The organism is Rhodopseudomonas telluris, assembly GCF_042432815.1.
GTDB classification, from domain to species: domain Bacteria; phylum Pseudomonadota; class Alphaproteobacteria; order Rhizobiales; family Xanthobacteraceae; genus Rhodopseudomonas; species Rhodopseudomonas telluris.
This window is the reverse complement of sequence record NZ_JBHLWM010000005.1, coordinates 680,113-735,397: the sequence shown is the minus strand read 5'-3', so window position 1 is coordinate 735,397 and position 55,285 is coordinate 680,113. Positions and strand designations below refer to the sequence as shown.

General features: G+C 66.1%; 54 protein-coding genes (2 of these 54 running past the window's edge). 26 read left to right on the top strand and 28 right to left on the bottom strand.

Going from position 1 to position 55,285, the window contains the following annotated elements:
- The 4 genes in view from ACFFJ6_RS14940 to phnG are tightly spaced (at most 2 nt apart) and all read right to left on the bottom strand, a layout consistent with a single transcriptional unit that may run on beyond the window.
- Window positions 1-659, bottom strand: partial view of an alpha-D-ribose 1-methylphosphonate 5-phosphate C-P-lyase PhnJ gene (locus ACFFJ6_RS14940; protein WP_378389028.1) — the 5' portion only. 223 nt of this gene lie to the left of the window's left edge; the window shows 659 of its 882 coding nt (coding positions 1-659); it begins with the start codon at window positions 657-659; its stop codon lies beyond the left edge, outside the window.
- Window positions 656-1,762: a carbon-phosphorus lyase complex subunit gene (locus ACFFJ6_RS14935; protein WP_378389026.1), complete on the bottom strand. Its 1,107-nt coding sequence runs from the start codon at window positions 1,760-1,762 to the stop codon at window positions 656-658. Before ACFFJ6_RS14935 ends, ACFFJ6_RS14940 begins: the two co-directional genes overlap by 4 nt.
- Complete coding sequence (gene phnH / locus ACFFJ6_RS14930; protein WP_378389024.1) at window positions 1,762-2,370, bottom strand: phosphonate C-P lyase system protein PhnH; 609 nt, start codon at window positions 2,368-2,370, stop codon at window positions 1,762-1,764. The genes ACFFJ6_RS14935 and phnH overlap by 1 nt, the downstream gene beginning before the upstream one ends.
- Window positions 2,371-2,372: 2 nt before the next feature.
- Window positions 2,373-2,831 carry a phosphonate C-P lyase system protein PhnG gene (gene phnG / locus ACFFJ6_RS14925; RefSeq protein WP_378389022.1) on the bottom strand — a complete coding sequence of 153 codons (459 nt, stop codon included), beginning with the start codon at window positions 2,829-2,831 and terminating at the stop codon, window positions 2,373-2,375.
- Between the two features lie 123 nt (window positions 2,832-2,954).
- Here phnG and phnF point away from each other — a divergent pair, with 123 nt between their 5' ends.
- Window positions 2,955-3,683 (top strand): phosphonate metabolism transcriptional regulator PhnF, encoded by a 729-nt coding sequence (gene phnF / locus ACFFJ6_RS14920; protein WP_378389020.1) that lies wholly within the window; start codon window positions 2,955-2,957, stop codon window positions 3,681-3,683.
- Window positions 3,684-3,914: 231 nt separating this feature from the next.
- Here the strand turns inward: phnF and phnE (ACFFJ6_RS14915) are convergent, their stop codons facing one another.
- From phnE (ACFFJ6_RS14915) to phnC, 4 genes are all read right to left on the bottom strand, one after another.
- A complete protein-coding gene (phnE, locus tag ACFFJ6_RS14915; protein WP_378389018.1) occupies window positions 3,915-4,763 on the bottom strand; it encodes a phosphonate ABC transporter, permease protein PhnE in 849 nt (282 codons plus the stop codon).
- Entirely contained in the window at window positions 4,760-5,638 is an 879-nt protein-coding gene (gene phnE, locus ACFFJ6_RS14910) for a phosphonate ABC transporter, permease protein PhnE (RefSeq protein ID WP_378389016.1), read from the bottom strand. The genes phnE (ACFFJ6_RS14915) and phnE (ACFFJ6_RS14910) overlap by 4 nt, the downstream gene beginning before the upstream one ends.
- Before the next feature lie 73 nt (window positions 5,639-5,711).
- Entirely contained in the window at window positions 5,712-6,653 is a 942-nt protein-coding gene (gene phnD, locus ACFFJ6_RS14905) for a phosphonate ABC transporter substrate-binding protein (protein ID WP_378389014.1), read from the bottom strand.
- Between the two features lie 76 nt (window positions 6,654-6,729).
- Window positions 6,730-7,542 carry a phosphonate ABC transporter ATP-binding protein gene (phnC, locus tag ACFFJ6_RS14900; protein ID WP_378389012.1) on the bottom strand — a complete coding sequence of 271 codons (813 nt, stop codon included), beginning with the start codon at window positions 7,540-7,542 and terminating at the stop codon, window positions 6,730-6,732.
- A 172-nt stretch (window positions 7,543-7,714) separates the two neighbouring features.
- Between phnC and ACFFJ6_RS14895 the strand changes: the two genes are divergently transcribed.
- The 3 genes from ACFFJ6_RS14895 to ACFFJ6_RS14885 are packed head-to-tail and all read left to right on the top strand — an operon-like array spanning window position 7,715 to window position 10,289.
- Window positions 7,715-8,347: a transferase hexapeptide repeat family protein gene (locus tag ACFFJ6_RS14895; protein WP_378389706.1), complete on the top strand. Its 633-nt coding sequence runs from the start codon at window positions 7,715-7,717 to the stop codon at window positions 8,345-8,347.
- A gap of 22 nt (window positions 8,348-8,369) precedes the next feature.
- On the top strand, window positions 8,370-9,563 hold the full coding sequence (locus tag ACFFJ6_RS14890; protein WP_378389010.1) for an alpha-D-ribose 1-methylphosphonate 5-triphosphate diphosphatase: 1,194 nt from the start codon (window positions 8,370-8,372) through the stop codon (window positions 9,561-9,563).
- Between the two features lie 21 nt (window positions 9,564-9,584).
- Window positions 9,585-10,289 (top strand): DUF1045 domain-containing protein, encoded by a 705-nt coding sequence (locus ACFFJ6_RS14885; protein WP_378389008.1) that lies wholly within the window; start codon window positions 9,585-9,587, stop codon window positions 10,287-10,289.
- A 204-nt stretch (window positions 10,290-10,493) separates the two neighbouring features.
- Here the strand turns inward: ACFFJ6_RS14885 and ACFFJ6_RS14880 are convergent, their stop codons facing one another.
- A complete protein-coding gene (locus ACFFJ6_RS14880; RefSeq protein WP_378389006.1) occupies window positions 10,494-12,050 on the bottom strand; it encodes an acyl-CoA synthetase in 1,557 nt (518 codons plus the stop codon).
- Window positions 12,051-12,082: 32 nt separating this feature from the next.
- Window positions 12,083-12,799, bottom strand: coding sequence for a TetR/AcrR family transcriptional regulator (locus tag ACFFJ6_RS14875; RefSeq protein ID WP_378389004.1), 717 nt, complete (start codon window positions 12,797-12,799; stop codon window positions 12,083-12,085).
- Between the two features lie 99 nt (window positions 12,800-12,898).
- Here ACFFJ6_RS14875 and ACFFJ6_RS14870 point away from each other — a divergent pair, with 99 nt between their 5' ends.
- Genes ACFFJ6_RS14870 through ACFFJ6_RS14845 form a run of 6 tightly spaced genes read left to right on the top strand, consistent with a single transcriptional unit; the run spans window position 12,899 to window position 17,772 of the window.
- Window positions 12,899-14,083, top strand: a complete 1,185-nt coding sequence (locus ACFFJ6_RS14870; protein ID WP_378389002.1) for a lipid-transfer protein — start codon at window positions 12,899-12,901, stop codon at window positions 14,081-14,083.
- A gap of 8 nt (window positions 14,084-14,091) precedes the next feature.
- A complete protein-coding gene (locus tag ACFFJ6_RS14865; RefSeq protein ID WP_378389000.1) occupies window positions 14,092-14,538 on the top strand; it encodes a MaoC family dehydratase N-terminal domain-containing protein in 447 nt (148 codons plus the stop codon).
- Window positions 14,539-14,543: 5 nt separating this feature from the next.
- Entirely contained in the window at window positions 14,544-14,957 is a 414-nt protein-coding gene (locus ACFFJ6_RS14860; protein ID WP_378388998.1) for a MaoC family dehydratase, read from the top strand.
- A 22-nt stretch (window positions 14,958-14,979) separates the two neighbouring features.
- Entirely contained in the window at window positions 14,980-15,807 is an 828-nt protein-coding gene (locus ACFFJ6_RS14855; RefSeq protein WP_378388996.1) for an SDR family NAD(P)-dependent oxidoreductase, read from the top strand.
- A 9-nt stretch (window positions 15,808-15,816) separates the two neighbouring features.
- Window positions 15,817-16,962, top strand: a complete 1,146-nt coding sequence (locus tag ACFFJ6_RS14850; protein WP_378388994.1) for an acyl-CoA dehydrogenase family protein — start codon at window positions 15,817-15,819, stop codon at window positions 16,960-16,962.
- A gap of 33 nt (window positions 16,963-16,995) precedes the next feature.
- Window positions 16,996-17,772, top strand: coding sequence for an enoyl-CoA hydratase-related protein (locus ACFFJ6_RS14845; protein ID WP_378388992.1), 777 nt, complete (start codon window positions 16,996-16,998; stop codon window positions 17,770-17,772).
- 213 nt (window positions 17,773-17,985) lie between these two features.
- Here the strand turns inward: ACFFJ6_RS14845 and ACFFJ6_RS14840 are convergent, their stop codons facing one another.
- Window positions 17,986-19,512, bottom strand: coding sequence for an acyl-CoA synthetase (locus ACFFJ6_RS14840; RefSeq protein ID WP_378388990.1), 1,527 nt, complete (start codon window positions 19,510-19,512; stop codon window positions 17,986-17,988).
- 322 nt (window positions 19,513-19,834) lie between these two features.
- Here ACFFJ6_RS14840 and ACFFJ6_RS14835 point away from each other — a divergent pair, with 322 nt between their 5' ends.
- Window positions 19,835-20,278, top strand: a complete 444-nt coding sequence (locus ACFFJ6_RS14835; RefSeq protein WP_378388988.1) for a hypothetical protein — start codon at window positions 19,835-19,837, stop codon at window positions 20,276-20,278.
- Window positions 20,279-20,388: 110 nt separating this feature from the next.
- On the opposite strand, the gene ACFFJ6_RS14830 is transcribed toward ACFFJ6_RS14835, so the two are convergent.
- A complete protein-coding gene (locus tag ACFFJ6_RS14830; protein WP_378388986.1) occupies window positions 20,389-20,613 on the bottom strand; it encodes a hypothetical protein in 225 nt (74 codons plus the stop codon).
- A gap of 163 nt (window positions 20,614-20,776) precedes the next feature.
- On the opposite strand from ACFFJ6_RS14830, the gene ACFFJ6_RS14825 reads away from it, so the two are divergent.
- Window positions 20,777-21,520: a Crp/Fnr family transcriptional regulator gene (locus tag ACFFJ6_RS14825; RefSeq protein ID WP_378388984.1), complete on the top strand. Its 744-nt coding sequence runs from the start codon at window positions 20,777-20,779 to the stop codon at window positions 21,518-21,520.
- 21 nt (window positions 21,521-21,541) lie between these two features.
- Here ACFFJ6_RS14825 and ACFFJ6_RS14820 read toward each other — a convergent pair whose 3' ends face one another.
- Window positions 21,542-22,753: a GTP-binding protein gene (locus tag ACFFJ6_RS14820; RefSeq protein WP_378388981.1), complete on the bottom strand. Its 1,212-nt coding sequence runs from the start codon at window positions 22,751-22,753 to the stop codon at window positions 21,542-21,544.
- 323 nt (window positions 22,754-23,076) lie between these two features.
- Here ACFFJ6_RS14820 and ilvD point away from each other — a divergent pair, with 323 nt between their 5' ends.
- Window positions 23,077-24,933 carry a dihydroxy-acid dehydratase gene (gene ilvD, locus ACFFJ6_RS14815; RefSeq protein ID WP_378388979.1) on the top strand — a complete coding sequence of 619 codons (1,857 nt, stop codon included), beginning with the start codon at window positions 23,077-23,079 and terminating at the stop codon, window positions 24,931-24,933.
- A gap of 500 nt (window positions 24,934-25,433) precedes the next feature.
- On the opposite strand, the gene ACFFJ6_RS14810 is transcribed toward ilvD, so the two are convergent.
- Window positions 25,434-26,237 (bottom strand): gamma-glutamyl-gamma-aminobutyrate hydrolase family protein, encoded by an 804-nt coding sequence (locus ACFFJ6_RS14810; RefSeq protein ID WP_378388977.1) that lies wholly within the window; start codon window positions 26,235-26,237, stop codon window positions 25,434-25,436.
- 247 nt (window positions 26,238-26,484) lie between these two features.
- Here ACFFJ6_RS14810 and ACFFJ6_RS14805 point away from each other — a divergent pair, with 247 nt between their 5' ends.
- Both ACFFJ6_RS14805 and ACFFJ6_RS14800 read left to right on the top strand, forming a co-directional pair.
- The gene (locus tag ACFFJ6_RS14805; RefSeq protein WP_378388975.1) at window positions 26,485-28,296 is read left to right on the top strand and encodes a chloride channel protein; all 1,812 of its coding nucleotides are present in this window, start codon (window positions 26,485-26,487) and stop codon (window positions 28,294-28,296) included.
- A gap of 147 nt (window positions 28,297-28,443) precedes the next feature.
- The gene (locus ACFFJ6_RS14800; protein WP_378388973.1) at window positions 28,444-28,914 is read left to right on the top strand and encodes a hypothetical protein; all 471 of its coding nucleotides are present in this window, start codon (window positions 28,444-28,446) and stop codon (window positions 28,912-28,914) included.
- Between the two features lie 274 nt (window positions 28,915-29,188).
- Here the strand turns inward: ACFFJ6_RS14800 and atzF are convergent, their stop codons facing one another.
- The 11 genes from atzF to ACFFJ6_RS14745 all read right to left on the bottom strand — a co-directional run bounded on the left by atzF (window position 29,189) and on the right by ACFFJ6_RS14745 (window position 40,690).
- A complete protein-coding gene (gene atzF / locus ACFFJ6_RS14795) occupies window positions 29,189-30,988 on the bottom strand; it encodes an allophanate hydrolase (RefSeq protein ID WP_378388971.1) in 1,800 nt (599 codons plus the stop codon).
- A 12-nt stretch (window positions 30,989-31,000) separates the two neighbouring features.
- On the bottom strand, window positions 31,001-31,726 hold the full coding sequence (locus ACFFJ6_RS14790) for a GntR family transcriptional regulator (RefSeq protein ID WP_378388969.1): 726 nt from the start codon (window positions 31,724-31,726) through the stop codon (window positions 31,001-31,003).
- Window positions 31,723-32,118 carry an oxalurate catabolism protein HpxZ gene (gene hpxZ / locus ACFFJ6_RS14785; protein WP_378388967.1) on the bottom strand — a complete coding sequence of 132 codons (396 nt, stop codon included), beginning with the start codon at window positions 32,116-32,118 and terminating at the stop codon, window positions 31,723-31,725. The genes ACFFJ6_RS14790 and hpxZ overlap by 4 nt, the downstream gene beginning before the upstream one ends.
- Before the next feature lies 1 nt (window position 32,119).
- Window positions 32,120-33,523 (bottom strand): AtzE family amidohydrolase, encoded by a 1,404-nt coding sequence (locus ACFFJ6_RS14780; RefSeq protein WP_378389704.1) that lies wholly within the window; start codon window positions 33,521-33,523, stop codon window positions 32,120-32,122.
- A gap of 1 nt (window position 33,524) precedes the next feature.
- Complete coding sequence (locus tag ACFFJ6_RS14775; RefSeq protein WP_378388965.1) at window positions 33,525-33,704, bottom strand: DUF4089 domain-containing protein; 180 nt, start codon at window positions 33,702-33,704, stop codon at window positions 33,525-33,527.
- A 154-nt stretch (window positions 33,705-33,858) separates the two neighbouring features.
- Window positions 33,859-35,685 carry a dipeptide ABC transporter ATP-binding protein gene (locus ACFFJ6_RS14770; RefSeq protein ID WP_378388963.1) on the bottom strand — a complete coding sequence of 609 codons (1,827 nt, stop codon included), beginning with the start codon at window positions 35,683-35,685 and terminating at the stop codon, window positions 33,859-33,861.
- A 2-nt stretch (window positions 35,686-35,687) separates the two neighbouring features.
- On the bottom strand, window positions 35,688-36,599 hold the full coding sequence (locus ACFFJ6_RS14765; protein ID WP_378388961.1) for an ABC transporter permease: 912 nt from the start codon (window positions 36,597-36,599) through the stop codon (window positions 35,688-35,690).
- Window positions 36,600-36,609: 10 nt separating this feature from the next.
- Entirely contained in the window at window positions 36,610-37,623 is a 1,014-nt protein-coding gene (locus ACFFJ6_RS14760) for an ABC transporter permease (protein WP_378388959.1), read from the bottom strand.
- Window positions 37,624-37,780: 157 nt separating this feature from the next.
- Window positions 37,781-39,400 carry an ABC transporter substrate-binding protein gene (locus ACFFJ6_RS14755; RefSeq protein ID WP_378388957.1) on the bottom strand — a complete coding sequence of 540 codons (1,620 nt, stop codon included), beginning with the start codon at window positions 39,398-39,400 and terminating at the stop codon, window positions 37,781-37,783.
- Window positions 39,401-39,694: 294 nt separating this feature from the next.
- Window positions 39,695-40,159, bottom strand: a complete 465-nt coding sequence (locus ACFFJ6_RS14750) for a hypothetical protein (RefSeq protein WP_378388955.1) — start codon at window positions 40,157-40,159, stop codon at window positions 39,695-39,697.
- Window positions 40,160-40,423: 264 nt separating this feature from the next.
- On the bottom strand, window positions 40,424-40,690 hold the full coding sequence (locus ACFFJ6_RS14745) for a hypothetical protein (RefSeq protein WP_378388953.1): 267 nt from the start codon (window positions 40,688-40,690) through the stop codon (window positions 40,424-40,426).
- A 325-nt stretch (window positions 40,691-41,015) separates the two neighbouring features.
- Between ACFFJ6_RS14745 and ACFFJ6_RS14740 the strand changes: the two genes are divergently transcribed.
- From ACFFJ6_RS14740 to ACFFJ6_RS14690, 11 genes are all read left to right on the top strand, one after another.
- On the top strand, window positions 41,016-42,023 hold the full coding sequence (locus ACFFJ6_RS14740; RefSeq protein WP_378388952.1) for an ABC transporter substrate-binding protein: 1,008 nt from the start codon (window positions 41,016-41,018) through the stop codon (window positions 42,021-42,023).
- A gap of 46 nt (window positions 42,024-42,069) precedes the next feature.
- Window positions 42,070-42,885 carry an ABC transporter permease subunit gene (locus tag ACFFJ6_RS14735; RefSeq protein WP_378388950.1) on the top strand — a complete coding sequence of 272 codons (816 nt, stop codon included), beginning with the start codon at window positions 42,070-42,072 and terminating at the stop codon, window positions 42,883-42,885.
- A 2-nt stretch (window positions 42,886-42,887) separates the two neighbouring features.
- Complete coding sequence (locus ACFFJ6_RS14730) at window positions 42,888-43,673, top strand: ABC transporter permease (protein ID WP_378388948.1); 786 nt, start codon at window positions 42,888-42,890, stop codon at window positions 43,671-43,673.
- A complete protein-coding gene (locus tag ACFFJ6_RS14725) occupies window positions 43,670-44,731 on the top strand; it encodes an ABC transporter ATP-binding protein (RefSeq protein WP_378388946.1) in 1,062 nt (353 codons plus the stop codon). Before ACFFJ6_RS14730 ends, ACFFJ6_RS14725 begins: the two co-directional genes overlap by 4 nt.
- A 22-nt stretch (window positions 44,732-44,753) precedes the next feature.
- The gene (locus ACFFJ6_RS14720; RefSeq protein WP_378388944.1) at window positions 44,754-45,590 is read left to right on the top strand and encodes a phosphodiesterase; all 837 of its coding nucleotides are present in this window, start codon (window positions 44,754-44,756) and stop codon (window positions 45,588-45,590) included.
- A gap of 126 nt (window positions 45,591-45,716) precedes the next feature.
- A complete protein-coding gene (locus tag ACFFJ6_RS14715; protein WP_378388942.1) occupies window positions 45,717-46,091 on the top strand; it encodes a response regulator in 375 nt (124 codons plus the stop codon).
- 147 nt (window positions 46,092-46,238) lie between these two features.
- Complete coding sequence (locus ACFFJ6_RS14710; RefSeq protein ID WP_378388940.1) at window positions 46,239-47,072, top strand: alpha/beta fold hydrolase; 834 nt, start codon at window positions 46,239-46,241, stop codon at window positions 47,070-47,072.
- 111 nt (window positions 47,073-47,183) lie between these two features.
- Window positions 47,184-48,836 carry a phosphoglucomutase (alpha-D-glucose-1,6-bisphosphate-dependent) gene (gene pgm / locus ACFFJ6_RS14705; RefSeq protein ID WP_378388938.1) on the top strand — a complete coding sequence of 551 codons (1,653 nt, stop codon included), beginning with the start codon at window positions 47,184-47,186 and terminating at the stop codon, window positions 48,834-48,836.
- 175 nt (window positions 48,837-49,011) lie between these two features.
- Window positions 49,012-49,704: an NnrU family protein gene (locus ACFFJ6_RS14700; protein WP_378388936.1), complete on the top strand. Its 693-nt coding sequence runs from the start codon at window positions 49,012-49,014 to the stop codon at window positions 49,702-49,704.
- A gap of 205 nt (window positions 49,705-49,909) precedes the next feature.
- Complete coding sequence (locus tag ACFFJ6_RS14695; protein WP_378388934.1) at window positions 49,910-51,130, top strand: NnrS family protein; 1,221 nt, start codon at window positions 49,910-49,912, stop codon at window positions 51,128-51,130.
- A gap of 36 nt (window positions 51,131-51,166) precedes the next feature.
- Window positions 51,167-51,415, top strand: coding sequence for a DUF2249 domain-containing protein (locus ACFFJ6_RS14690; RefSeq protein WP_378388932.1), 249 nt, complete (start codon window positions 51,167-51,169; stop codon window positions 51,413-51,415).
- Between the two features lie 203 nt (window positions 51,416-51,618).
- Here ACFFJ6_RS14690 and ACFFJ6_RS14685 read toward each other — a convergent pair whose 3' ends face one another.
- From ACFFJ6_RS14685 to ACFFJ6_RS14675, 3 genes are all read right to left on the bottom strand, one after another.
- On the bottom strand, window positions 51,619-52,803 hold the full coding sequence (locus ACFFJ6_RS14685) for a CaiB/BaiF CoA transferase family protein (protein WP_378388930.1): 1,185 nt from the start codon (window positions 52,801-52,803) through the stop codon (window positions 51,619-51,621).
- A 120-nt stretch (window positions 52,804-52,923) separates the two neighbouring features.
- Window positions 52,924-53,595 (bottom strand): response regulator transcription factor, encoded by a 672-nt coding sequence (locus ACFFJ6_RS14680; protein WP_378388928.1) that lies wholly within the window; start codon window positions 53,593-53,595, stop codon window positions 52,924-52,926.
- A gap of 17 nt (window positions 53,596-53,612) precedes the next feature.
- Window positions 53,613-55,285 carry the 3' portion of a GAF domain-containing protein gene (locus ACFFJ6_RS14675; protein WP_378388925.1) on the bottom strand. Its footprint extends 655 nt past the window's final position, so 1,673 of the gene's 2,328 nt are visible here — the last part of the coding sequence; the start codon falls outside the window, past its right edge — the gene reads right to left on this strand; its stop codon occupies window positions 53,613-53,615.

Here is a 55,285-nt window from a genome sequence, read left to right as displayed (position 1 = left end):
TGCGTGTAGGGCGGGATCGCGTAGATCCGCTTCTCGCGGCCGGCGCCGAACAATTGCAGCGCCGCGCAATCGTCCATCTTAGGGTTGTCGAATTTCGGCGTCGGCGACGGGTCCATCACGTAGCGGCCATTGACCTTGACCGGGTAGGCATAGGCGGTCGCGATGTGGCCGAACTTGGCGATGTCCTCGTACAGCTTGACGTGCATCAGCCCGTATTCGGCGAGCGCATGCATCCGCCGCGTCTCGGTCTCGCGCGGCTCGAGGAAGCGCAGCGGCTCCGGGATCGGCACCTGATACACCAGAACCTGGCCTTCGTGCAGCGGCGCTTCGGGGATGCGATGCCGCGTCTGGATCACGGTGGCGTCGGCCGTGCTGGTGGTGGTGGCGACGCCCGCGGTCTTGGCGAAGAACTTGCGGATCGAGATCGCGTTGGTGGTGTCGTCGCTGCCCTGGTCGATCACCTTCAGCACGTCGTCGCGGCCGAGGATCGCCGCGGTCACCTGCACGCCGCCGGTGCCCCAGCCATAGGGCATCGGCATCTCGCGGCTGGCGAACGGCACCTGATAGCCGGGGATCGCGATCGCCTTGAGGATCGCGCGGCGGATCATCCGCTTGGTCTGCTCGTCGAGATAAGCGAAGTTGTAGTCCGGCGCGTTCATTCCGCAGCCTCCGGCAATGCTTCAGTGCGCTCAGCGGCATCGGCAAAATCCTGCCGCAGCCGGCGGATCAGTCCGAGTTCGGACTGGAAATCGACGTAGTGCGGCAGCTTCAGATGTTCGACGAAGCCGGTGGCCTGCACGTTGTCGGAATGCGACAGCACGAATTCCTCGTCCTGCGCGGGCGCGAGCGCTTCCTCGCCGAGTTCGCGCGCGCGCAGCGCACGATCGACCAGCGCCATCGCCATGGTCTTGCGCTCGCTCTGGCCGAAGGCGAGGCCGTAGCCGCGGGTGAAGCAGGGCGGCTCGGTGGCCGAGCCCTTGAACTGATTGACCATCTGGCACTCGGTCAGCGCGATGCTGCCGAGCGGCACGGCGAAGCCGGCGTCCTCCGCAACGAATTCGAGCTCGACCTCTCCGAAGCGGATCTCGCCGGCGAACGGATGGGTGCGGCCATAGCCGCGCTGCGTCGAATAGCCGAGCGCGAGCAGGAAGCCCTCGTCGCCGCGCGCAAGATTCTGCAGCCGCAGATCGCGATCAGCCGGAAAGCTGAGCGGCTCGCGGGTCAGATCGCCGACCGGCGCGTCGGGCCCCGGCTTCGATGTCGGCTCGATCAGACCATCGCGGCCGAGAATGTCGGTGACGCGCGGCATCGCTTCCGTCGGTGCCGGTGCGCTCGCCGGCTGCTCCGGCTCGCCGCCGGCGGCGAGTTGCGGATCGAGCAGGCGATGCGTGTAGTCGAAGGTCGGGCCAAGGATCTGGCCGCCCGGGACATCCTTGAAGGTCGACGACACGCGGCGCCGCACCGCCATCACGCCGGTGTCGAGCGGCTCGGTGGCGCCGAAGCGCGGCAGCGTGGCGCGGAAGGCGCGCAGCAGGAAGATCGCCTCGATCATATCGCCGCGCGCCTGCTTGATCGCCAGCGCGGCCAGCTCGCGATCATACAGTGAGCCTTCGGCCATCACCCGGTCGACGCCGAGCGCGAGCTGTTCGGAGATCTGCGCCAGCGTCACTTCGGGCACCGCGCGATCGCCGCGGCGCTCGTGGGCCAGCAGCCGGTGCGCATTGTCGATGGCGCGCTCGCCACCTTTGACGGCGACATACATCAGTTGCCTCCCTGTGCGACGAGCCGCGTGGTGCGCGGCAGCGCGACGATCGCATCGCCGACCGCGAGGATCAGATCGATGCCGCGCGGAAACAGCGGCGTCAGCGCGTCGCGCTGCGCCAGCAGTCCGGCCGATAGCGGCGCGCGCAGCATCGCCGTGCCACGAATGCCGGGGCCGCTGAGCTCGAACGCGAGCCCGTCATCGAGGCTGCCGAGCTGCAGAATCAATGTGGTCGAGCGATCCGGATAGTCGTTGCTGCCGAGCGCAAATTGCTCGAGGACGGGCATCGTGTCCGGATCGGCGATCAGCGCGAAGGCCGCGGCGTTCGGTTCGTCGACTTGCGGCGCCGAGGTGTGGAAGCGCAGCCATTGCGTCACTACTCCGCCGCGCGTCGCTTCATCGAGCCAGAGCGGAGTGTCGTGGTCGAACAGCGTCAGGGCGATTGCGGCGGTCGCCTCGGTGAGCGGAGCGGGGACTTGCTGCAAGCCAGTCTCCAGCCGCTGCACCGTGCCGGGTCGCGCCATCGCCTGCATCACGGCGCGAAAGGTGGTCTGCGCCGAGGTGACCTTGTCGGCGAAGCCGGCGGAGAGTTCGAACGCCATGCTCATCGTCAGCCCTCGCCTCGCACCATCGTGTAGAAATCGACCTTGGTGGCAGCCGTCCGCTCGGCCTTGCGCCGGCGCTCCGCGGCCTGCTCGGCACGCAGCGGCGCCAGCACGTTGCTCTCGACCGCCGCCGCAGTGTCGCGACGCTGGATCAACGCGTCGCACAGCGCGATCAGCTGCGCCTTCTTCTTGTCACGACCCAGCGTGTAGCCGAATCCGCATTCGCCGCTGGCGAGCCGCACGGCCGCGCGCGTCACCGTTGCTTCGCCGAGGTTGAACGGCGCGCCGTCGCCGCCGACGCGGCCGCGCACCATCACCAGGCCGTTCTCCGGCTCGCGCAGAGCTTCGCTCGCCGGCAGGTCGATCTCGGCGAGCCGGGCTGCGATCTCGTCGGCGCTGGCGTGAACCAGCACGGCCATCGCGGCCTGCCGGGTCTGCGTGCTGGTTTCGAAGGGCGTCGCCATGTTGCCTCTAGCCTGCCTCAAGTTGTCTGTGATATTAGACAACTTCATACCGGCGCGCCATGACCTTTTGATGACGAGGCCGTGAAATGCTAAACCGCACGCACAGTCAGAGCGAAGGACCAGATGTCGACACTGCAGGCGGATTCCGGCGTCGCGTTGTGGCGCAAGGTGGCGGACTCGATCGAGCGTGAGATTGTCCGCGGCGACTATCCGGCCGGTGAGAAGCTGCCGGGCGAGGTCGAACTCGCGGAGTCGCACCGGGTCAATCGCCACACCGTGCGCCGCGCTCTGGCGTCGCTCGCGGAGCGCGGACTTGTGCGGGCGGAGCGAGGCAGCGGCACCTATGTGGAGCCGGGGCGCATCGCCTATCCGTTGCGCTCGCGCACGCGCTTCTCCGAGATCGTCGGCGCCGGCGGCCGCGAGCCGCGCGGTCAATTGCTGGCGGCAAACCGCGAGGAGGCGACGCGCGAGCTGGCGCGCGAACTCGATCTTCCCGTTGGCTCGCCGCTGATCCGCATCGACAGCTTGCGGCTCGCAGACCGCGCGCCGATCTGCGTCGGCAGCACCTGGCTGTCGGCCGAACGCTTTCCCGATGCCGAGGAACTGTATCGCCGCTTCGGCTCGATGACCAAGCTGCTGGCCCAGCACGACATTCGCGATTATCGCCGCGCCTCGACGCGGATCACCGCCGCGATCGCCGATGCCGGCGACGCTGCGCGGCTCGACCTCGGCATCGGCCGGCCGGTGCTGATCGTCGAGGGCCTCGACGTCGACGGCAAAGGCCGCCCGCTATTGGCGATCCGCGCCCGCTTCGCGGCGGAGCGCGTGCAGTTCGTGGTGGAGACGGAGTAGCTAAAGTTACTTGTGCCGCCGCTGCGCTCTCACAGTAGCCGTTAGTACCGCATCGCCCCACCCTCAGCGTCATCGCCCGCGCAGGCGGGCGACCCAGCATTCCAGAGCGGCGGCTTTGAATCGCGAGCGCTCTGCAAATACTGGATCCTCCGCTTTCGCGGGGGATGACGGGAGTAGGCGGGGAGGCGGATGTGGCCAGCCTGAGGCATCAGTGCGCAGGAGGTCGTCACCCTACGCGATCGCCCGTTTGCCGATGATCGCGAAGCGCAGCCGCGTCGAGATCCAATCGATCGCTGCGACGGCGACCAGGATCATCAGGATCAGGAACGACACCTTCTGCCATTCCAGCACGCGGATCTGTTCGGCGAGTTGCAGGCCGATGCCGCCGGCGCCGACGATGCCGATGATGGTGGCCGAGCGCGTGTTCGACTCGATGAAGTACAGCACCTGACCGGCGATCACCGGCAGCACTTGCGGCATCAGGCCGAAGCGGATTTCGTGCAGCGGCGAGCCGCCGGAGGCGCGGACACCCTCGACCTGCTTGCGGTCGGCGGTCTCGATCGCCTCGGAGAACAGCTTGCCGAACGCGCCGAAGTCCGACACCGCGATCGCCAGCACGCCGGCGAACGGGCCGAGCCCGACGACGTTGATCCAGACCAGCGCCCAGATCAGCGTGTCGATGCCGCGCACGCCGTCGAGGAAGCGGCGGACCGGAAATCGGATCAACTGCGTCCGGATGATGTTGCGCGCGGCGAGCAGGCTGACCGGCAGCGCCATCAGCGCCGCCAGCGTGGTGCCGAGCAGCGCGATCGACAGCGTCTCGCCCATCGCCGACAAATAAGCAGGCAGCGACGAGCCCGGGTCCGGCGGGATCATCAGCAGCGCGAACCAGCCGAGCTGGCTCAGTCCGGCGAGGATGCGCTGCGGCGAGAAGTCCAGTTCGACCAGCCCGTAGATGAACAGCGCCAGCGCCGCCAGCGCGATCGCGGGAACGCCGAGTCGCGCCGCGGCGGGGCGTTCGAACAGATGCGGGTGACGCGCCTTCAGGTCGGCGAGGTCGGTCTGAGTCTGCGCGGTCATGCCCGGCCTCCGGTCAGGCGGCCGCGAATCCAGCCCGTCGAGATGTCGATGACGAATACGGTGACGATGATCAGCAGCAGGATGGCGCTGACGTCCGAATAATAGAACTTGCGGATCGACACGATCAGTTCCTGGCCGATGCCGCCGGCGCCGACGAAGCCCATCACCGACGCGCCGCGCACGTTGATCTCGAACCGCAGCAGCGCGTAGCTGGCGAAGCCGGACATCACCTGCGGCAGCACGGCGAAGCGCATGCAGGCGATCCAGCCGGCGCCGGTGGAGCGCACGCCCTCGACCGGCTTCATATCGACGTTCTCGACGATCTCCGAAAACAGCTTGCCGAGCGCGCCGGTGGAATGGATCGCGATCGCCAGCACGCCGGCCATCGGGCCGAGCCCGAAGGCGATCACGAACACCAGCGCGAACACGATGTCCGGCACGGTGCGGCAGATCTCGAGAAACCGCCGGATCACGAACAGCAGCCAGGGCTGCGGCGCGGTGTTGCGGGCGGCGAAGAAGTTCAGCAGCACCGCCAGCACCGCGCCGGCGAGCGTACCGACGTAGCTGATCAGCAGGGTCTCGCCGAGCAGCCCGAGCCATTTACGCCAGCCCCAAAACCATTCGGCCGGATCGGTCCACACCCGCGCGCCGCTGTCGAGCCGGAAGATGCGGTCGAAATAGCTGAAGAAGTTGCCGATCTTGGCGATGAACGTGCCGAGATCAACTTCGGCCCCGACGGCGGCCACGGCGAGCGCGGCGATCGCGATGCTGAAGCCGAGCGCCGTCCGCCAGCGGCGTCGCGCGATCGAATTGTTGTAGGCCGCGTTCAACGCGTCGAGCTGAGACTCGGGAAGCAGCGATACGGCCAGGGCCATGCGGGGAGGGCTCTCGATGCGCAAAAAACAGGGCCGGATCCCGAAGGATCCGGCCCGTGGGACGAGATGAAACTCAGGACGCCTTCTTCTTACGCAGGGCGTCGACGAACTTGATCAGCTCGATGGTGCTGTCCCAATCCTTGGTGGTGGCGGCGTGGAAGCCCTGCTTCTGACCGTCCGACAGGCGGTCGAACGCGGCCTTGTCCTTGGTCGGCGCGTCCATGAAGGCCTTGGCGATCGCCGTCTTGAGGTCTTCCGGCAGATCGGCGTTGTAGGCATAGGGGCCGTTGATGATCGGCGCCGACTTGTGGATGATGCGGAAGTCGTCCTTCTTCATTGCGCTGCCGTCGGCGTTCTTCAGCATGCCCTTGTGCAGCATCTGCGCCAGTGTGGAGTCGTTGTCGTTGGTCCACTGGTTGGCGGCGACGTCCACGGTGCCCTGCGCCAGCGCCAGGATGGCGTTCTCGTGGCTGCCGGTGAACACCACCTTGCCGAAGTAAGCGTCGGCATCCGAGATGCCCATCTTGTCGAGCTCGAAGCGCGGCACGTTGTTGCCGGAAGTTGAGTTCGGATCGACCAGGCCGAGGTTCTTGCCCTTGAGTTCGTCGATCGACTTGTAGGGGCTCGCCGCCTTGACGAAAAACACCGAGTAGTAGCCGGTCGAGCCGTCGTGATTGATGTCGTTGGCGAAGGCTTCGGTCTTGACGCCGGTGAGCCGGGCGCGGGCGAACGAGGCGGAGCCGTAGCTGGCGATCTGGATGTTGCCGGCGCGCTGGCCTTCAATCACCGCGGCGTAGTCGTTGGCAATACGCAGGTTCACCTTTACGCCGAGTTCCTTCGACAGATAGGCGACGAACGGCGTCCAGCGCTCGGTGACGCCCGAGGCGTTTTCGGCGGGCACGACCGCGAAGGTCAGCTCCGGATATTTCGCCTTGTAGTCCTGCGCCAACGCGGTGGACGCCGTGAACGCCAGCGTGGCGGCGGCGAGCAGAATGGATCGGCGATTGATGGTCATCGTGACATCCCTGTGAGTTGATACGTGTCTTTGGCCCGCGGTCGCCGCGGGCTTCCGTTCGGGCGCGCGTGCGGCGTTAGGCCGCGACGGTGCCGAGTTCGGGAACGAGGCCCTTCGCCGGGACATGGACCGGCGCGGTGCCCATCACCTCGTTGGCTTCGAGGTCGTAGAGTTCGCGGGCGATGCTGTCGGTCAGCGCCGCCGGCACGTCGTCGAACACGATGCGGCCGTTGGCCATGCCGATCAGCCGATCGCAATAGCTGCGGGCGAGATCGAGCGAGTGTAGATTGCACAGCACGGTGATGCCGAAATGCTTGTTGATGCGCAGCAGGGCGTCCATCACGACCTTGGTGTTGCGCGGGTCGAGCGATGCGATCGGCTCGTCGGCGAGGATCAGGTCGGGCTCCTGCACCAGCGCGCGGGCGATCGCGACGCGCTGCTGCTGGCCGCCGGAGAGCTGATCGGCGCGCTGCGCGGCGAGCGGCGCGATATCGAACTGATCGAGCGCCGACATCGCCAGCGCGCGGTCCTTCTCGGGCCAGGCCTGGGCGAGGGAGCGCCAGGCGGGCACATGGGACAGCCGGCCCATCAGGACGTTTGTCATGACGTCGAGCCGGCCGACGAGGTTGAACTGCTGGAAGATCATCGCCGAGCGGGCGCGCCACTGGCGCAGTTCGCGGCCCTGCAGGGCGGTCACGTCGGTACCCTCGAACAGGATGCGGCCGCCGGTCGGGTCGGCCAGGCGGTTGAGCATGCGCAGCAGCGTCGACTTGCCGGCGCCGGAGCGGCCGATCACGCCGACGAAGCTGCCGCGCTCGACCGAGAACGATGCGTTGTCCACGGCAGCCTTGCTGCCGAAGCAACAGGTGAGTCCTTCAACGACCAGCATGCGCCGCTCCCGAGAAATTGTTGCTCTATCGCTAACGCTGGTATTTTGCAGGCATATGACAGTCGGGTAGTTCGCGACTTGTACACAGTCCGCGTGTGTCATGCCCGCGTCACGACGCCGTCATCGAGTGCGCAGAAGAACCTCTGCCCCGATGAAATAAATGACGGAACTCATGGTCGCAAAATCGCTCTCGGTCGAACCCACCGTCGATCCTTCCGCCCGCCTGCACGACACCAAGCTCGGCGCCTATTGCGAAGTCGGTGCGCGCACCATCCTGCACGAAGTCGCGATGGACGATTACTCCTACGTCGTCAACGACTCGCAGATCACCTACACGACCATCGGCAAATTCTGCTCGATCGCGGCGATGACCCGGATCAATCCGGGCAACCATCCGATGCAGCGCCCGACGCAGGCGCATTTCACCTATCGGGCCAGCGCGTACTTCCCCGGCGAGCAGGACGATGCCGAGTTCTTCGACTGGCGCCGCGCGCATCACGTGCGGATCGGCCACGATGTCTGGATCGGCCACGGCGCGATCGTGCTGCCGGGCCGGAGCATCGGCACTGGCGCGGTGATTGCAGCCGGCGCGATCGTTACGCGTGAAGTGCCGGCCTACACCATCGTTGCGGGCAATCCCGCGCGCGTGATCAAGCGCAGGTTCTCCGAAGAGGTCGCGGACCGTTTGGTGAATCTGGCATGGTGGGACTGGGACCACGACACGCTGCGCCGCGCGCTGCCGGATTTCCGCAAGCTGCCGGTCGAGGCGTTTCTCGACCAATACGAAGCCACTGTGCCCGCCTGACGTGCCGCAACGGGAGAACGAGATGACCGATATCCTGATCGAAGGCGGCCGGGTGCTGCTGCAGGACGACCTGGCCGAGACGTCGCTGGCGGTGGTCGGCGGTGCGATCGATGGCGCTGGCGCGAGCAATGGTCATGCCGCCATGCGGATCGACGCGGGCGGGCTGCTGGTGCTGCCGGGCATCGTCGATCTGCACGGCGACGCCTTCGAGCGGCAGATGATGCCGCGGCCCGGCGTAGACTTCCCGATCGACGTCGCGCTGGCGGACAGCGACCGCCAGGCGATCGCCAACGGCATCACCACGATGTTTCATGCCGTCACCTGGTCGTGGGAGCCGGGTCTGCGTAGCGCCGCCAATGCGCGTCGCATGCTGGATGCGATCGACCTGACCCGCCCGCGGCTCGCCGTCGACACCCGCATTCACCTCCGCCATGAGACCTTCAACCTCGACGCCGTCGACGAGATCGCGCAGTGGATCGGCGAGCGCCGCGTCGATCTGTTCGCCTTCAACGACCACATGGATTCGACGTTGCGCGATCTGTCGCGGCCGCACCGCCGCAGCCGGATGGTCGAGCGCACCGGCCTGTCGGGTGAGGAGTTCGATCGCCTCGTCGAGCGCGTCGCCTCGCGCACCGCGGAGGCGCCGGCCGCCATCGCGCGGCTCGCGGCCTGCGCCCGCGACGCCGGCCTGCCGATGCTGTCGCACGACGACGATACGCCGCAGATGCGCCAGGACTATCGCGCGCTCGGCGTCCGCATCGCCGAATTCCCCACCACCGAGGAGACCGCCCGCGACGCCGCTGCGGCCGGCGATTTCATCGTGTTCGGCGCGCCGAACGTGGTGCGCGGCGGCAGCCACACCGGCTGGACCAAGGCGGCCGACATGATCGCCAAGGGTCTGTGTTCGGTGCTGGCGTCGGACTATTACTATCCGGCGCCGCTGCTCGCGGCGTTCCGGCTGGTGCATGACGGCATCCTGCCGCTGCCGCAGGCCTGGAAGCTGATCTCGGAGGGGCCGGCACGCGCCGCGGGTCTGTCCGATCGCGGTGGGCTCGGCGCCGGCAAGCGCGCCGACATCCTGATCGTCGATGATCGTGTCGCGCTGCGGCCGCGGCTGGTCGCCGCGATCGCGGGCGGACGCCTCGTGCATATCGACGAGCCGGAGCGCTTCGTGATGTCGCACAAGGTGCGGCCGACGGCGGTTGCGGCGGCCTGAGACCCGGATATTCTGCTGACGATGTCGAATTTTCCCCGTTACGCCATCTATTATCTGCCGCCGCCCGGCAGCGCGCTCGATCGCTTCGGGGCGGCACTGCTCGGCTACGACGCGGTCTCGGGGGAGGACGTGCCGTTTCCCCCCGGCATGCTTGATGCGGTTCCAGATTGGGCCGACGTCACGGCCGATCCACGCAAATACGGCTTCCACGCCACGCTGAAGGCGCCGACGGCGCTGGCGCCCGGGCTCACAGAAGCCGACTTGCTGTGGGCCTGCGCGACCTTCGCAGAGACGCCGCGCGCGATGCCGGTGATCACGCCGGCCGTGCAGGCGATCGGCAGCTTCATCGCGTTGATGCCTGCGTCCGCATCGGACGATCTCGCGCAACTCGCCGCGGACTGCGTGCGCAGCTTCGACAGCTTCCGGGCGCCGCTCTCGGCCGCGGATCGCGCGCGCCGAAACCCCGCCACGCTCACGCCGCGGCAGGTGCAGTATCTCGATCAGTGGGGCTATCCTTACGTCATGGAGGAATTCCGCTTCCACATGACGCTGACGGGATCGCTGCCGCCTGGTCGGCAGGACGATCTGCTCGGCCGGCTGCGCGAGCAGTTCGCTCCTCTTGAACTTGATACGCTGGCGATCGATCGCATCGCCGTGTGTCGGCAAGACGGCCCCGGCGATCGATTCCGCAGCATCGGCCAGTTTCAACTCCGGCCGATGCTGTAGAGCTTGCGGGAGGCTCAGAGCGCTTCATCGCTAGATTGAAGCGCTATCGACCGCGCCACATTGCCCTGAGTCCTCATCCTGAGGAGCCCGGCGAAGCCGGGCGTCTCGAAGGATGAGTCCGCGGGCGGTCGTGGCCCATGGTTCGAGACGGCGCTTCGCGCCTCCTCACCATGAGGTCGTGCGTGGAGCAGACACTGAACCGACTTAACTGACGCGGCGTTCGCGATTGTCCCAATAGGGCTGGCGCAGCTCGCGCTTCAGGATCTTGCCGGCGCCGGACAGCGGCAGCGGCGTCTCGGTGATCTCGACGCTGCGCGGGCACTTGTAGCCGGCGATCAGCGCCTTGCAGTGGGCGATCAACTCGTCGGCGGTCACCGTCGCGCCGGCCTTGGTGACGACGACGGCGTGGACCTGCTCGCCCCAGGCGTCGTGCGGAATGCCGATCACCGCGCATTGCGCCACGGCCGGATGCTGCGCCACCGCGTTCTCGACCTCGACCGAGTACACGTTCTCGCCGCCGGAGATGATCATGTCCTTGACGCGGTCGACCACGAAGACGAAGCCGTATTCGTCCATGTAGCCGCCGTCGCCGGTGTGCATCCAGCCGCCGGCGAGCGCGCGTGCCGTCTCTTCCGGCCGCTCCCAATAGCCCATCATCACGTTGTCGCCGCGGACGCAGATCTCGCCGACCGTGCCGTAGGGCACCGGCTTGTCGTCGGCATCGACGATGCGCACCTCGCAGCCGAGCGTGGCGCGGCCGGCGGCGCGCTGGCGGCCCTTGGCCTTGCCCTCGCCGATGTGCTCCTTCCAGTGCAGCAGCGTGGCGATCGGCGACAGTTCGGTCATGCCGTAGGCCTGGGTGAACTGCACGTGGGGCAGGGCGGCGCTGGCGCGCGCCAGCACGGCTTCGCTGATCGGCGAGGCGCCATAGACGATGTTCTTCAGCGACGACAGGTCGTAGGTCTTGAGTGCCGGGTGATCGACGAACATCTGGATCATGGTCGGCACCAGCAGTACGTCGGTGACGCGCTCGTTCTGCATCGCCTGCATCACGCCCTCCGGCGTGAACGACGGAATCATCACGTTGGAGCCGCCGGACAGCAGCAGCGAATACATCGCGGCGCCGTTGGCGAGATGGAACATCGGCGCGGCGTGCAGATACACCGAGGTGCCGGGGAACAGGCCTTCGCCAAGTGCATTGAGCGCGTTGGCCATCAGGTTGCCGTGGCTCAGCATCACGCCCTTGGAGCGGCCGGTGGTGCCGCCGGTGTAGAAGATGCCGGCGAGGTCGTCGGCCTTGCGCATCGCGTCCGGGATCGGCTCGTGCGCCGAGATCACGTCCTCGTAGCTCCGCATGCCCTCCGGCACGTCGCCGTCGTCGGCATAGATCATCGCCATGCCGGGCATCGCTTTCGCCAGCGCCACGCCGGTCGCGGCGAACGCCTTGTCGACCACCAACGCCACCGCGCGGCAGTCGCGCAACGCGTCCTCGTTCTCCAGCGCGCTCCAGCGGATGTTGAGCGGCACGATGACGCCGCCGCACCAGCCCGCGGCCAGATACATTTCGAGATAGCGGTCGGAATTCATCGTCAGAATGGCGACGCGTTCGCCTTCGCCGACGCCGTGCGCGCGCAGGCCGGCGGCAAGCCGCGCGACGCGCTCACCGACTTCGCGCCAGGTCCGTCGCCGTCCGTTGAACACGGTGGCGAGGCCGTCCGCGTTGATCTGCAGCGCCCGCCGCAGGCCGTGAGTGATATTCATGGTGGTCCTCCCTTGGTATGTTTCTTCTTCGATTATTTCTTCTTGCGTTGGGGCGGCGCCTTCGCGGCGCTCTTCTTGGTCTTGGGTGCGGATGGTTTCTTGGCCGCTCTCTTCCCCGCAGTTGTGGTGGCAAGCCCTTCGGTCAGCCGCTCGGCGAAGTCATCGGCGATCGCGTCCGGTGTCAGCGGGCCGCCGCGTTGATACCAATGCCCGATCCAGTTCAGCGAGCCGGCGATCGCGAACGCCGCCATCTTCGGATCGCAGGGCTTGATCGAGCCGTCGGCGATGCCCTCGGTGATGTAGCGCCGGAAGGTCTGGTCGATGCCGCGCTTGGCGGCGCGCACGGTCTTGGCGTTGCTCGGGCTGAGGTCGCGCGGATCGAACCGCACCAGGCTGGCGCCGAAATCCGTCGCCATCGTCTCCGCATAGGAGTGCACCAGCGCGCGCAATTTGCCGAGGCCGTTCTGCCGGCTGCCGTCGATCGCGGCGATGAAGCCGTCGACCTGCTCCTGCCCGAGCGCCCAGCATTCGAACAGAATGTCCTCCTTGCTGCGGAAGTAGTTGTACAGCGCCGGTTTGGTGATGTTCAGCCGCTCGGCGACCTCGTTGAGCGTGGCGCGGTGATAGCCCTGCTCGAGAAATAATTGCACGGCCGTGCGCAGCACCGCCTCGCGCTTTTCGTCGCGGGCGCGGCGGCGGTTCTCGAACGTCATCCAGGGCGAGGGGTCGTTGGCGGGGCGTCCGTCCATCATGCATCCGTGAAGCGGCGCCGATTGACTCCGGCGACGACGGCTTATATTACTCACGGGTAAGAAAAAGTCCAACGAGTAAGATTGGGAGAGAAACAGATGGCGTCACCCGTCTACGTCGCCGGCGTCGGCATGATCCCGTTCATGAAGCCGGGCGCCAGTGAGCCCTATCACCTGATGGGCGCCGAGGCCGCGCGCCGCGCCCTCAGCGACGCCGGCATCGGCTACGACGCCATCGAGCAGGCCTTCGTCGGCTACGTCTACGGCGACTCCACTTGCGGCCAGCGCGCGCTGTATCAGGTTGGCATGACCGGCGTGCCCATCGTCAACGTCAACAACAACTGTTCGACCGGCTCGACCGCGCTGTATCTCGCGCGGCAGGCGATCGCGTCGGGTGCGGCGGATTGCGTGCTGGCGCTCGGCTTCGAGCAGATGAAGCCCGGCGCGCTCGGCACCGTGTTCGCCGACCGCCCCAGCGCGTTCGAAGACTTCGACGCGGCGGCCGGTCGCCTGATCGACGCGCCCGGCATTCCGCTGGCGCTGCGTTACTTCGGCGGCGCCGGCCTCAGCCACATGCAGAAGCACGGCACGCCGCTGTCGTCCTTCGCCAAGGTGCGCGCCAAGGCGAGCCGCCATGCCGCCAAGAACCCGCTGGCGCTGTTCCGCAAGGAAGTCAGCGCCGACGACGTGCTGAACGACCAGGTGATCTGGCCCGGCGTGATGACGCGGCTGATGGCCTGTCCGCCGACCTGCGGCGGCGCGGCCGCCGTGCTGGTGTCGGAAGCCTTCGCCAAGAAGCATGGCCTTGCTACCAACGTCCGCATCGCCGCGCAGGCGATGACCACCGATACGTCCTCGACCTTCGAGGCCGGCGACATGATGCGGGTGGTCGGCTACGACATGGCGCGGGCCGCGGCCAACAAGGTGTACGAGCAGGCCGGCGTCGGGCCGAACGATATCGACGTCGTCGAGCTGCACGACTGCTTCGCCCATAACGAGCTGATCACCTACGAGGCGCTCGGCCTGTGCCCCGAAGGCGGCGCCGAGAAGTTCATCGACGACGGCGACAACACCTATGGCGGCAAGTTCGTCACCAATCCGTCCGGCGGTCTGCTGTCGAAGGGCCATCCGCTCGGCGCCACCGGGCTGGCGCAGTGCTACGAATTGACGCGGCAGCTCCGCGGTACGGCAGAGGCGACCCAGGTCGATGGCGCCAAGCGCGCGCTGCAGCACAATCTCGGCCTCGGCGGCGCCTGCGTCGTCACGCTGTACGAACGCGCCTGAGCGTCGTCATGGTCGATCAATCCGCTGTCGGTCTCCGGTTCACGCCGGTGACAGCCGCTGTCGAGCCCGGTCGTCTGCGCTATTTCTTCGAGACGCTGGGCGAGAACAATTCGCTGTATCGCGACCCCGCCGCGGCCAAGGCCGCCGGCTACAAGGGGATTCCGATCCCGCCGACTTATCTGTTCTGCCTGGAGATGCTCGACAACGAGAAGCCGTTCGAGTTTCTCACCGCGCTCGATATCGATCTCGGCAAGGTGCTGCACGGCGAGCAGAGCTTTGCGTATCACGCCCCGGTCGTCGTCGGCGATACGCTGACGTTTCAGTCCAGCGTCGCCAGCGTCGCCGACAAGAAGGGCGGCGCGATGACGCTGATCGTCGTCGAGACCGCGGTCACCAATCAGGACGGCGTCCACGTGGCCGATACGGCCCGGACGATCGTCGTTCGCAACGGGTGAGCGCCATGACAGACACGAAAGCAGCGGCGGTCGGCGACCGCGTCGTGCACAAGACGTTTCCGGCGATCAGCCGGCATCGGCTGGCGCTGTATTGCGGCGCTTCGGGCGACCACAATCCGATCCACGTCGATATCGACTTCGCCAAGGCGTCGGGTTTCTCCGACGTGTTCAGCCACGGCATGCTGGTGATGGGCTATCTTGGGCAGTCGCTGAGCGACGCGTTTCCGCCGGGCCGGATCCGCAGCTTCTCGACCCGCTTCGCGGCGATCACCCAGGTCGGCGCCGAGCTGACCTGCGAAGGCACCATCGCCGAATTGTTCGAAGCCGGCGGCGAACGCCGCGCCCGCATCGCACTCACCACCAAGGATCAGCACGGCGAGACCAAGCTCGCCGGCGAGGCCGTGGTCGCTCTCTCCTAACAACTCCGTTCAAGGACATTCCATGGCCAAACTTCAAGGCAAGGTGGCGCTGGTCACCGGATCGGGCCGCGGCATCGGCCGCGCCATCGCGCTGAAGCTCGCGTCCGAAGGCGCGCGCGTCGTCGTCAACGATCTCGACGACGCGCCGGGTGACGCCGTCGCGGCCGAGATCAAGGCCGCCGGCGGCGAGGCGATTGCCGTCAACGGCAGCGTCTCGGAGACGGGCTTCGCCGATCGCTTCGTCGGCGCCGCGGTGGAGCAATTCGGCGGCCTCGACATCATCGTCAACAACGCCGGCTACACCTGGGACTCGACGATCCAGAAGATGACCGACGAGCAGTTCCAGGCGATGCTCGACGTGCATCTGGTGGCGCCGTTCCGTATCCTGCGCGCCGCCGCCGAACCGATCCGGATCTTTGCCAAGAAGGAAGCCGAGGCCGGCCGCGAAGTGTTCCGCAAGGTGGTCAACATCTCGTCGATCGCCGGCCTCTACGGCAATGCCGGGCAGGCGAGCTACTCGTCGGCGAAAGCGTCGCTGGTCGGCCTGACGCGGACGCTGTGCAAGGAATGGGGCCGCTACAAGGTCAACGTCAATTGCGTCGCCTTCGGCCTGATCAACACTCGCCTGACCCAGCCGATCGAGGCGCAGCAGAAGACCATCGACGTCGCCGGCCGCGACATCAAGGTCGGCGTGCAGCCGCAGATGCTCGACGCGATGGCGCGGATGATCCCGCTCGGCCGCGGCGGCACGCCGGAAGAAGCGGCCGACGCCGTCTATCTGTTCTGCAGCCCGGAATCGAACTACATCAGTGGGCAGGTCGTCGTGTGCGGCGGCGGACTTATTCTGTAGCGAGGAAAAATGCAGTATCGATCGCCCTGGATGACCGAAGAGCTGGAGGCGTTCCGCCACCAGTTCCGCAAGTTCTTGGAAAAGGACCTGGCGCCGCACGCCGAGAAATGGCGCAGGCAGAAGATGGTCGATCGGTCCGCCTGGCTCAAGCTCGGCGAGATGGGCGCGCTGGTGCCGAGCGTGCCGGAACAATATGGCGGGCTCGGCGCGAGCTTCGCCTATGACGCGGCGATCTACGAGGACATGGAGTCGATCGTGCCGGAGGCGCTGTCCGGCGTCACCGTGTCGAGCGGCATCGTCGCGCATTACATCCTGAACTACGGCTCGGAAGAGCAGAAGCTGCGCTGGCTGCCGGCGATGGCGCGCGGCGAGCTGATCGGCGGCATCGCCATGACCGAGCCCGGCACCGGCTCGGACCTGCAGGCCGTGCGCACCACGGCCAAGCTCGACGGCGACAACTACGTCATCAACGGCCAGAAGACCTTCATTACCAACGGCCAGAACGCCGATCTGATCATCGTCGTGGCGCGCACCGGCGGTCCGGGCGCCAAGGGGCTGTCGCTGATTGCGATGGAGACCAAGGATAATCCCGGCTTCAGGCGCGGCCGCAACCTCGACAAGATCGGCCTGCACGCCTCCGACACGTCCGAGCTGTTCTTCGAGAACGCCGTCGCGCCGAAGGAGAACCTGCTCGGCGGCGAAGAGGGCAAGGGCTTCGTCCAGTTGATGCAGCAGCTGCCGCAGGAGCGGCTGATCATCGCGGTCGGCGCCGTGGCGGCGATGGAGCGCGCGGTCAAGCTGACCACGGAGTACACGCGCGAGCGCAAGGCGTTCGGGCAGCCGATCCTCGACTTCCAGAACACCGCCTTCACGCTGGCGGAGCGCAAGACCGAGACGTTCATCGCCCGCGTGTTCGTCGACTTCTGCATCGAGCGGCTGATCGCCGGCGATCTCGACGCCGTGACGGCATCGATGGCGAAGTGGTGGACGACGCAGAAGCAGGTCGAGACCGTGGACGAGTGCCTGCAGCTGCATGGCGGCTACGGGTACATGCAAGAATATCCGATCGGACGGATGTTCGTGGATTCGCGCATCCAGAAGATCTATGGCGGCACCAACGAGGTGATGAAGCTGCTGATCGCGCGGTCGCTGTAAGGCGAACGTAGTACAGGGCAGGGGAGAGACGGCATGGCGTGGGTGAAGTCGGAGACGCGCGGCGCGGTCGCGGTGCTGACGCTCGATAATCCCGAGCAGTACAACGCGATGCGTCCCGGCCTGCTGGCCGACCTCAACGCGGCGCTCGACGCAGCGCTGGCGGATGCGACGGTGCGGGCGATCCTGCTCACCGGCGCCGGCAAGGGTTTTTGCGCCGGCGCTCAGCTCGGCGGCGCGACCTTCGAGGCCGGCGCCAACGTCGCGCCGTGGATGCGCGCCGAGCTCAGCCCGTTGCTGGAGAAGATGCGCGGCGCCAACAAGCCGATCGTCGTCGCCGTCAACGGTCCTGCGGCCGGCGCCGGCGTCGGCCTCGCGCTGGCCGGCGATATCGTGCTCGCGGCGCGCTCGGCGAAGTTCGTGCTGAGCTTCGTCAAGCTCGGCGCCGCGCTCGACGCCGGCACCTCGCTGTTCCTGCAGCGCTCGATTGGCGTCGCCCGCGCGCGTGCGCTTGCCTTGCTCGGCCGGCCGCTCAGTGCCGAGCAGGCGGCGGAGTGGGGACTGATTTTCCAGACGGTCGATGATGCCGCGCTGATGACCGAGGCGATGACGATCGCCGAGCAGCTCGCGAACGGTCCGCCGATCAGCATCGGCCTGATCAAGCAGCAGATCGAACGCGCCTGGGACGCATCGCTGGCCGACACGCTCGACGACGAGGCCGAGCGTCAGGGCCAGGCCTTCGTCACCGCCGACCTCCGCGAAGGCGCCGCGGCGTTCGTTGAAAAACGTCCGGCGCGGTTTACGGGGCGATAGAGCGCTTCATCGGTTAATTCGGACGTTACGGCCTCAACACGGACACGGCGTCCTCATCCTGAGGAGCCCAGCGAAGCTGGGCGTCTCGAAGGATGAGGCCACGGGTACTTGCGGCCCATGGTTCGAGACGGCGCTGCGCGCCTCCTCACCATGAGGCGTTGCCGGTGGTGAGGGCTGCCGATGGTCAGCCCGATCCGGCACAAGCAGCCTCTCTCACGCGTCCGCGGTCTCGCGTGCGAGGAAGCGCTCGCGTAGCGTCGGCTTGTGCACCTTGCCGGTGGCGTTGCGCGGCAGCGCTTCGACGAAGACGACGCGCTGCGGGCACTTGAACCGGGCCAGCCGTTCGCGGCAATGCGCATGCAGGGTCTGCTCGTCGAGCGTCTTGCCCTGCTTCAGTGCCACGATGGCGACGCCGGTCTCGCCCCATTGCGGGTCCGGTTGACCGATCACCGCGGCCTCGGCGATCTCGTTTAGTTGATACAGCACGTCCTCGACCTCGGCCGGATAGACGTTCTCGCCGCCCGAGATGTACATGTCCTTGGTGCGGTCGACGATGTAGTAAAAGCCTTCGTCGTCGACGCGCGCGGCGTCGCCGGTGTGCAGCCAGCCGTCGGTGAAGCTGGTGCGGTTGGCATCGGGACGATTCCAGTAGCCGGGCGTGATATTCGGGCCCTTGACCCACAGTTCGCCCATCTGGCCGGGCTGCACCGGCTCGCCGTCCGGCCCCACGATCTTCAGCTCGGCATGCAACACCGGCTTGCCGGCCGAGCCGGCCTTGCGCGCGGCGTCGTCGGCGTCGAGCATCAGCACGGCCGGGCTGGTCTCGGTCATGCCGTAGCCCTGCATCAGCACGCAGCCGCGGTCCTGCCAGATCTTCAACAGCGGCACCGGCATCGGCGCGCCGCCGACGCCGGCCACCTGCAGCCGCGACAGGTCGGTGTCGGCGAAGGCCGCGTGCTGGCACATGAACTGATAGATCGACGGCACGCCGAAGAAATGCGTCAAGCCGATGCTCTTGTCGCCGATCAGCCGCAGCGTTTCGGCGGGATCGAAGGCGCGCATCAGCATCACGGTGCCGCCGGCATGCAGCACCGGATTGGTGTAGCAGTTCAGCCCGCCGGTGTGGAACAGCGGCATCACGCAGAGAAAAACCGTTCGCTGCGAGATGAAGGTCGGGATGCCGAGATTCACCGCGTTGATGAAGGTCATGCCATGCGTGATCATGGCGCCCTTGGGTTTGCCGGTGGTGCCCGAGGTGTACATGATGGTCGAGACGTCATCGAGCGACACCGCTTCGGCGCCAAGGAGGCGCTGCGAGGCGGCGAGCGCCGCTTCGTAGGGCGCGCCGAATTGCAGCAGATGCGGGACGCTGCACTTGCCCTGCAGTTCACCGGCCATCGCGGCGAAATCGGAATCGTGGGTCAGGACGCGCGGCGCGGCGTCGCCGACGATGAAGGCAAGCTCGTGCACCGTCAGTCGGACGTTCAGCGGCACGAAGATCGCCCCGAGGCGGAAGCAGGCGAACTGCACTTCGAGCGTGTCGGTGGTGTTGGCGGCCAGCACGGCCACGCGGTCGCCGCGGCCGACGCCGAGCTTGTCGAAGTGCGCGGCGAGACGATCGATGCGGTCATCGAGCGCGCGGTAGGTCAATCGCCGTTGAGTCGCCAGATCGACCACGGCCATATTGTCGGGCCGCACCTCGGCGTGGTGAGCGATCCAGTCGTAATAGGCGAATGTCATGTGTCGTCCTCCCTCGGGCGTCCGCCGGCTCTTGTGGCCGGCTGGATCGGCGCAAGTGAAGTCGTGCCCCCGAGAGAAGTCAATTGCGACAGGGCTACGCTGCACTGCGGCATTGATCGCCAGAGGGATGCGTAAATCTTTGGTCACGCTGATTCGCCGTCCGGCGAAATGATTCGGTCGCGGGCCCGAGCGGCTAGCTAATCGGCTCTTCCGGTACTAAGCTATTCCTGACTTTGTGGATAACTATCGGGTGGCTGGCTTTTGCGGTAGATGCACGGATACTTTGATGAAGTGAGTCGGAGTGTTGGTTGTGTCGGTGCATGTGGCGATCCTGAAGGTCTTGTCGACCTATCCTGACGGCCTCGCTGCACCCGCGGCTTTGAACGCCGATTTGGCCGTGTTGTCCGGGAGTGAGGATTGGACCAGCCGGATGCGCAGCTACGCGGCGCGCGAGCCGGCGCTCGATATCTTCACGCAGGGCCTCGTCGTTCGCGATCGGCGCGGATGGCAGATCACTGCTGCGGGTCGGGCGATGATCGATCGCCTCGAGGGACGGCATCCGGCCGACACGGAGCCGCCGCGCGCGCCTGAAAAATTCGCTCGGCCGGACGAAAGTGATTCGTGTGGCGCGATGGGGCTGCCGCTCGACGCGGTGACGGCCGCGCAGCCGCGGCCGCAGCTGATGCTGATCCAGGGCGGCAAGATGCGGCCGCGCGTGGCGACCGCAAGCGGCGCGGCGGTGAAAGGGGCCGTGTCCAGGCCCTGAGGCGGGGCCTCGGGCGCCTCAGGTCTTGCAAGGTCTGGCTGAAGCTTCGTGCTCATCGACGCGCGTGCTCGGGCGAGCCGGTTAGCGCAGAACTTGTCGCGGCGTCGGCGTCAGCCGCCGTCCTTGGACAGATCGGTCTTGAGCTTCTCGATCGCGCCGGGGGAGGCCGGCAGCTTGCGAAATTCGCGGATCGCGACGGCAAGCTCCTGGTCCGACATCGGCTCGATCGGTTGCCTCAAGCGCCCTTTGGCGAGCGAGTCGGCGATCAGATCCAGATGTTCGCTCGGTCCTTCGAACAGGCGGCGAATCCGATCGAGGAATTCCTTGTAGGGCAAATTGTCTTCTCCGGGTGTCTACGATCGCCCGGCTGCCACAGCGGCCCGACATTTCGGCAGTGGCAAGGTCGTCCCAATGAAACCCGCTCACCACACGGGAGTTTAGTGGTTCCGGAATCATGGTTGCGTATCAAATGATATGCATCTTTCAGCGGAGACCTGCGTGGAGCGCATTCATCGTATCTTGATCGACAAGCTCAGAGAACATTCCCCGATCACCAGCGACGATGCGGTCGCCCTTCAATCGCTCAGCTTCACGGTGCGTGAGCTGGACCGCAACGAGGACTTCATCCGCCAGGGCGACACCGCCCAGGTCGCCGCTCTCGTCGTCGAAGGCATGGTGGCGCGCTATCACCTGCTGCCGAACGGGCGGCGCCAGTATCTGTCCTTCCACATGGCCGGCGACATGCCGGACTCGCAGACGCTGTTTCTGGACCGGATGGATCACGCGGTGTGCTCGATCGGCACCGCCGTGGTGGCGTCGATCCCGCACAAGCAGCTGGCTCGCTTGTTCGAGCTGCGGCCGCTGATCGGATTTGCCGTATGGCGGGAAACGCTGATCGACGCGGCGATCTTCCGCGAGGCCATCACCAACAACAGCGCCCGCGACATGACGGCGCGGATGGCGCATCTGTTTTGCGAGCTGTTTTATCGCGCTGAGGCGTCGCGTCTGACGCGCGGCCAGGTGATGTCGCTGCCGATCGGGCTGGCGCAGCTCGGCGAGACGCTCGGCATGGCGATCGCGACCGTGAACCGCACGCTGGCGGAGCTGCGCAGCGCGCAGGCGATCGAATTCCGCGGCGGCGAGCTCGAAGTGCTGGATTGGGCGCGGCTGGTGGAGATCGGCCAGTTCGACCCCGGCTATCTCCACCTCAAGAAAACGCCGCTGGTCGACGACGACGGCTGATCGGCCGGTCGCGACGCTCGCCTAGGAGGCCGGCGCGCTGCTCCACGTCGGGAATGGATCCGGCAGGGCGCGCCACGCGTCGGGGGTGAAGTGCTCGGGATCGCCGACCAGGCAGGCGTCGAGCTGCCGGCGCAGCGCGATCTCGTCCATCTCGCCGGTGCCGATGAACACGATCTCCTGCCGCCGGTCGCCCCACACCGGATCGAAATACGGCGCCATCGCCTGCCGCCACGAGTCCTGATCCGGCCAGCGGGTCTTGGCGACGGCCGACCACCACAGCCCGCGCTTCGAGGTGCGCACCATCGCGCCGGCCTGCGCCAGTTCGCCGACATATTGCGGCCGGGTCGCCAGCCAGAAGAACCCCTTGGCCCGGATCACGCCCGGCCAGTTGCGGTTGCAGAAGCTCTGGAAGCGCGCCGGATGAAACGGCTGCCGGGCGCGATAGACGAACGAGCTGATGCCGTATTCGTCGGTTTCCGGCACGTGATCCTTGAAGCCGTTCAGCTCCTTGAACCACAGCGGATGCTGGTGCGCCTTGTCGAAGTCGAACAGGCCCGTGCGCAGCACGTCGCCGAGCGGCACCTCGCCGAAATCGGTCTCGATGATGCGGGCATCGGAGTTCAGCGAACGAACGATCGCGCGGGCGGCTCCGCGGCGGCCCGGCGACGTGGCCGAGACCTTGTTGAGCACGATGACGTCGGCAAACTCGATCTGCTCCACCAGCAGGTCGACCAGCGTGCGGTCGTCCTCGTCGCCGGCGACCTCGCCGCGATCGCGCAGGAATTCCTGGCTGGAGTAATTGGCCAGCAGGCTGGCGGCGTCCACCACGGTGACCATCGTGTCCAGCCGCGCGATGTCGGACAGGCTGTCGCCGTTCTCGTCTCGGAATTCGAACGTGGTGGCGATCGGCAGCGGCTCGGCGATCCCGGTGGATTCGATCACCAGCGCATCGAACTGGCCGCTCTCGGCGATCTTGCGGACTTCGACCAGCAGATCGTCGCGCAGCGTGCAGCAGATGCAGCCATTGGTCATCTCGACCAGCGTCTCTTCGGCCCGGGTCAGCCCGCCGTCCTGCCGCACCAGCTCGGCGTCGATATTCACCTCGCTCATGTCGTTGACGATGACCGCGATGCGCTGTCCGTCCCGATTGGTCAGCATCCGATTGAGCAGCGTGGTTTTGCCGGCGCCGAGAAAGCCGGACAGGACGGTGACCGGGAGCAGGGGGTGATCCATGGTGCAGGGGCCTTCACTTGTGTGGTCTTGAGGGGACTAGATTTTGATATGTTATAACATTACATTCAAGACCAGCAACCGCTCGTGCCGGGAACGGAGCCGCGTCCGTTCAATTGGTCGTGCGCAGCAGGCGGCAACTGGCCGGCACCCGTGGCTGCCTGGCGCGCTCGCATTGGCCTGCGCGCCTGGCAGCCATTGAGAGGCCGCAGGTTCTGCAGTAAGGCTTAGCGATGGTCGCTTTGCTTCGGCGCGCCTTTCACTGAAGCCCTGTTTTCGGCCGCCGGCGCGCCTTCCGGCGACGGACATTTTCACGGAACAGTTCAATGCCTGCTTATCGATCGAGAACGACGACCCACGGCCGCAACATGGCCGGCGCGCGCGGCCTGTGGCGCGCCACCGGCATGAAGGACAGCGATTTCGGCAAGCCGATCATTGCGGTGGTCAACTCGTTCACGCAGTTCGTGCCGGGCCACGTTCATCTCAAGGACCTCGGCCAGCTCGTCGCGCGCGAGATCGAAGCCGCCGGCGGCGTCGCCAAGGAGTTCAACACCATCGCGGTCGACGACGGCATCGCGATGGGCCACGACGGCATGCTGTATTCGCTGCCGTCGCGCGAACTGATCGCCGACAGCGTCGAGTACATGGTCAACGCGCACTGCGCCGACGCGATGGTGTGCATCTCGAACTGCGACAAGATCACCCCCGGCATGCTGATGGCCGCGATGCGGCTGAACATCCCGGCCGTGTTCGTTTCCGGCGGCCCGATGGAGGCCGGCAAGGTCGTGCTCAAGGGCAAGACCCACGCCGTCGATCTGATCGACGCGATGGTCGCCGCCGCCGACAGCAGCATGAGCGACGAAGACGTGCAGACGATGGAGCGCTCGGCGTGTCCGACCTGCGGTTCGTGCTCGGGCATGTTCACCGCCAATTCGATGAACTGCCTCGCCGAGGCGCTCGGCCTGGCGCTGCCGGGCAACGGCTCCGTGCTGGCGACGCACGCCGATCGCAAGCGGCTGTTCGTCGAGGCCGGCCACACTATCGTGGACTTGGCTCGCCGCTACTACGAAGGCGACGACGAGTCGGTGCTGCCGCGCAAGATCGCCAGCTTCGAGGCGTTCGAGAACGCCATGACGCTCGACATCGCGATGGGCGGCTCGACCAACACCGTGCTGCATCTGCTGGCCGCCGCGCGCGAGGCCGAACTCGACTTCTCGATGAAGGACATCGACCGGCTGTCGCGCAAGGTGCCGTGCCTGAGCAAGATCGCCCCCTCGGTGTCCGACGTTCACATGGAGGACGTGCATCGCGCCGGCGGCATCATGGCGATCCTCGGTGAGCTCGATCGCGGCGGGCTGATCCACAATTCCTGCCCGACGGTGCATTCCGAGACGCTCGGCGCCGCGCTGGCGCGCTGGGACATTCGCCAGAGCAATAGCGAAGCGGTGCGCACCTTCTATCGCGCCGCGCCGGGCGGCGTGCCGACCCAGACCGCGTTCAGCCAGGACCGCCGCTACGACGAACTCGACCTCGACCGGCAGAAGGGCGTGATCCGCGACGTCGAGCACGCCTTCAGCAAGGACGGCGGTCTCGCCGTGCTGTACGGCAACATCGCGCTCGACGGCTGCATCGTGAAGACCGCCGGCGTCGATGCCTCGATCCTGACCTTCTCGGGTCCGGTGAAGGTGTTCGAGAGCCAGGACGACGCGGTGTCGGCGATCCTCACCAACAAGATCGTCGCCGGCGATGTCGTGGTGATCCGCTACGAAGGTCCGCGCGGCGGCCCCGGCATGCAGGAGATGCTGTATCCGACCAGCTACCTGAAATCGAAGGGCCTCGGCAAAGCCTGTGCGCTGATCACCGACGGCCGCTTCTCGGGCGGCACCTCGGGCCTGTCGATCGGCCACGTCTCGCCGGAAGCGGCGGAGGGCGGCCTGATCGGCCTGGTGCGCAACGGCGACACGATCTCGATCGACATTCCGAACCGGACCATCTCGCTCGACGTCTCCGACGCCGAACTCGCCAAGCGCGCCGAGCAGGAAGAGGCCAAGGGCGACAAGGCCTGGCAGCCGGCCGATCGCCAGCGCAAGGTCTCGGCCGCGCTGCAGGCCTACGCGGCACTGACCACCAGCGCGGCGAACGGCGCCGTCCGCGATGTCAATCGCCGGCTCGGCCGGAAGTAACAAGTCGTTCGGCCGGACGCACTGTGCAGCGCTTCATCATGTGATGAAGCGCTGCGGCCTCTCAGCAAGCACTGCATCCTCATCCTGAGGAGCCGCGGCGAAGCTCGAAGAGCGAAGCCGGGGCGTCTCGAAGGATGGGGCCACGCATCCCTTGCTGCCCATGGTTCGAGACGGCGCTACGCGCCTCCTCACCATGAGGTGTTACTTGTGGCCGAGGCTGCAGGTCGTCAGATTTGAGTCCCTCACAACTCCCCACGTCATGGCCGGGCTTGTCCCGGCCATCCACGCCTTTCTTGCATGTCAGTCAGCAGGGCGTAGATGCCCGGCACGAGGCCGGGCATGACGGGTTGAGACGAAAACGCCTGATTTTAAAGGTCGCATTTCCGGTCAGGCTCTTGAGCCGGGCATCCACGACACGCAGGACAGACGTGGATGGCCGGGACAAGCCCGGCCATGACGGAAACAGAGCGAGCTAAGCGCTCAGAGCAGGATCGTCCAGCTCACCCCGACTTCCTCAAACTCACCGGTTGATTCCGGCCGGCCTGATACGCGCGCAACGCGTCGCCGAACGCCAGGAAGATCGCGCGGTTGATCGGGTTCTTCTGCGGGTCGTATTCCGCATGCCATTGCACACCGAGCGCGAAGCCGGGCGCGCCTTCGATCCGGATCGCCTCGATGGTGCCGTCCTCGGCGATGCCTTCGATCACCACCCGGCTGCCGGGCTCGAGAATGCCCTGGCCGTGCAGCGAGTTGACCCGGACCACATCGTGGCCGAACAGCTTCGAGAACACGCCATCCGGCTTGAGCTGGACGTCGTGGCGATCGGCGAACACCACGGTGGCGTCGGGATGGATTTCGCCGTTCTCCAGGCGCGGCATGCGGTGGTTCATCCGGCCCGGGATCTCGCGGATCTCCGGATGCAGCGAGCCGCCGAACGCGACGTTCATCTCCTGCAGGCCGCGGCAGATGCCGAGCAGCGGAATGCCGCGGTCGACGCAGGTCCGCACCAGCTGCAGCGCGAGGCCGTCGCGGGCCTCGTCATAGGGCTCGTGCTTGGGATTGGGCTCGGTGTTGAAGTGGGTCGGATGGACGTTGGCGCGCCCGCCGGTCAGCAGGATGCCGTCGACGATGTCGAGCAGCTCCTCGATGTCGGTGATCTCCGAGCATGCGGCGAACATCAACGGCAGCGCGTTCGCCACCTCGGACACCGCGCGCAAATTGCGCTCGCCGACATGCTGGACTGCAAATCGATTATCGACGAGATGGGCGTTGCCGATCACGCCGACCACCGCTCTGCGCCGCATTCCGCTCCTCCTTGAGATGTGTTTGGACCATACAGCCAAAGTCGCGAAAATCGAGCACAACGATGGCCTCCGAAGCGGTTGCCAGCTCTGCGCTGGCGGCCCCTCGGTTCAGCCGGTAGAAGCTGGCTCCTGTCGGCCGGGCGGGGCCTGCTCGTGGGCCCTGACCCGTATCTCCACCAGGATCTCCCCGCAGTGATGTGCCACGCGTGCTGATGTCGATGACTGTCGTTCCAGGCGGACACGCTCGATGAGCGTCGTCCCGCGCCCCGAGGCCGCCGCGATTTCCGGAAGCGCGTCCGCTTCCGCTGCGCCCGGGCCGTGGCGGCTGCCGGCCAGCATCCGGAATTTCGTCCGCAATCGCGAGATCGGCCTGGTGCTGGTCGCGGTGGTGATCGGGCTGCTGTCGGGTCTGCTGGTGGCGATCATCTGGCACGCCAGTGAGTTTGCCCACGCCCTGCTGTTCAGCATCCCCTATGGCACGCGGCTCAGCGCCAACGGGGTGATCCCCTGGCAGCGCGTCGTCCTCGTGCCGCTGTGCGGCGGCCTGTTGCTGGCGATCATCAGCGTGTTCTACGTCAAGCGCTTCAAGGGCCAGCTCGCCGACGCGATCGAAGCCAACGCGCTGTATGGCGGCCGCATCTCGATGCGCGGCAGCCTGCTGATCTCGCTGCAGACGCTGCTGTCCAATGGCTGCGGCGCGTCGGTCGGCCTGGAAGCCGGCTACACGCAGATCTGCGCGGCGTTCAGCTCCCAGCTCGGCCGGCGTCTGGCGGCGCGGCGCGCCGATATGCGGCTGCTGGTCGCCTGCGGCGCCGCGGGCGCGATCAGCGCCGCCTTCACGGCGCCGCTGGCCGGCGCGTTCTTCGCTTTCGAGGTCGTGCTCGGCGCCTATACGGCCGCGGGCCTGGTCCCGGTGATCGCCAGCTCGGTCGCGGCGTGGCTGGTGATGCGGCAGCTGGTGCATCCGTCGTTTCTGGTCGTGCCGGGTGTGCCGTCTCCGGTGTCCGTCGAGATGATCGGCCAGATCATGGTGATCGGCGTGCTCGGCGCGTTGTTCAGCATCGTGGTGATGCTGGCAGTGGCGTTTTCCGAGCGGGCGTTCCAGCGTCTCACCGTGCTGCGCGGCGCGCTGCGCTTCGTCGTCGGCGCGCTGCTGCTCAGCGGGCTGGCGATGCTGACGCCGACCGTGCTCGGCTCGGGACATGGCGCGATGCAGCTCCTGCTGCTCAGCAACCCGACCTGGCTGATGCTGGCGACGACGCTGCTGCTGAAGACCGCCGCCTCGGCGATCTCGCTCGGCGCCGGATATCGCGGCGGCCTGTTCTTCGCCTCGCTGATGCTGGGGGCGCTGGTCGGGCAGCTCTACAGCACGGTGCTCGGCCCGATCTTCCCCGACGTGGCGCTGCAGCCGGGGACCGCAGCGGTGGCCGGCATGGTCGCGGTCGGCACCGGCGTGCTCGGCGCTCCGTTCAGCATGATCTGTCTCGCGCTCGAACTCACCGGCGATTTCTCGGTGACGGTCGGAGGCGTGGTCGCCGCATCGATGAGCGCGATGATCGTGCGTGAACTGTTCGGTTACAGCTTTGCGACCTGGCGATTCCATCTGCGTGGCGAAGCAATTCGTGGGCCACAGGATGTCGGCTGGGTCGATCAGATCCACGCCGCGACGTTGATGCGGACCGATTTCGATACGGCGTCCGCCGATCTGTCGCTGGGCGAAGCCCAGAAGCTGTTTCCGCCGGGACGCGTCAAGCATCTGGTGCTGCTCGATGCCGAAGGCCGCTATGCGGGCGTCGTCGGATCGCCGGAGTTCCACGACATCGCCGCGCCGGGCGACGCCACGCTGGCGAGCATCGCGCAGCAGCACGATCAGTTCCTGTTTCCCGGCACGAGCATCCGCGACATGCTCGCCGCGTTCGATCGCAGCGAAGTCGATTTGCTCGTGGTGATCGACAACGCGCAGGATCGTCGCGTCGTCGGCACCGTCAGCGAGGCGCATGTGCTGCGCACCTATTCGAACGAGCTCGAGCGACGCAATCAGGAATTGTATTTCCGCTGATCGGGTCGTGAGCTGATAGCGAAACTAACAACTTTGTCATGCGCTCGCGATTTCGTGCACGCGGTTCCGTCGCTTCGCCTTGCCGGTGACAAATCTCTTTCCTAGCTCCGAGACGCGCCCGCGGTTGGGCGCTCTACGGAGAAAATGATGCCGCACCACGACACGATCGCCCTCTCGGGCGTGATCCAGCACGTCTTTGCCCATCGCTTCACGCTGGAAGCGCAAGGCGAAACCCACCTCGCAGATCTCGGCCCGAAGGGCGCAGAAGCGTTTCCGCTCAGCGCGGGACTCCGCGTAACGCTGGAGGGCGAACGTCGTCCCTCCGAAATCAAGGTCACGCGGATCGTTGCGCCGGGCCGCGATGCCGTGCTCGTTCACCACAAGAAGCCGCATCACCCGCCGGGCCATCATCATCCTGACGGGCCGGCAGATCCGGCCCGCGTCCTCGCGGCGGTGAAGGCCGAAGGCTGGAGTGCGAAGGGCGAGCCGCAGCGCAAGCCGAAGCACTTCGAAGTGCTTGCGCGGCAGGGGCGCGGTCCGTGGACCGAACTCCACGTCGATTTCGCCGGCACGATCTACAAGCAGAAAGCCGCCGATCCGGCGAAGTGGTCACTGTAAGTCGAGCAAATCTCAAGGCCGCGCTGGAGTGGTTCTGTTACTAACAGAAACAGAACCCGCGAGCTGAAGACGCCACAAACACAACCTCATGGTGAGGAGGCGCGAAGCGCCGTCTCGAACCATGGGCCACAAATTCGGCGTGGCCTCATCCTTCGAGACGCCCGGCTTCGCCGGGCTCCTCAGGATGAGGACTCAGTGCAGCCGCAGAGGGCGGTAGCGCTTCAACCAAGCAATGCCCCCCTGAGCCGCTGCCCTTCGCTTGCTGACACCCTTATCAACCCGCTTTGGCGAGATCGGCCATATAGGCGCGCCAGCCGCCGAAATGCGTGATGTCGCGCGCGCCCTCGAGCGCCGCCGGTTCGACCAGGAAGCCTTTCACCTTCGCGCCGTCTTTCAGCGTGATCGTGCCGATCGACAGCGGCTGCGGGATCCCGGCGACGAAGCGGCCGAACGCGGACGCCGACAACGTCCACACTTCCAGCGCGATCGCGGCGCCCGCACCGGGAGCGACGCGCAGCATGCCGGGCTTCGGCGGCACGGTGCCGCTCAGCGCGTAGAGCTTGTAGTCCGGCGCGGTCGACGTTGCGTAAGCGAGCCGCCCGTCGAGCGCGGTGAGTTCGCCGTTGAGCGCCATGCCGGACAGATGCGCCCCGACAACCGCGATGTCGATTTCGTCCGTCTTCGCCGCAGCCGGCACCGCCGCCAGCGGCGGCTGCGGCTTGCCAATTGCGCCCAGCGGAAGCGCCGTGTCCGCATGGAAGATGCGGCCGATACTTGCGAGCTCCGCGTCACGCCCACCCGGCGCCAGCAGCGTGATGCCGAACGGCAGTCCATCCGCGCCGATCGAGGCCGGCACCGCGAGGCCGCACAGATCCAGCAGGTTGACGAAGTTGGTGTAGGTGCCGAGCCTGCTGTTCAGCGCGATCGGATCGGCGAGTACTTGCTCGACCGTGTAGGTCGTCGGCGCGGTGGGTAGCACCAGGGCGTCGAAGCCGGCGAATGTCTTGTCCGCAATCTTGCGCAACGCGTGCAACCGGTACAGCGCCGCGAACGTATCGGCCGCGCTCACCGTCTTGCCGCCGAGCGTGATCTGGCGCGTCACCGGATGCACCGCCTCGGGCTGCGTGTCGATCAGCTCGCGGATCGCCAGATAGCGCTCGGCGACCCAGGGTCCTTCGTACAAAAGCCTCGCAGTTTCATACAGCGGCTCGATGTCCACCTCGATCAGCGCTGCCCCAAGTTTGCCACAACGTTTCAGCGCGTCGTCGAAAGCCTGTTCGGCCTGCTTGTCGCCAAAGAATTGCAACTGACTTTGGCGTGGGACGCCGAGTTTCAGCCCGTCCGGCATCGCCGTCAGTGCCCCAACCGGCCGCTCCCGCGAATAGGCATCGCTCGCATCGGGGTGGCCAAGTACCCGCAGCGCCGTAACCGCATCGTCGACGGTCAGCGCGAATACCGAAATACAGTCAAGCGTGCGACATGCCGGCACCAGACCGGTGCTCGAGATCAGCCCGAGGCTCGGCTTCAACCCGATGATATTGTTGAGCATTGCCGGCACGCGGCCTGAGCCGGCCGTATCCGTGCCGAGCGACAGCGGCACGAGGCCGGCGCCCACGGCGACTGCCGATCCCGAACTCGAACCGCCCGGCACGAGATCAGCCCGCATCGCATTGCGCGGGATGCCGTAAGGCGAGCGCACGCCGACGAGACCAGTGGCGAACTGATCGAGATTGGTCTTGCCGACCACGATCGCCCCAGCCGCACGCAGCCGCGCCACCGCGGTGGAATCCTCCGTCGGCTGATACGCGAAAGCCGGGCAGGCGGCCGTAGTTGGTAGTCCGGCGACGTCGATATTGTCCTTCACCGCGACCGGCACGCCGTACAGCGGCAGCGACGGATCCTTGGCGGCGAGCGCGACGGCTTCGGCCACGGCATCGGCTTCGTCGCGTAGCGTGATGAAGATCGCCGGATCGCCATGGGCGCGAATGCGCTGATAGCAACGCGCGATGGTCTGCGCCGGCGTGGTGGTGCCGGCGCGATGGGCGGCGAGGATTTCGGCGATGGTGTCAGTCACGTGGTGCTCCGCTTAGACCGAGACGGCGTAGATTTCGTATTCGTCGCGCACCAGCTCGATATGGCCGCGCATCGCGGCCGCAGCGCCGGCGCGGTCGCCGCGCATGATCGCGACGACGACGCGGTCGTGCTCCGCATGCGATTTCGCCAGCCGGCCGAGGTTGCGAAATTGCGCGCGGCGAAACGGCTGCACGCGCACCCGCGTCGCCAGCGTGATCTCGGCGATGTGGTCGTTGTGCGAGCCGGCGTAGATCGCGTTGTGAAAGCTCTCGTTCATTTCGTGGAAGCGCTCGGGATTGCCGTGATGGCTGAGCTGCCGCAACTCGGCGTGGATCGCCTCGAGATCGCGGCGCTCCAGCGGCGACATCCGCTCCGCCGCGAAGCCCGCGCACATCGCCTCGAGTTCGGCCATCGCTTCGAACATCCCGGTCAGCCGCTCGAACGAGGGCCGTGCGACTACGGCGCCGTGATGTGGCCGCGACTCCACGAGCCCGCTCGCAACCAGTTGCCGTAACGCCTCGCGGACCGGCGTGCGCGACACCTTGAACCGCGTGGCGATCTCGGTTTCATCGAGCGGGGCGCCCGGCGCCAGGACGCCGCGGACGATGTCGTCGGCGAGCTGGCGGCGCAGCTCTTCGGCGCGTGTCGTCTTGCCGATCACGGCGCGCTGCGCCGCGGTTCGCGGCTCCGAGAGCGGCCCGACCTCGCGATGCTGAAGCGGAACGGGATCGATGCTCATGGCGATGCCGGTGGCTCGTCGATGACGCTGACGTGGGCGGCGACGATCCGCCAGCCTTCGGGGAAGCGGATCCAGGTCTGCATCTGACGCCCGACCTTGCCGGGCGCGTTGTCGCGATAGAACAGCGTCGACGCCACCGCGGTGTCGCGTCCGTACGAGGTGATCACAGTGCGGGCGGTCTTCCGCATCAGGCCGACCGGCGAACGCGCGGAGCGGAAGTTCTGGATCTCGTCGTAACCGTAAAGATTCTCGCCGCCGCCGTAGCGCAGCGTGCGCGGATCGTTGCGGAACAGCTCGCCGAGCACGGCGACATCGTTGGTCACCAGCGCGGTTTCATAACGGGCGAACGCTTCGCCGACCTCGGCGAGTACGTCGGGCAGATCGATATCCATCTCAAAAATCCTTCGGACGCCGCGCGCGGGCGACGCCGGCCTGTTCGAGCGCGTAGGAGACGCGCAGCGCGATATCCTCGCGCCACGGCGCGGCGATGATCTGGACGCCGATCGGCAGCGGATCGAGCGGGATCGGCACGGCCACCACCGGCAGGCCGATGAACGAGATCGGCTGGGTGTGAATGCCGATATTGGCGCGCAACGGCAGCTCGACGCCGTCGAGCACGAAGGTCTGCTGACCGAGCGTCGGCGCCACGCAGGGTGTCGCCGGCGCGATGATCACGTCGACATTCTTGAACAGCTCCAGCACGCGGGCGCGATACCAGCGACGGAATTTCTGCGCGCGGTCGACCAGCGGCGCCGGGATCATTGCGCCGGCGATCAGTCGATCGCGCACCGCGGGATCGAAATCGTTGGGCCGCTGCCGCAACCGGTCGAGATGCAGCGACGCGCCTTCGACCGTGGTGATGACATATGCCGCCGCGCGGGCCCGCGCGGCTTCGGGCAGCTCGACGGTGGTGGTGATGGCGAGTGCCTTCGCGACGCGATCAATCGCCTCGCGTGCCTCCGGAAACAGGTTTTGCGCGAAGTAGCCGCCGGCGCGGGCGACGCGCAGGCCGTCGAGGCCTTGGGCCAGCGAGGCGGACACCGGTTCGAGCGGCCGCACTGCGCAGCCGGCATCGTCGGCGTCGGGGCCCTGCATGGCGTCGTAAGCCAAGGCAAGGTCCGCCGTGCTGCGGGCGAACGGGCCGAGGTGATCGAAGCTGGCGACGAAGGGGAAGCTGCGGCTACGCGGCAGCCGGCCATAGGTGGGCTTCAGCCCGAAGATGCCGCAGAACGACGACGGCACCCGGATCGATCCGTTGGTATCAGAGCCGAGCGCCAGCGGCACCTCGCCGCCGCCGACCGCAGCGCCGGAGCCGCCCGACGAGCCGCCTGTCATCCGCGTCGCATCGTGCGGATTGCGCGACGGGCCGTCGTGAATGTTCTCGCCGGTGAAGTCGTAGGCGTATTCGCCCATGTTGAGCGCGCCGATCAGCACCGCGCCAGCGGCCTCGAGCCGCTCGATCAGGGTGGCGTCACGTTTCGCCGGTGAGAGATCGCGATTGATTTTGGAGCCCGCGCGCGTCGGCAGCCCTTCGACGTCGAACAGGTTCTTCACCGCGAACGGCACGCCCGCCAGCGGCCCGACGCTTTCGCCGCGTGCGAGCGCCGCGTCGATCGCGCGAGCGCGACTACGCGCCCGCTCGGCGACGACGTCAGTGAAGGCGTTGAGCGTCGGCTCCGCCTTGGCAATGCGCGCCAGCGCGGCCTCGGTGGCTTCAAGCGCGGTCATCGTCCCGCCTTTGACGGCGGCGGCGATTTCGGCAGCGGTCATCCAGTCGCTGGATTTCTCGGGAGTCATATCAGGCACTGAAGATACTCGCGGGCTCGGTCTCGTCGGGCAGCGCGAACTCATCGACCTGCCGCGCCAATTTCAGCGACACGTCGAGATTGGCGCGAACCGCGGGCTTCCAGGCGGGGTCGATCGTCAGGCCGAGAGCGGACCCGACGGCGTCGATGTAGGAGTCGAGGGTATCGGTCAAAGCGAGGCCTCATGTTGAGTACTAGAGTTCGTCATTCCGGGGCGCCGCGTAGCGGCGAGCCCGGAATCCATAATCCCTGACAGTGAGTATGGATTCCGGGTTCGCGCCAAGAGGCGCGCCCCGGAATGACGGGGAAATGCAATGCTCCAGTCCATCACGTCACCGGCAGCGGCGGATGCGGGATGGAAGTGAGCAGTTCGCGGGTGTAGGCGTCTTTCGGATCGCCCAGCATCTGCTCGCTGCTTCCTTGTTCGACGATCCGTCCGGCGCGCATCACGATGACGCGGTCGCACAGCAGGCGCACGACGTTGAGATCGTGGGAGACGAACAGGTAGCTCATCCCCATCGACTGCTTGAGATCCTGCAACAGGTTGAGCACCACCGCCTGGACCGAGACGTCGAGTGCGGCGGTCGGCTCATCCAGGATGATCAGCTTCGGGCGCAGTGCGATCGCGCGGGCGATGCCGACGCGGGCCTTCTGGCCGCCGGAAAGCTGATGCGGAAAGCGGTCGAGCAAATCGAGCGGCAGGCCGACCTGTGCGGCGAGCTCTTCACAGCGCGCGCGCAGCGCGTCGCGGCCCTTGATATCGCCGAGCTGCAGGATCGGATCGACGATGGCGCGCGCGGCGGTGAAGCGCGGATTGAGGCTGTCGGTCGGATCCTGAAACACCATCTGGATCGCCTTGCGCTGCGGCAGCCGTGCGAACCGTTGCGGTAGGATCGCGCCGATCTCCTCGCCGTCGAACGTGATCCGACCGGAACTCTGGTCCAGCAGCCGCATCACCATCATCGAGGTGGTGGACTTGCCGCAGCCGGATTCGCCGACTAGGCCGACGCTCTCGCCATGGCCGACGTGGAAGCTGATGCCGTCGACGGCGCGGAAGACATCCGGCTCGACCGGCGGCGTTCGCGAGAACAGTTTGCCGAGCAGCGCGGTGGCGCCCTGGCGCGGATATTCCTTCACCAGCTTATCGACGGAGAGGAGGGGAGCGGACGGTGATGTTGTCATGGTCCGCGTGCCACTTGCCTCATCGTCACCCCCGGGCTTGACCCGGGGGTCCATCACCTTGGGAGACGCAATGGACGACGCGGACTGGATGGCCGGGTCAAGCCCGGCCATAACGGGTGCGGGTTGTGGATTGGCTACGGCCCGAAGTTCATCCTCCGGCAGCAACTCGCGCAGGCCGACGCCGAGGCGCGGTGTCGCGCGCATCAGCTTCTTCGTGTACGGGTGCTGCGGATTGGCGAAGATGTCGGCGGCGAGCGCGGTCTCGACGACGCGGCCTTTTTCCATCACCACGACGCGGTCGCAGTAGGCAGCGGCGAGGCCCAGATCGTGGGTGATCAGGATGGTCGACAGCCCGCGGCTTCTGGTCAGCTCGACGATCAGGTCCATCACCGCCTTTTGCGTGGTGACGTCGAGGCCTGTGGTCGGCTCGTCGGCAATCAGCAGCTGCGGATTGCAGGCCAGCGCCAGTGCGATCACCACGCGCTGGCACATGCCGCCCGAGAGCTGGAACGGATAGGCGTGATAACGCTCGCGCGGCCGGGCGATCTTCACCGCCTCCAGTGCCGCGATCGCCTTTTCGCCCCGGTCGGCCCCGGTCGATTGCACATGCTGGCGCAGTACGTCCTCGATCTGGTCGCCGACCTTGCGGATCGGGTTGAGCGCCGCGCGCGGATTCTGGAAGATCATCGAGATTTCGCGACCGCGCAGGTCCCGCATCTCCTTCTCGGTTGCGGCCTTGATGTCGATGCCGCCGAACATCACCGAGCCCTCGGCGATCCGTCCGGCGCGGTCGAGAATGCGCATCACTGCGTAGGAGGTCACCGACTTGCCCGAGCCGGATTCGCCGACGATCGCCAGCGTCTCGCCCTTGCCAACGCTGATATCGACATGCTGCACCGCCTTGACGATGCCGCGCCGCGTGGCGAATTCGACAGTGAGGTCGCGGACCTTGAGGAGAGGTTGAGTTGTCATTCTCACGTCCTCCGCTGCGGATCAAAAATGTCGCGCAGGCCGTCGCCGAGCAAATTGAAGCAGAACACGGCGATCATCAGCGCGAGGCCGGGGAACAGTGCGATCCACCATTCGCCGGACACCATGAAGCTGGCGCCTTCCGCGACCATGATGCCCCATTCGGCGGTCGGTGGACGCACTCCAAGGCCGATGAACGACAGGCCGGCGGCGTTGAGGATGGCGTAGCCCATCGTCAGAGACATCTGCACGATCATGATCGGCATGATGTTGGGCAGGATGTGTACCAGAAGGATGCGCATCTCGCTGTTGCCGGACAGCCGCGCCGCCATCACGAAGCCGGCCTCGCGGCGGACATTGGCCTCGGCGCGGGCGACGCGGGCGTAGAGCGGGAAGTTGACGATCGCGGTGGCGATGATGATGTTCTGCACGGTGTTGCCGAGCGCCGCGACGATGCCCATCGCCAGCACGAACAGCGGGAACGCCATGATGGTATCGGCGATGCGGCCGACGATGCGATCGGTCCAGCCGCCGAAGTAACCGGCCGCGATGCCGGCGAGCCCGCCCATCAGGAACACCAGCACGACGGAGGCGACCGCGATGAACAGATCGAGCCGGGTCGCGACCACGACACGGCTGAAGATGTCGCGGCCGAGCTGGTCGGTGCCGAACCAGTTCGCCGCCGACGGCGGCTTCAACGCCTGCGCGGTGTTGCTGGCGAGCGGATCGTACGGCACGAGATAGGGCCCGAACAGCGCGGCGAACACGATCACCACCAGTAGCCCGAAAGCGAAGGCGGTGACGCGGTTGTCGCCGAGCACGTAGCGGGTGTGCGCGAGCAGATCCTTGAGGGCGGAGCGGCGTGCCGGCTTGGCGACGGCCGAAGTTTCACCGAGAGGAGGGGCGACGCTGGTCATGGTCATGCTCCTAGCCTTCCAGCCGCACGCGCGGGTCGATCACGCCGTAGAGGATGTCGATCACCAGATTGAGCAGCACGTACATCACCGCCATGGTGAGCACGAAGCCCTGCACCGGCGCAAAATCGGAGGCGATCAGCGCCTCGACCGCGTAGGAGCCGATGCCGGGCCATGCGAACACCTTCTCGACCAGCACATTGGCGCCGAGCAGGAACGAGAACACCATCGACAGCGTGGTGATCACCGGCAGCATCGCGTTGCGAAATGCGTAGGTCATCGTCACCTTGCGCGGCGACAGGCCGCTGGCGCGCGCGGTGCGGACGAAATCCGAGGCCAGGATCGCCAGCATCGAGGCGCGGGTCATGCGGGCAATCGGCGCCAGCGAGAAGATCGCCAGCGTCGCGGCCGGGAGTAGCAACTGGCTCAGTGCCGAGCGGAAGGTTTCGAAATCGCGGGCGATCAGGCTGTCGATCAGGTAGAATCCGGTGACGGTGGTCGGCGCGCTGTAGAACACGTCGAGCCGGCCGAGCGGCGCGGGGGCCCAGCCGAGCTTGAAGTAGAACACGTAGACCAGCAGCAGCCCGGTGAAGAACACCGGCAGCGACACGCCGGCGGTGGTTGTCACCCGGCACAGATGATCGATCCACGAGTCCGGCCGTGACGCCGCCATGATGCCGAGCGGGATGGCGATGACGATGGCGATCGCGAGGCCGAGCAGGGTCAGTTCGGCGGAGGCGGGCAGGCGGTTGCGGATCTCGGTGGCGACCGGCTGGCCGGTCGTCAGCGACTGGCCGAGATCGCCTTGCGCGAGCTCCGTGGTGTAGCGCACGAACTGCTCCGGCAGCGACTTGTCGAGCCCGAGCTTATGGCGGATCTGCTCGATCGCTTCCTTGCTGGCCGCCGGGCCGGCAAAGTAAGCGGCCGGATCGCCGGGCAGGGCGCGGGTCAGCAGAAACGTCACGATCACCACGCCGATCAGGCTCGGGATCGCGAACATCAGGCGCTTGCCGATCAGGGTGAGCATTGGGTCGGAGCCTCACGAACGTAGTCACGGCCAAAGTATCAGTGGATCGGCTCCCCTCCCCCTTGCGGGGAGGGGTCGGGGGTGGGGGTCCCCGGGCACTGTGCCCGCGTCGCCCTCACCCCCGCCCTCTCCCGCAAGCGGGAGAGGGGGAAGAGTGTCATCCCTTCACCATCGTCCGGTAGTCGAGCCGGCGGTGGAACCAATAGGCGAAGCCGCTGACGTTCTTCTGCATCGCGACGTTGAGATAGGGCTGGTACAGCGGCACACGCGGGATGTCGGTGAAGGCGAGGTCGACGAAGCCCTTGACGTCGCTGTCGTAGGTCGCGGTGTCGCCGGTTGCGGCGGCGATGCGGCTGCTGTCGATCAGCTTGTCCATCTCGGGCGAGTCATAGCCCATGGTGTTGAAGATCGACTTTCCGGAGTGGTAGCACCAGTAGAAGAAGTACTCGGGGTAATCGAGCCAGCCCGAGAAGATGTTGACGTAGAGCGGCATCACCTTCTTGTTCAGCTCGGTGCGCCAGTTGGCGCCCGGGATCTTGTTGATGGTGCAGCGGATGCCGATCTGCGCCAGGCTTTCCTGGATCAGAATGCACATCGGCTCGTTGACGCCGGCGAAGCCGAGGTCGAACGACAGCGTGGTGTCGAAGCCGTTCGCGTAGCCGGCTTCCGCCATCAGCGCCTTGGCCTTCGCCATGTCGGTGTTGTACTTGGTCGGCTGCGGCCACTTCACTTCGGTCGCCTTGTCGGCTGCTGCGCCGAACATCGGGTTGGCGAGGCCGAACATCACCGCGTCGATGATCTTCTGATACGGCACCGCGTAGGCCACCGCTTCACGCACCTTCGGATTGTTGAACGGCGGCTGGGTGACGTTCATGCCGAGATACTGGATGCCGTTGGAGATCGGCAGCGACACCACGTTGACCTTGCCGTCGCGCTTCATCTCGGCGAAGTCCTGGTTGGGCAGCTCATAGGAGATGTCGGCGTCGCCGCGCTCCAGCAGCGCCCGGCGGTTACCGGCCTGCGGCACCATGCGCCAGATGACGCGCTTGATCTTCGGCAGCGGGCCGCCGACCCATTTGTCGTTACGCTCCATGATCACTTCGGTGCCGGCGGTCCACTTTACTACGCGATAGGCGCCGGAGCCGGCAGTGTTCTGCTTGGTGTATTCGAGACCCCACGGATCCTTTTCGGTGGCGTTCTTCTTCACCAGTTCGGAATTGACGACGCAGGGCACGATCACCGCGAGGTCCGGGATCGTCAGCCGGTCCTTCTTCAGGAAGTCCACCCGTACGGTGTGGTCGTCGACGATGACGAACTGCTCGGGCTTGGTCAGCGAGCCGGCGCTCATCTGGAAAGTCGGAAAGCCGCCGACGCTGACGGAGCGATCGAGCGACCACTTGACGTCCTTGGCGGTGACCGGCGTGCCGTCCTGGAAGGTGGCGTTCTTCTTCAGCTTGAAGGTCGCCGACATGTCGCCGATCGTCATGTCGTCGGCGAGTTCGCCCTTGAACTTGTCCTTGTCGTAGTAAGGAACGCCGCCGGGGCCTTCCTTCATCTCGTGGGTGATCAGGCGGTCGTAGCAATTCCACGACACTTCATAGCCCGGCACGTTGGTGCCGACGCCGTGGATGTCGAGATTGTTCGGGCCGCTCTCCGACACCACCAGCAGCGATTCCGATCGGGCATCTGCCTTGGCGGCAGACCAGATGGCTGGCGCAGGCACCATCGCGCCGGCGGCGAGGGCAGTGGCGGATTTGAGGAAGTCGCGACGCTTCATGAAAGGCTCCGAGGCACGAGGGGCGATCTCGGAACTGGTTTCGCAAGCTTCGTGCCAGAGCCGGCTGCGGGCGCGGAGTGGGTATTAAGCTATTGTTTCGAATGACAAATGCGAGACTTTGGATTTTTAACGCGCTGATGCCGCCGGGCTTCGCATTGCATACAATGCCTGGTCACTTGGCTAAATATTGTGCAGACCGCACTCCGGCAGTTCTCTCCATTCCTGTCGTCTCTGCAAATGAAACGGCGGCGGGTGGGAGCCCGCCGCCGTTCAACATGGCCTGGAATATTGGCTTCAGTTCATCTTGGCCGGCTCGCGCGGAGCGGAGCTGTAGATCACCTGGTCGGCGACCGGCTTCGACTCGATAACGCCGGCCGGACGCACCAGGGGGCGCTGGCTGCGATAGACTTCGAACGCATACCAAGCGGCCACCGCGAGTGCGATCAGTCCGACCTGGCTCGCCGGCAGCACCAGAGACAGCGCGATCAGCGCAACCGCAATGGTGGCCGCCTTGACGACGCTCTCGCCGTCGGCGAACAGGCCGTTGAAGCGCTCCCAGTTCTCGCCCTTCCAGAATGGCGCGGTGAAGCGGTCCAGACCGAACCGCGACCATGCGCCGGTGAAGCCGAGCCTACGCGCCCACATCAAGTACAATGAGCCCGCAAATGCGAGCAGCGAAATCGCTGCGCCGACGGGGCCGGCGGCGTAGCCGATCACGACGACCAGCGCGGCAGTAAATGCAATGATCCAATATTGCATCGGGGTACCCTTTCACCTGCTTTGCAAGTGCCTTTCCAATTGATTCGTTTGGCGGCATCAGCCGTCCCAAGTATGTGCTGAATTCTGTGAATTAGCCGCAAAAATATTGATTGCTAATCGTTGGGAGCCCTAGCCTTTTTGGCTAAAGGTAATGGGATGCAGTTATTATCAATTCGGCGCGCGAGATCCGCGACGGTGTGCGGCTTGCTACTCACGAGCCGCTATGCGCTTTGATATAATAGTTCGCCGAATGTCAGGAGCCAGTTACCGTTCGGCGGGCTGCGGAGCGTTCGTCCGAAGCGGGGTGCTCTCTGCTGCCGCGATCTTGGCGTCCCTGAGACGCTTGACATCGCGGCTCGCCATGAACGGCATACCGAGCTTGCGGGCCTTCACCTGCACCGACGATCGCGCGCGCTTCAGCGCGGCGGCGGCGCGGACGGCCGAGGCGCCGCTGGCAATCAGTTCCTTGAGCCGCTCGACCTGTTCGTCGTCCCACGGCCGGCACGCGTTGCTCTTCGCTGACATCGGCATTGCTTAAGTCCCTTGCTTCAGCTGAGTCGCCCGGCGACACGGCACGGCCGCGCAGGCGTTGATTTCGGTGACATTCGTCGGGGCGAGAAACGCAGCAGAGCGTCTGCACGCGACGCAACGTCGCGGCACCTCGACCTCCGGTTCGGAAACCAATTTCCTTTTCAATCGAAAGTTCCATCGGATGCGAGGTTCGCGGAAGGTTTCTCCGATCAACGAGGCGAGCCCGGGTTTCTCGTCGCTGTCGCAAACCTGTCATGTGCCGCCGATAGGTGAAGCCCATGCTGGCAACGCGCGATCGCGCCGGCCTGCTCACTCGGGGAACATCATGTCGTTTGCTCGCTTTGCCGCAGCGTTGTTCGCGCTGTCGCTGATCACCATTGCGGCGCCGGCCAGGGCGGCGGATGTGATCTGCTACAATTGCCCGCCGCAATGGGCCGACTGGGCCTCGATGCTGAAGGCGATCAAGTCGGATCTCGGCTACGACATCCCGTTCGACAACAAGAACTCCGGCCAGGCGCTGTCGCAACTGCTCGCCGAGAGTAGCAACCCCGTCGCCGATATCGGCTATTTCGGCGTGAATTTCGGCATCAAGGCGAAGACGCAGGGCGTTACGCAGCCCTACAAGCCGCAGCATTGGAACGAGGTTCCTACGGGCCTCAAGGATCCCGATGGCGACTGGACGGCCATCCACTCCGGTACGCTCGGACTGTTCGTCAATGTCGATGCGCTCGGCGGCAAGCCGGTGCCGGCGTGCTGGAAGGATCTGCTGAAGTCTGACTACAGGGGCATGGTCGGTTATCTCGATCCGCCCTCGGCGGCGGTCGGTTACGTCGGCGCCGTGGCGGTCAATCTCGCCCTCGGCGGCAGCGACACCGACTTCTCGCCTGCGATCGGCTTCTTCAAAGCGCTTCACGGCAACGAGGCGATCGTGCCGAAGCAGACCTCTTACGCGCGTGTGGTGTCGGGCGAAATTCCGATCCTGTTCGACTACGACTTCAATGCGTATCGGGCCAAGTACACCGAAAAAGGCAACTTCGCCTTCGTCATCCCTTGCGAAGGTTCGGTGGTGTTTCCCTACGTGGTTTCGCTGGTGAAGGATGCGCCCGACGCCGACAAGGCCAAGAAGGTGATGGACTATCTGCTGTCCGACAAGGGGCAGGCGATCTGGACCAACGCCTATCTGCGCCCGGCGCGACCGATCGAGCTGCCGGCCGAGGTCAAGTCGAAGTTCCTGCCGGACAGCGACTACGCGCGTGCCAAGAGTGTCGACTGGGCCAAGATGGAAGCGGCCCAGAAGGCGTTCACCGACCGCTATCTCGCCGAGGTCCGGTGAGGATGAACGTCGCTCCGGAGAACGCCGGCCGGGGCGCTCGCGCCTGATGTCGCAACGCTCCTTCGCACTCGCCTGCCTGTCGCCGCTTCTGGTGCTGACAGCCGCGTTTTTCGTCCTGCCGATGGCACGGTTGGTGCTGGTCGGCGCCGATGGACCGCAGGGTGTCGCCGGCTATTTGGCGATCGTGCTGGAGCCACGTTATCGCGCAACCCTGATCAACACCGTGGTGCTCGCCGCGGCGACCACACTGGCGACGCTGGTGATCGCCACCGTCGCGGCGATCTTCCTGCAGCGCCATCGCTTCCCCGGCCGTGCCGTGCTGGTCGCGATGCTGACCTTTCCGTTGGCGTTTCCGGGCGTGGTGATCGGCTTCCTGATCATTCTCCTCGCCGGGCGGCAGGGCGTGATCGGTGACGTGACGAAGCTCCTCACCGGCAGCAAGCTGGTGTTCGCCTATTCGATCTGGGGCTTGTTCCTCGGCTATCTGTACTTCTCGATACCCCGCGTGATCTTGACCATCATGGCGGCGGTGCAGAAGCTCGATCGCGGTCTCGAAGAAGCGGCGCGGTCGCTCGGCGCCAGCCCGTGGGCCGTGCAACGCGACGTGGTGCTGCCGGCGCTGGTCCCGGCCTTCGTCGCCTCCGGCGCGATCGCGTTCGCCACCGCGATGGGCGCGTTCGGCACCGCCTTCACGCTGGCCACCAATATCGACGTGCTGCCGATGCTGATCTACACCGAGTTCACCCTGGCGGCGAACTTCGCCACCGCCGCTTCGCTGTCGGTCGGGCTCGGCCTGATCTCCTGGGCGATGCTGGCGCTGGCCCGCTCGCTCAGCGGCGGCACGGTCGCGGCGACCGGCTAGCCATGCGCGATCGCCTGATCTTCACGGCTCAATTGCTGTTCACGCTGCTGGTCGCGGCGTTCCTGGTCGTGCCGGCGCTGCTGTCGATCTCCGCCGGCATCACGGTGAACTACTTCCGCGGTATCTCGTCGGGACTGACCCTGCAATGGGTCGCACAGGTCTGGGATCTGTACGCCGACACGATCGGGCTGTCGTTCGTGATCGCGCTTGCGACGCTCGCGGTCACGCTGGTCGTCGGTGTGCCGGCGGCTTATGCCCTGCATGTCCGCGGCGGCCGGCTGTCGCGCGTGGTCGAGGAAGTGATCACCCTGCCACTGGCGATCCCGGGGCTGGCGATCGCTCTGGCGCTGCTGCTAACCTATGGCGGCTTCGGCGCCTTCCGCCGTTCCTGGCTGTTCATTCTTGCCGGCCATGTCATCTTCACCATGCCGTTCATGGTGCGCTCGGTGATGGCGGTGTTCGCCACCATCGACATCCGCACGCTTGACGAGGGCGCCGCCTCGCTCGGCGCGTCGCCGCTGCGCCGCTTCGTCGAGGTGATCGTACCGAACGCGATGCCGGGCATCGTTGCCGGAGCGCTGATGGTCGTGACCTTGTCGCTCGGCGAGTTCAATCTCACCTGGATGCTGCATACGCCGCTGACCAAGACGCTGCCGGTCGGCCTCGCGGACAGCTACGCGTCGATGCGGCTCGAAGTCGCGTCCGCCTACACGTTGATCTTTTTCATCATGATCGTGCCGCTGCTGGTGGCTATGCATGTGTTGGCCGAACGGGAGCCGAAGTCATGAAGGCGGATGCCGGACACGGCGTGTCGGTGCGGATCGAGGCTTGCAGCAAGACCTTCGCCGACGGGACGCGAGCGCTCGAGCCTGCGACACTCGACATCGCACGCGGCGAGACGCTGGTGCTGCTCGGCCCATCCGGCTGCGGCAAGACCACGATGCTGCGGATCATTGCCGGGCTCGAACGACCGGGTGCGAGCGGCCGGGTGTTGTTCGACGGCGCCGACGTCACCGCGGTGCCGATCGAGAAGCGCAATGTCGGCATGGTGTTTCAGTCCTACGCGCTGTTCCCGAACATGACGGTCGCCGAGAATATCGGCTACGGCCTCAAGATCCGCGGCGTGCCTGCGCGCGAGCGCGCCACGCGCATTGCCGAGCTGGTGGCGCTGACCAACATCACCGGCCTCGAAGACCGGCGGATCGATCAGCTGTCGGGCGGCCAACGCCAGCGCGTTGCGCTCGCCCGCGCGGTCGCGATCCGACCGGCGGTATTGTTGCTCGATGAACCTCTGACCGCGCTCGACGCCGCGCTGCGCGACCGGTTGCGCGGCGAGCTCGATCGGCTGTTGCGTTCGCTCGGCATCACCACGATCTACGTTACCCACGATCAGGCGGAAGCGATGGCGCTCGGCGATCGGATCGTGGTGATGAGCAAGGGGGCGATCGCGCAGATCGGCGCGCCGCGCGAGATCTATTTTCGCCCGGTGAGCCGTTTCGTTGCCGAATTCGTCGGCGCCGCCAATATCCTCGAAGCCGAGGTCGTCGAGCGCCGGCTTCGCCTGCCGGGCGGCTTCCTGACCGTGGCCGAAAACGTGTCACAGACGCATGCCGTCGCGATGATCAGGCCCGAGACGATCGGCATCGTCGCGGTTGAGGCGGCCACGCTTGCCGGCCGGGTGGAGAGCGTCAGCTTCGTCGGCGATCGCCAGCGTGTGGTGGTCGCGGGCGCAGCCGACAAACCGCTGACGATCGAAGCGCCGAACGGGGCGACGATCCGGGCCGGCGATACGGTCGGGCTCGCAGTCGCACCGGACGCAATCCGGCTGCTACCCGATGCCGCGTAAACAGAGCTGATAGGAAAACACGATGACCCGAAGGCCGATCCTGATTGCGCAGATCTCGGACCCGCACATCAAGGCGCCCGGTAGCCTCGCTTATGGCAGGGTCGACACCGCGCGAGCGCTGGCCCGCTGCGTCGCCACGTTGAATGAACTCGCGCCGCGGCCCGATCTCGTCGTGATCTCCGGCGATCTCGCCGATACGCCGACCGAGGATGAGTACGCGCATTTAGCACGGCTGCTGGCGCCGCTCGAAATTCCGTTCGTCGCCATTCCCGGCAACCACGATTCGCGCGAACTGATGCGGCGCTGTTTCCCGCAGCCGCTGTTCCCTGCGGAGGGGCCGCTCAATCAGCTCCAGCCGGTCGAGGAGCTCGACGTCGTGCTGCTCGATTCAAGCGTGCCGGGTCAGCCGCACGGCGAACTCGACGGCGCGACGCTGCGATGGCTCGACGCCATCCTGTCCTGCTCCGATCACCGGCCGGCGCTGCTGTTCCTCCACCATCCGCCATTCCGAACCGGCATCTGGCACATGGACCGGCAGAACCTGCGCAATGCGGCCGAGTTTGCCACGATCGTCGAGCGCTATCCCTGGGTCCGCCTCATCGCGGCCGGGCACGTCCACCGGGCTGCGCTCACCCAGTTTGCCGGGATCCCGGCGACGATCTGCCCCGCGCCCAACCATGCCGTCGCGCTCGACCTGGGCGACCTCGATGAGCCTTCCTTTCGCGTCGAACCGCCGGCTTTTCATCTGCACGCCTGGTTCGCCGATGACGGCTTTGGCGATCTCGTCACCCATCAGATTCCGATCGGTAACTTCGACGGTCCGCATCCGTTCTTCGGTCCCGACGGCAAGCTGCTGTGAGTTCCGGACGCTCGACCGAAGTGGTCGACATCGGCGAACCCTGTTGAGATTTCTACGAAAGCGAGAGTTTTCCGGAACGAAGTCTCTCCTGAAACCTTGGACTGGTCTTCAGGGAGAGGTTGATGGATGTCGGATTTGGTGAGCAGCAGGCCGGTCGTGCTGATCGTCGAAGACGAAGCGCTTCTACGAATGAACGCGGTGGATATCGTCGAGGAAGCTGGCTTCAGCGTGGTGGAAGCCGGCACGGCAGACGAGGCGATCCGCATCCTTGAGAGCCGAGACGACATTCGCGTGGTGTTCACCGACATTCAGATTCCGGGATCGATGGACGGATTGAAGCTCGCTCGTGCGGTGCGCGGTCGCTGGCCGCCGATCAAGATCATCGCCACCTCGGGACGCGTGAAGGTGTCGGGGGATGATCTGCCGGATGGCGGACGTTTCCTGCCAAAGCCCTACACCACACGTCAGGTGACGCACCTGCTACGCGAGCTCACCTCCTGAACGATGTGGCGACGCGCCTGTTGATTTTGCACTGCAGCGATCAATCTGCTGTCGAAAATTTAATCCATCTCATTCTAGACAATGATCTTTCGGCGCTAAACTCATGGCCCAAATGGAGTCTGTGTAGAGGGGCCGCAGGGATTGGCGATGAAGCGACCGTTAACCGTGCTGTTGGGACTGAGCGCCGTGGCGGCGGCGGCGTACTTCACCTTCAGCCACTGGGCGATCCGGCACGAGAACCTGACGTTCTACGACGAGGCGCGAAAGCGTCCGATCGCTGTCGACCTGGCGGTGCGCCGTGACGCGGAGATGAAGGCCGAGGCCGGCCTGTCGACCTTGCCGGTCGCGATCGTCAGCCACGGCAACACCGTCAAGAATTCTGAGTACTCGTTCCTCGCCAACGTGCTTGCCGCGCGCGGTTATCTGGTCGCCAGCATCCAGCATGATCTGCCGACGGACGCGCCTCTGATGACAAATCAGGGATCGCTCTATGTTGGCCGGCTGAAAGTCTACGAGCGCGGCGAGAAGAACATCTTCTTCGCGATCCATGAGCTCAAGAAGCTGGTGCCGGGGGCCGACTACGACCATCTCACGCTGGTCGGCCATTCCAACGGCGGCGACATCTCGATGTTCTTCGCCCAGCAGCACCCGGAACTGGTGCGGCGGGTGGTGACGCTCGACAATCTGCGGGTACCCTTCGTTACGTCCGGCGCCGCCAAGATCCTGTCGTTCCGCTCCGAGGACCCGCACTTCAAGACCGACCCCGGCGTGCTGCCGGATTCCAAGATCGCCAAGCAGGCCGGCATCGAGATTGTCGACACCGGCGCGCAGCACAACGAACTCAGCGATCGTGGGCCGGAGAGCGTCAAGTCCCGCATCCAGGCGACGCTGGATCAGTTCCTGGCCGAGCCGGCCAACAGCAAGGTCAGTCCGATCGACCTCAAGCAACTGCACAACGACCCGCGGGCGATGGGCCCGTAGCAGGCACGCTGCGCCTTTCACGCTGTATTCGCCGGAAGGAACCGCAGCGGCCTTGACGGCTGCCGCGCGGCAGGCGAGGGATCGAGTCTGGTCCGAGTAATGGAGTGCGAAATGGCTGGGGACGTGAGCCCGCTTGCGGGCAAGACCATCGATCCGAACAGACTGGTCAACGTGCCGCGGCTGGTGACCGCCTATTTCGCCGGAAAGCCCGATCCGAGCATCCCCGGCGAGCGCGTCGCTTTCGGCACTTCGGGGCATCGCGGCTCGGCGTTCAACAATGCCTTCAACGAAGACCACATCGTCGCCGTGAGCCAGGCGGTCTGCGACTATCGTCGTGGGGCCGGCATCACCGGACCACTGTTCATCGGCATCGACACCCACGCGCTGGCCGAGCCGGCGCTGGCGAGCGCGCTGGAAGTATTCGCCGCCAATGGCGTCGAGGTGATGATCGACGCGCATGGCGGCTACACGCCGACCCCCGTGATCTCGCGCGCGATCCTCACCTATAATCGCGGCCGTAGCGATGGCCTGGCCGACGGCGTGGTGGTGACCCCCTCGCACAATCCGCCCGAAGACGGGGGCTTCAAATACAATCCGCCGAACGGCGGCCCGGCCGACACCGACATTACGTCGGTCGTCGAGAAGGCGGCGAACGCGCTGCTCGCCGATGGGCTGAAGGGCGTCAAGCGCATCCCCTATGCGCGCGCCCTCAAGGCCGCGAACGTGCATCGCCGCGACTACGTCACGCCCTATGTCGAAGACCTCGCCAACGTGGTCGACATGGAGGCGATCCGTACCTCGGGTGTGAAGATCGGAATCGATCCGCTCGGCGGCGCGGCGGTGCATTACTGGCAGCCGATCATCGAGCGCTACAAGATCGACGCCACCATCGTTAGCGATGCGGTCGACCCGACGTTCCGGTTCATGACTGCGGATTGGGACGGCAAGATCCGGATGGACTGCTCGTCGCCCTATGCGATGGCGCGGCTGATCGGGATGCGCGGCGATTTCGACGTCGCCTTCGCCAACGACACCGACGCCGACCGCCACGGCATCGTCACCCGCTCCAGCGGGCTGATGAATCCCAACCATTATCTCGCGGTGGCGATCTCCTATCTGTTCGCGCATCGGCCGGAGTGGGGTGCGAACGCCGCGATCGGCAAGACCGCGGTGTCGAGCGCGATGATCGACCGCGTCGCCGCCAAGATCGGCCGCAAGGTTGTCGAGACGCCGGTTGGCTTCAAATGGTTCGTCGACGGCCTGATCGGCGGCAGCTTCGGCTTTGGCGGCGAGGAGAGTGCCGGCGCGTCGTTCCTGCGCCGCGACGGCACGGTGTGGACCACCGACAAGGACGGCCTCATCCTGGGCCTGCTGGCGGCCGAGATCACCGCGGTGATGAAGGCCGATCCCGGCGAGATCTATCAGCGTCTCACCGCCGAGCTCGGCGCGCCGTTCTATGCGCGTATCGACGCGCCCGCCAACGCCGCGCAGAAGGCGCTGTTCAAGACGCTGACCGCCGACAAGCTCGGCATCAAGGAACTCGCCGGCGAGCCGGTCACCGCGACGCTGACCAAGGCGCCGGGTAACAACCAGTCGATCGGCGGCGTCAAGGTGACGACCGCGAATGGCTGGTTCGCCGCGCGGCCGTCCGGCACCGAGGACGTCTACAAGATCTACGCCGAGAGCTTCGTCAGCGCCGACCACCTTCGACAAATTCAAGACGAAGCCCAGGCCGCTCTGAGCGCAATGTTCGCCGCAGGTTGACCTGCGACAACGTCGGAACCGGCACGGCGATCGATCGTCGGCGAGCAAAACGTCTTCGCGTCTCTCCGTCATTGCGAGCGAAGCGAAGCAATCCAGCTCCATGCACTGAGCTGGATTGCTTCGTCGCTTTGCTCCTCGCAATGACGAGCCGCGAGGCAACACGTGGGCATCCCCCTTGACCGGCTGGACCGAATTCATCGCCGCTTTCACGGTCTTTCTGCTCAGCCACGCGATCCCTGCGCGACCGGCGGTGCGGGCGAAGCTGGTCGGCGCGCTGGGCGAGGGCGGCTTTCTGGCCGCCTACAGCATCGAGTCCCTGATCGTCCTGACCTGGCTGATCATCGCCGCGGGCCGCGCGCCGTTCGTCGAGCTGTGGCCGTTCGAGCGCTGGCAGATGTGGGCGCCGAATCTGGCGCTGCCGCTGGCCTGCCAGCTCGCCGCCTTCGGCGTCGGCGCCGCCAATCCGCTGTCGTTTGGCGGCGATCCGCGCAAGCGGTTCGATCCGGAGCATCCCGGCATTGTCGGCGTGGTTCGGCATCCATTGCTCTGGGCAATCGGGCTGTGGGCGGCGGCGCATGTGGTGCCGAACGGCGATCTCGCCCATGGGGTGCTGTTCGGCTTCTTCGCACTGATCGCGCTCGCCGGCATGGCGATCATCGATCGCCGCAGGCGGCGGCAGCTTGGCGTGGAAATCTGGGCGAGGCTTGCGGCCCGCACTTCGTTCTGGCCGTTCGCGGCGCTGATCACCGGTCGCTTTCGCCCGGATCTCCGCCGCATCAGCCTGCTGCGCTTCGGCTTGGGTCTAGCCGCGTGGCTGTCGCTGTTACTGCTCCACCCCTACGTCATCGGCGTCTCGCCCCTGCCTTAACCTCCGTCATTGCGAGGAGCGAAGCGACGAAGCAATCCAGCTCCGTGCACTGAGCTGGATTGCTTCGCTTCGCTCGCAATGACGGCTTCGTGGTGGCGTCACCCGCTAATCGTTCGCGAGTTTGTGCTGGCACAACCATGCTGCGGGAGCCCGGCCTAGACAGGAGAGGCCGGCGGAGCAGTGCCGGCTCGATCCGGTGAACGCCATGAGCAGCACGACAGTCGAATCCTCCACCGCGCCGAAGCGCAATCCGGTGCCGCGTTATCGCTCGCACACCGGCTGGACGGTGCTGTCCGCCGGCTTCCGGCCATTTTTCATGCTCGGCGCAGTCTTCGCCGCGGTCGCCGTACTGCTGTGGCTGCCGGTGTATCACGGCGAGCTGACGCTGCAGACCGCGTTCGCCCCGCGCGACTGGCACGTCCACGAGATGCTGTACGGCTATCTGCCGGCGGTGATCACCGGCTTCCTGCTCACCGCCATTCCGAACTGGACCGGCCGGTTGCCGCTGCAGGGCCGGCCACTGCTTACCCTGGTGTTGATCTGGCTCGCCGGCCGGCTGTGCGTGACCTTCTCCGCCGACACCGGCTGGCTGATCGCGCTGCTGGTCGATGCGAGTTTCCTGCTCGCGGTCGCGCTCGCAGCGGCGCGCGAGATCGTCGCCGGCAAGAACTGGCGCAACCTCAACGTCGTCGCGCTGCTGTCGCTGCTGCTGATCGGCAACATCGCCTTCCACATCGAAGCGCATTTCAACGGAGCGGCCGACTACGGCATCCGCGCCGGCATCGCGGTGGTGATCATGCTGATCGCGCTGATCGGCGGCCGGATCACGCCGAGCTTCACCCGCAACTGGCTGGTGCGCGAAAATCCCGGCCGGCTGCCGCAGCCCTTCAACAAGGTCGACATGGTGATCCTCGCCTTTAGCGCCGCGACGCTGCTGCTGTGGATCGTGCGGCCGTCGGGTCAGGTCACCGGCTCCGCGCTGGCGATGGCTGGCGTGTTGCACCTGGTGCGGCTGGCGCGCTGGGCCGGCGACCGCACGTGGCGCGACCGGCTGCTGCTGGTGCTGCATGTCGGTTACTTCTTCGTGCCGCTCGGTTTCCTGCTCGGCGCCTGCGCGGCGTTCGGGCTGGCACCCGCCAGCGCCGGCATTCACGCCTGGATGGTCGGAGGCGCCGGACTCATGACACTGGCGGTGATGACCCGCGCCTCGCTCGGCCACACCGGGCAGAAGCTCGAGGCCTCGTGGGCGACGCAGGCGGTGTATCTCGCCGCGCTGGTTGCTGTGGCAACGCGGATCGGCGCCGCGCTGGCTCCGGCCTTGAGCGATCCGCTGCTGCATGTCGCCGCGCTCGGTTGGTCCGTCGCCTTCCTCGGCTTTGCTCTGAGCTACGGCCCGACCCTGCTCGCGCGCGGCAAGCTGCACTGAGTTCGACGTCTCACCGACCTGAAAGGATGATCTGCGATGACCGAAGCTGCCACTACGGGTGAACGAATTCTCGACGTCCGCCAGATTCCGCATCAGCAGCGCCACGAAATCATTCCGCGCCTGTTCGACAATCTGCAGCCCGGCCAGGGCATGCAGATCGTCGTGGACCACGACCCGCGCCCGCTGAAGTATTTCTTCGAGGCCGTGCATGGTGACGATTGCCAGTGGACCTATCTGGAAGAAGGCCCGGAGCTGTGGCGCGTGCAGCTCCGCCGCGCGGCGTAGCTGAGAGGCATCCATCGGTGGATTGAAGCGATGCGGTTTCCGCAGGCACCGACCCTCATCCTGAGGAGCCGGGCGTCTCGAAGGATGTGGCCACGCAGTGCCTGAGGCTCATGGTTCGAGACGGCGCTACGCGCCTCCTCACCATGAGGCTATGCTCGTGGCACAGGCGTAACTCGCGAGCTTCACTAAACTCGAGGGAGAGCTCAGCTCACGCCAAGTCCCGCCAACTCCTCATCCGAGTAGCCAGCCTGTGCGAGCACCGCGCGGGTGTGTTGCCCGAGCGTGGCGACCATCGGATCCGGCGCGGGATTGCCTCCCGACAGCCGGAACGGCTGGTTCAGGACTTTGAACGTGCCGGCGCCGTCCTGCACCTCGGCAAAAGCCCCGCGATGCGCGGTCTGCGGATCGGCCATTGCTTCGGCCACCGTGCGATAGGCCGAGCAGGGCACGCCGTGCTTGTCGAGCGCGGCGAGGCACTGCTGCGAGGTCAGCGTGCGCGACCATGTCTCCATGATGTCCATCAGCTCCGCCCAATGGTCGCGGCGGTGGTGATACTCGGCGAAACGCGGATCGGTGATCAGTTCGGGATGTCCGCCGGCGAGCATGAAGCTGCGGAACGACTTTTCGCTGGCGATCGCGATCATCACATAGCCATCGGCGGTTTCGACCGGGCCGAACTGCGGCCGCGATTGCCGCTTGATTGGGAATTGCGCGCCCTGCATCTCGTTCAGCGTCAGGCTGAGCATCGATTCCAGCATCGACACGTCGATGTGCTGACCTGCGCCGGTGGACTGCCGCTGATACAGCGCCGAGGCGATCGCGCCGTAGGCGTAGACGCCGGACACGACGTCCGCGAGATAGATGCCGCAATAGTCCGGCCGGTCGCGATCCGGCTGATAGGCGAGGTGGGCCAGATCGTAGCCGGACGCCGCATGGATCGCCGGCGCATAGGCGGGCAGCTCGGCCGACGGCCCGGTCTGGCCGTAGCCGGAGATCGAACAGTAGATCAGCTTCGGATTGAACCCGCGCAGCGACTCGTAATCCAGCTTCAGCCGCTGCATCACGCCGGGGCGGAAGTTCTCGACCAGCACATCGGCGGTCGCGACCAGCCGCTGCACGGCAGTACGCCCCTCGGCGGATTTCAGGTCGAGCACGACGCTCTTCTTGCCGACATTGAGCTGACCGAATGCCGTGCTGTAGCCGCCCCGCACCGGCGGCCGGTTCCGCATCGTGTCGCCGTCGCTCGATTCGATCTTGATCACCTCGGCGCCCATGTCGGCGAGCATCCGGGTGCAATGCGGGCCGGCGATGGTGGTCGAGAAATCCAGAACGCGGAGCCCCGCGAAAGCGCTCGCGCGCGGCGTTCCGGTCTGCTGATCGGCAGTCATTCAGTTCCTCCCGCTGTCGTCTCGGTGGTTCGCGACGGTGTCGCCAGCGAGACGTTGGTTTGACAGCGGGAAAGCTAGCGGCTCGCGCGCACGCGGGCAAATGTGGCGGTTGCGGCCGGCTTATGGGTCGGACAGCCAGCCCATGCTGAGCGCGAAGCGCACCACTTCGACACGATTATGGAAGCCGAGCTTGGCCATGCCGCGGGCCTTGTAGGTCTCGACGCTCTTGGCGCCGATCTGCAGCTTGGCCGCGATCGTCTTGTTGCTGTGGCCGACGGCGGCGAGCCGCAGCACTTCGATCTCGCGGGTGGAGAGCTCCGACACCGCGCTGTGCTCATCGCCGTTCTGGACGTGCGGCGCGGCGCGGCCGATGGCGCGGCCGGCAATCGCCGGGTCGAGATAGATGCCGCCGGTTCCGACCGCGTGAATGCCGCGGATCAGCTCGTCGGTGGCGGAACGCTTCAGCACGTAGCCGGAGACGCCGAGATCGAGCAATTGCCGTAAGTAAGCGCCGTCCTCGTGCACGGTCAGCACCAGCACGCGGCATTCCGGGCAGGCGGCGAGAAACTTTCGCGCCACCTCGATGCCATTGAGGCCGGGCATCGACAGGTCGAGCACCGCAACGTCGGGCCTCAGCTCGATGGCCCGGCGCAGCGCGTTCGGCCCATCGCTGGCCTCGCCGACGATTTCGATTGCCGGATCGCCGGCGACGAGAGCCTTCATACCGCTGAGGACGACCGGATGATCGTCGGCGAGGAAGACGCGCAGTCTGGAAAGGGCTTGCTGGTCCATCGGAGCTGCTTCCATGGTTACAACGGAATTCGTGCGAACAGAGCGGTGCCCTTGCCGGGCGCGGATTCGATTTCGAGCGAGCCGCCGACCAGCGTCAGCCGCTCGCGGATGCCGAGCAGACCGAGCCGCTCGGGGGGACGATCGGCGTCGGGATTGACGAAGCCGCGGCCGTCGTCTTCGACCACCATCGTCGCCTGCTGATCGGTCAGGCGCAGAATGACGCCGACATGCGTCGCGGCGGCGTGGCGGACGATGTTGGTGAGCGCTTCTTGAAGCACGCGATACAGCGTCGTCTCGATTGCGGCCGGCAGCCGGCGGTCGCCGAGCGTCATGTGCAGGTCGAACTGCACCTGCGCCTTCTCGCTCCACGCATCGAGCAGGTGCTGGATGGCGGTCTGGATGCCGAGATCGTCGAGCGCGGTCGGGCGGATTTCCCAGGCGAGCCGGTTGACCTGCCGACCGATATCGGCGGTGAGCGTCTTCATCCCGGCGACGCGATCCTGCAGTTCGGCATTGTCCGGCGCGGCCTGTCCGAGAGTCTCGAAGCCGAGCTGCAGCAGCGTCAGCGACTGACCGAGCGTGTCGTGCAGCTCGCGCGCGATCCGCAGCCGTTCGGCTTCCTGATCCTCGACCGTTCGCCGCAGCACCTGCGACAGATCCGCCTCGACCGACACCCGCCGCCTGGTCTCTTCCTGCAGTGTCTGCGCGACGTCCTGTGAGCGGCGCAGGCCGAACTCGACCTGACGCATCAGTTGCTCCTGCAGCAGGCGCGCCGATTTGCGCTCGCGGGCGATGCCGTCGATCCGGCGCAGCACGACTTCGAGCAGCGACAGCCGCAGCCGATGCGCGGCCTCGATCTCGGAGCCGAGCCACGGCTCCGCATGGAGGCGGACCGATTCCTGCCACGCTGCGAAACTGCGGCGCGGCGTCAGCAGCTCGCCGTCCGGCCCGACACCAACTGGTTTGTGCGGGTTGCCGGCCCAGGTGACGGTGCGCACCACCTCCGGCCGGAACCACAGCACGTAGTCGCGCGGCGATTTCGACAGCGACAGCGCGAGCAGCCCGCTGGCGCGATCCGCATAGGCTTTCGCCGCGTCATAGATCAGCGGCAGGCAATCAGTGTGGAAGATGCCTTCGTTCGATGTATCGCTGAGCCAGCCGATCAGCGCCTCGGTCTGGGCCGCATCCGGCGTAACGCCGAGCCCGGTGAACTGGCCGTCGATCCACAGGCCGACGCCGGTGCCGGGGATGAAGTCGAGCAGGTTCGGATGAAACCTGATCAGCCCCTCCGCGAGGTCGGACTCCTGGCTCATCCGCGTCACCAGCTCTTCGTGGATCCGCGTGCTCCTCAGCCGGGCCTCGAGCTGTTCGGTGGCGATCTTGGATTCAAACTGTGACGATGCCATTTCGGCAAACAGCTCGCAGGCCTCGCGCATTCGATAAGGAAGATAGCGCGGCGAGCCGTGATGGCAGGCGATCAGCCCCCACAATTTGCCGTGCAGGATGAGCGACAGCGACATCGATGCGACCACGCCCATATGGGCGAGATACAGCCGATGCACCGGCGAAACGCTGCGGATCACGCTCTGGCTGAGGTCGAGCGGCTGGCTCGTCCGCGGATTCACCGCGGGCACGATCGGCGCCGGGGCGTAGCGGGCATCGGGAATGGCGCGGATCCAGTTGCTGAGAT

Coding starts and splice junctions, on each gene's coding strand:
- ACFFJ6_RS14850 (WP_378388994.1), top strand. CDS start 15,817: ATGCAGTATCGATCGCCCTGGATGACCGAAGAGCTGGAGGCGTTCCGC.
- ACFFJ6_RS14935 (WP_378389026.1), bottom strand. CDS start 1,762: ATGTATGTCGCCGTCAAAGGTGGCGAGCGCGCCATCGACAATGCGCAC.
- hpxZ (WP_378388967.1), bottom strand. CDS start 32,118: ATGGATATCGATCTGCCCGACGTACTCGCCGAGGTCGGCGAAGCGTTC.
- ACFFJ6_RS14890 (WP_378389010.1), top strand. CDS start 8,370: ATGACCGATATCCTGATCGAAGGCGGCCGGGTGCTGCTGCAGGACGAC.
- ACFFJ6_RS14740 (WP_378388952.1), top strand. CDS start 41,016: ATGTCGTTTGCTCGCTTTGCCGCAGCGTTGTTCGCGCTGTCGCTGATC.
- ACFFJ6_RS14790 (WP_378388969.1), bottom strand. CDS start 31,726: ATGAGCATCGATCCCGTTCCGCTTCAGCATCGCGAGGTCGGGCCGCTC.
- ACFFJ6_RS14695 (WP_378388934.1), top strand. CDS start 49,910: ATGAGCAGCACGACAGTCGAATCCTCCACCGCGCCGAAGCGCAATCCG.
- ACFFJ6_RS14760 (WP_378388959.1), bottom strand. CDS start 37,623: ATGCTCACCCTGATCGGCAAGCGCCTGATGTTCGCGATCCCGAGCCTG.
- phnD (WP_378389014.1), bottom strand. CDS start 6,653: ATGACCATCAATCGCCGATCCATTCTGCTCGCCGCCGCCACGCTGGCG.
- ACFFJ6_RS14855 (WP_378388996.1), top strand. CDS start 14,980: ATGGCCAAACTTCAAGGCAAGGTGGCGCTGGTCACCGGATCGGGCCGC.
- ACFFJ6_RS14725 (WP_378388946.1), top strand. CDS start 43,670: ATGAAGGCGGATGCCGGACACGGCGTGTCGGTGCGGATCGAGGCTTGC.
- ACFFJ6_RS14820 (WP_378388981.1), bottom strand. CDS start 22,753: ATGGATCACCCCCTGCTCCCGGTCACCGTCCTGTCCGGCTTTCTCGGC.
- ACFFJ6_RS14690 (WP_378388932.1), top strand. CDS start 51,167: ATGACCGAAGCTGCCACTACGGGTGAACGAATTCTCGACGTCCGCCAG.
- ACFFJ6_RS14730 (WP_378388948.1), top strand. CDS start 42,888: ATGCGCGATCGCCTGATCTTCACGGCTCAATTGCTGTTCACGCTGCTG.
- ACFFJ6_RS14860 (WP_378388998.1), top strand. CDS start 14,544: ATGACAGACACGAAAGCAGCGGCGGTCGGCGACCGCGTCGTGCACAAG.
- ACFFJ6_RS14715 (WP_378388942.1), top strand. CDS start 45,717: ATGTCGGATTTGGTGAGCAGCAGGCCGGTCGTGCTGATCGTCGAAGAC.
- ACFFJ6_RS14750 (WP_378388955.1), bottom strand. CDS start 40,159: ATGCAATATTGGATCATTGCATTTACTGCCGCGCTGGTCGTCGTGATC.
- ACFFJ6_RS14780 (WP_378389704.1), bottom strand. CDS start 33,523: ATGACTCCCGAGAAATCCAGCGACTGGATGACCGCTGCCGAAATCGCC.
- ACFFJ6_RS14880 (WP_378389006.1), bottom strand. CDS start 12,050: ATGAATATCACTCACGGCCTGCGGCGGGCGCTGCAGATCAACGCGGAC.
- phnH (WP_378389024.1), bottom strand. CDS start 2,370: ATGAGCATGGCGTTCGAACTCTCCGCCGGCTTCGCCGACAAGGTCACC.
- ACFFJ6_RS14805 (WP_378388975.1), top strand. CDS start 26,485: ATGAGCGTCGTCCCGCGCCCCGAGGCCGCCGCGATTTCCGGAAGCGCG.
- phnE (WP_378389016.1), bottom strand. CDS start 5,638: ATGGCCCTGGCCGTATCGCTGCTTCCCGAGTCTCAGCTCGACGCGTTG.
- ACFFJ6_RS14710 (WP_378388940.1), top strand. CDS start 46,239: ATGAAGCGACCGTTAACCGTGCTGTTGGGACTGAGCGCCGTGGCGGCG.
- phnF (WP_378389020.1), top strand. CDS start 2,955: ATGTCGACACTGCAGGCGGATTCCGGCGTCGCGTTGTGGCGCAAGGTG.
- ACFFJ6_RS14875 (WP_378389004.1), bottom strand. CDS start 12,799: ATGGACGGACGCCCCGCCAACGACCCCTCGCCCTGGATGACGTTCGAG.
- phnE (WP_378389018.1), bottom strand. CDS start 4,763: ATGACCGCGCAGACTCAGACCGACCTCGCCGACCTGAAGGCGCGTCAC.
- ACFFJ6_RS14895 (WP_378389706.1), top strand. CDS start 7,715: ATGGTCGCAAAATCGCTCTCGGTCGAACCCACCGTCGATCCTTCCGCC.
- ilvD (WP_378388979.1), top strand. CDS start 23,077: ATGCCTGCTTATCGATCGAGAACGACGACCCACGGCCGCAACATGGCC.
- ACFFJ6_RS14800 (WP_378388973.1), top strand. CDS start 28,444: ATGCCGCACCACGACACGATCGCCCTCTCGGGCGTGATCCAGCACGTC.
- ACFFJ6_RS14865 (WP_378389000.1), top strand. CDS start 14,092: ATGGTCGATCAATCCGCTGTCGGTCTCCGGTTCACGCCGGTGACAGCC.
- ACFFJ6_RS14720 (WP_378388944.1), top strand. CDS start 44,754: ATGACCCGAAGGCCGATCCTGATTGCGCAGATCTCGGACCCGCACATC.
- ACFFJ6_RS14870 (WP_378389002.1), top strand. CDS start 12,899: ATGGCGTCACCCGTCTACGTCGCCGGCGTCGGCATGATCCCGTTCATG.
- ACFFJ6_RS14765 (WP_378388961.1), bottom strand. CDS start 36,599: ATGACCAGCGTCGCCCCTCCTCTCGGTGAAACTTCGGCCGTCGCCAAG.
- ACFFJ6_RS14755 (WP_378388957.1), bottom strand. CDS start 39,400: ATGAAGCGTCGCGACTTCCTCAAATCCGCCACTGCCCTCGCCGCCGGC.
- phnG (WP_378389022.1), bottom strand. CDS start 2,831: ATGGCGACGCCCTTCGAAACCAGCACGCAGACCCGGCAGGCCGCGATG.
- ACFFJ6_RS14885 (WP_378389008.1), top strand. CDS start 9,585: ATGTCGAATTTTCCCCGTTACGCCATCTATTATCTGCCGCCGCCCGGC.
- ACFFJ6_RS14770 (WP_378388963.1), bottom strand. CDS start 35,685: ATGACAACTCAACCTCTCCTCAAGGTCCGCGACCTCACTGTCGAATTC.
- ACFFJ6_RS14735 (WP_378388950.1), top strand. CDS start 42,070: ATGTCGCAACGCTCCTTCGCACTCGCCTGCCTGTCGCCGCTTCTGGTG.
- ACFFJ6_RS14745 (WP_378388953.1), bottom strand. CDS start 40,690: ATGCCGATGTCAGCGAAGAGCAACGCGTGCCGGCCGTGGGACGACGAA.
- pgm (WP_378388938.1), top strand. CDS start 47,184: ATGGCTGGGGACGTGAGCCCGCTTGCGGGCAAGACCATCGATCCGAAC.
- ACFFJ6_RS14845 (WP_378388992.1), top strand. CDS start 16,996: ATGGCGTGGGTGAAGTCGGAGACGCGCGGCGCGGTCGCGGTGCTGACG.
- ACFFJ6_RS14810 (WP_378388977.1), bottom strand. CDS start 26,237: ATGCGGCGCAGAGCGGTGGTCGGCGTGATCGGCAACGCCCATCTCGTC.
- ACFFJ6_RS14840 (WP_378388990.1), bottom strand. CDS start 19,512: ATGACATTCGCCTATTACGACTGGATCGCTCACCACGCCGAGGTGCGG.
- ACFFJ6_RS14680 (WP_378388928.1), bottom strand. CDS start 53,595: ATGGACCAGCAAGCCCTTTCCAGACTGCGCGTCTTCCTCGCCGACGAT.
- ACFFJ6_RS14685 (WP_378388930.1), bottom strand. CDS start 52,803: ATGACTGCCGATCAGCAGACCGGAACGCCGCGCGCGAGCGCTTTCGCG.
- phnC (WP_378389012.1), bottom strand. CDS start 7,542: ATGCTGGTCGTTGAAGGACTCACCTGTTGCTTCGGCAGCAAGGCTGCC.